This window comes from Kineococcus aurantiacus, from assembly GCF_013409345.1.
Classification (GTDB): Bacteria; Actinomycetota; Actinomycetes; order Actinomycetales; family Kineococcaceae; genus Kineococcus; species Kineococcus aurantiacus.
Genome location: NZ_JACCBB010000001.1, coordinates 171291 through 227023, shown reverse-complemented (window position 1 = coordinate 227023; position 55733 = coordinate 171291). Strand labels below are relative to the sequence as shown.

Here is a 55733-nt window from a genome sequence, read left to right as displayed (position 1 = left end):
AACCCCTGCAGCTCCAGGCCCGCCACGGTCGCGCGCACGGCGTCCCCGGCCGTGGTCAGGACCGACAGCGTCAGGACGCCCCCGGCGACGACCTGCTCGACGTCCAGGACGTGCGCACCGGTCCCGTCGAGCGCGCTGAACAGCGCCGAGGTGACCCCGGGGCGGTCCGGCCCGGTGACGGTGACCAGCACCCGTTCCTCGGACCGCTCGGTGGGCGGGGCGTCGGGGAGGTCGCGGGCGTCGTTCAGCACGCCCGCGACCCTACCGGGACGGCCGCGGGACCCCGGCGCGGATCAGGCGTTCTTGCCGTCGCGCCAGGCCACCAGTTCCTCCAGGACGCCCAGGTCGTAGTCGGGCCCGTTGACGCCGATGGTGAACAACCGGGCCCCGGCCGCGTGCAGCGCCTCGGCCTGCTCGGTGTTCTCCACCCCCACCGACAGCTCGATCTCGCCCGGGTCGCGGCCGATCTCGGCGCACCGCTCGGCCAGGACGCCGACCTTGCGGGTGAAGGTCTCCACGTCGGAGAAGGAGTGCCAGATGTCGGCGTGCCGGGCCACGATCCGCAGCGTCTTCTGCTCCCCGCCACCACCGATGAGGACGGGGACCTTCCGCGTCGGCGCGGGGTTGAGCTTGCCCAGCCGGGCCTCGATGCGCGGCAGGTCCTCGCGCAACTTGTCCAGCCGGCCCCCCGCGGTGCCGAACTCGTAGCCGTACTCGTCGTAGTCCTTCTCGAACCACCCCGACCCGATCCCCAGGACCAGCCGGCCGGTGCCGGTGTCGTGGGCCGAGACGTGGTCGACGGTGCGGGCCATGTCGGCCAGCAGCTCGGGGTTGCGGTAGCTGTTGCAGGACACCAGGGCGCCGATCTCGATGCGGCGGGTGGCCTCGGCCCACGCCGCGAGCATCGTCCAGCACTCGAAGTGCAGGCCGTCGGGGTCGCCGTACAGCGGGTAGAAGTGGTCCCAGTTGAAGGCGATGTCCGCGCCGATCTCCTCGGCGCGCGCCGCGGCGGCGCGGATCGCGGGGTACTGCGCGTGCTGGGGCTGCAGTTGGACGCCGATGCGCACCGGACGGTCCTGGGTGGTGGTGCTCACGAGATGGTCTGTCCCTTCCCGACGACGGTGATGCCCGAGGGGGTGACGTGGAAACCCCGGGCGCGGTCCTCCTCGGCGTCCACCCCGATGCGGGCGTCGTCGGGGACGGTGACGAACTTGTCGACGATGGCGCGCTGGACCACGGCGTGCCGGCCGACCTTCACGCCGTCCATGAGGACGGACTCGGACACGTGGGCCCAGGAGTCCAGGCGCACGTTGGGGGAGACGATGGACTTCTCCACCAGCGCACCGGAGACGACGGTGCCCTGGCTGATGATGGAGTTCACGGCGTGCCCGTAGGTGCCCTGCCAGCCGTGGACGAACTTCGCCGGCGGGTAGTAGTCCTGCGCGGCGATGATGGGCCACTCGTAGTTGTAGAGGTTGAACACCGGGAGGACCGAGATGAGGTCCATCTGCGCCTCGAAGTAGGCGTCCAGTGTCCCCACGTCGCGCCAGTACGCCCGGTCGCGGTCGGTGGCCCCGGGGACCTCGTTGTCCTTGAAGTCGTACACCGAGGCCAGGCCCCGCTCGACGAAGCCGGGGACGATGTCCCCGCCCATGTCGTGCTTGGAGTCCTCCTGCTCGGCGTCGCGGGTGACGGCGTCGACGAGGGCGTCGGCGTCGAAGACGTAGTTGCCCATCGAGGCCAGCACCTCGTGCGGGGAGTCGGCCAGCCCGCGGGGGTCCTTGGGCTTCTCCAGGAACTCCGCGATCCGGTTCGAGCCCGGTTCGGTCTGGATGACGCCGAACTGGTCGGCCAGGGTGATGGGCTGGCGGATCGCCGCGACCGTGCACGGGGACCCCGACGCGACGTGCGCGTCGACCATCTGGGAGAAGTCCATCCGGTAGACGTGGTCGGCACCGACCACGACGACGATGTCGGGGCGCTCGTCGCTGATGAGGTTCAGGGACTGGTAGATGGCGTCGGCCGAGCCGGCGTACCAGCGCTGGCCGACGCGCTGCTGGGCCGGCACGGAGGCGATGTAGGAGCCGAACAGGTTCGACATCCGCCAGTTCTGCGAGAGGTGCCGGTCCAGGGAGTGCGACTTGTACTGCGTCAGGACGACGATCTTGCGGTAGGCGGCGTTCACCAGGTTCGACAGCGCGAAGTCGATGAGCCGGTAGGTGCCCCCGAAGGGCACCGCGGGTTTGGCCCGGTCGGCGGTGAGTGGCATGAGCCGTTTGCCCTCCCCACCGGCGAGGACGATCGCGAGGACGTTCGGAGTGGCCACGAGGGGCACACTAGGCCCCGGCACCCCCGGGTGCCCATCAGGTGGGGCCCTGCGGGTCCCGCGAGTCCCGCCAGACGTCCAGTCCTTCAAGTGTCCTGCGAGTCCCCGGGTTGCCGGGAGGGGAGTGCCATGCGCGTCGACCTGCTCACCAAGGAGTACCCGCCGGAGATCTACGGCGGAGCCGGGGTCCACGTCGCCGAGCTCGTCAAGGCCCTGCGGGCCCTGGACGACGGTCCCGAGGTCGCCGTCCGCGCCTTCGGCGCCCCGCGCGACGAACCCGGCGCGACCGGCTACCCCGACCTGCCCGAGCTGGCCCGCGCCAACGCGGCCCTGCGCACGCTGGGGGTGGACCTGACCATCGCCGCCGACACCGCCGGTGCCGACCTGGTCCACTCCCACACCTGGTACGCCAACCTCGCCGGGCACCTGGCCGCCCTGCTGCACGGCGTCCCGCACGTCGTCACCGCCCACAGCCTCGAACCGCTGCGGCCGTGGAAGGCCGAGCAGCTCGGCGGCGGCTACCGCCTGTCGTCCTGGGCCGAGCGGACGGCGTTCGAGTCCGCCGCGGCCGTCGTCGCCGTCAGCGCCGGGATGCGCGCCGACATCCTGCGCTGCTACCCGGGGCTGGACCCCGAGCGCGTCCACGTCGTCCACAACGGCATCGACGCCGACGAGTGGACGCCCGTGCCGGGCCGGGACCTGGTGCGCGCCAACGGGGTCGACCCGGACCGCCCCTCGGTCGTCTTCGTCGGGCGCATCACCCGGCAGAAGGGGCTGCCGCACCTGCTGCGCGCCGCGGCGCAGCTGCCGCCGGAGGTCCAGCTCGTCCTGTGCGCCGGGGCCCCCGACACCCCCGAGATCGCCGCCGAGGTCGCCGGGCTCGTCGAGGAGCTGCAGCGCACCCGCAACGGCGTCGTCTGGCTGCAGCGGCACCTCTCGCGCGCCGAGCTGCTCGAGCACCTGTCCCAGGCCACGGTGTTCGTCTGCCCCTCGGTCTACGAACCCCTGGGCATCGTCAACCTCGAGGCCATGGCCTGCGGCGCGGCCGTCGTCGGCACGGCCACCGGCGGCATCCCCGAGGTCGTCGACGACGGCGTCACCGGCTGGCTGGTGCCCATCGAGCAGGTCACCGACGGCACCGGGGCCCCCGTCGACCCCGACCGCTTCGTCGCCGACCTGGCCGCCACCCTCACCGAGGCCGTCTCCGACCCCGACCGGGCCCGCGCGTTCGGCGCCGCCGGCCGCACCCGCGCCGTCGAGCGCTTCTCCTGGGACGCCATCGCCGCCCGCACCGTGGAGGTCTACCGCTCGGTCCGGTGAACCCGGTGCCCCGGCCGGGGCGGGGTCAGCGCCCCGGTCAGCGCCCCGGTCGCGGCGTCGCGGCCGGGGCGCCGTCCGCCCCCTCCGTCGCGGCGGCCGGCGCGGCCCCCACGAGCACCGAGCACACCGCCGCGAGCGCGCACAGCCCCCCGGCGACCCAGAACGCCGTCCGGTAGTCGCCGGTGTGGTCGCGCACGGCCCCGGCCGCGAACGCCATGACCGCCGCGCCCACCTGGTGCGAGGCGAACACCCACCCGAACACCACGGGCCCGGCCAGGCCGAAGTGCCGGCGGGCCAGCACCACGGTCGGGGGGACGGTCGCGATCCAGTCCAGGCCGTAGAACACCACGAACACCCACGTGCCCGGCTCGACGCCGGGGGACAGCAGCCCCGGCAGCGCCAGCAGCGACAGCCCGCGCAGCGCGTAGTACGCCAGCAGCAGCAGGCGCGGGTCCACGCGGTCGGTCAGCCAGCCCGAGGCGACCGTGCCGACCACGTCGAACACCCCGACCAGCGCCAGCAGCGAGGCGGCCGTCGTCGCGGGCATCCCGTGGTCGTGGGCGGCGGCCACGAAGTGGGTGCCCACCAGCCCGTTCGTCGAGGCGCCGCAGACGGCGAACCCGGCGGCCAGGAACCAGAACGCGCGGTGGCGCACCGCCAGCCGCAACCCCGCCAGCGCCCCGGCGGCCCGGCCCGGCTCCGCCACCGGCCCGCTCGCGCCGTAGGGCGCGACCCCGCGGTCGGCGGGGTGCTCGTGCAGGGCCGCCAGCACCAGCGGCACCACGGCCAGGGCCACGGCGGCGATGACCAGGCACGGGGTGCGCCAGCCGTGGTCGTGGGCCAGGTTCGCCACCAGCGGCAGGAAGACCAGCTGACCGGCCGAGGCCGCCGCGGCCAGCACCCCGGTCACCAGCCCGCGGCGCGCGGCGAACCACCGGCCCACCACGGTCGCCGCCAGCGACATCGCCATCGACCCCGTGCCGGTCCCCACCAGGACGCCCCACGTCGCGACCAGCTGCCAGCGCTCCTGCACGAAGGCCGACCCGGCCGACCCGGCGGCCACCAGCAGCAGCGCCACCGCCACCACCCGCTGCACCCCGAACCGCTGCATGAGCGCCGCGGCGAAGGGGGCGATGAGGCCGTACAGCACGAGGTTCACGCTCACCGCGGCCGACACCTGCGCCCGGGACCACCCGAACTCGGCCGTCACCGGCTCCAGCAGGGTCGCCGGCACCGAGCGGAAGGCCCCGGCGGCCAGCAGGGTCGCGAAGGTGACGGCCGCGACCGTCCACGCCGGGTGCGGGCGGGTGCGCGGACGGGGCGGGCGCGCCCGGGGGAGGCGGGTGGGGGCGGTGCTCACGCGCTCATCGTGGCGGACGCGCCCACCACCCCGGCAGTGGCAGGACCGTCATGGTCCGTCCACTTCCTGCCAGTCCCGTGCCGGGCCGTCAGGGCACCGGCTCGGTGTGGGCGTTGACGGCCGCCACCAGCGCGCGCCGGGCCACCGCCCCCACCTCCCGCAGCGCCGCGGCCCGCGACCCCGCCTCCAGGCTCGTGATGGCGGCCCCGTCGTCCTCGGTCGCCAGGTCCACGATGGCCAGCACCCGCGCCGCGGTCTGCAGCACCCGCAGCGCCCGCGCCGACGTGCCCGGCGGCACCGCGTCGCGGACCAGGCCGCCGTCGCGCACGGCCGCGATGCGGTCCGCGGCCTCCTCCCGCCAGCGCGCCACGTCCAGCGCCGCCAGCGCCCGCGTCGCCGTCTGCAGCGCCACCCGCAGCTCCCGCTCGGACTCGGCGACGCTGGAGGCCTCCGGCGCGCGCCGGGGCGCGGCCGGGTGCGCCGCCCACGTCACGAACGCGCCCGGCTCCCACACCGACCCGAACTCGCTGACCTCCGGCACCAGCGCCCAGCGCGGGCCGTGCCCGTCGACCTCGGCCACGACGCACTCCCCGGCCTCCAGGGCCGCCACGTTCACCGCCGGCGGCCCCGGCAGCCCCCGGGGGTCCCCCGGCACCGGCAGCGTCAGCAGCAGCCGCCCCGCACCGCACGCCGACAGCCCCGCCAGCAGCGTCGTCAGGTCCTGCGGCGCGGCCGCGACCCCCGGCAGCCCCTCGCCCTCCCAGCGCACCGCGTGCGGCTCGTCGTCGCGCACGACGGCCTCCACGGCGCTCGCCAGCGGGACGGTCGCGGACAGGACGCCGGTTCCCCAGGCGGCCAGCCGGGCGGAGCGGGGCAGGTCCAGCACAGGCGCGAGGATACGACTCGTTAGGGTCGCGGCCATGAGCGACGTGCCTGACCCCGTGCTGGACCTGTCCGCGGTGACCGTGCGCCGGGGCGTCAGCGTGCTCCTGGACTCCGTGTCCCTCACCGTCGGCGCCGGGGAGCGCTGGGTCGTGCTGGGCCCCAACGGGGCGGGGAAGTCGACGCTGCTGTCGGTCGCCGCCGGCCGGCTGTTCCCCACCTCCGGCACCGTCGGCATCCTCGGCGAGCGGCTCGGGCGCGTCGACGTCTTCGAGCTGCGCCCCCGCATCGGCCTGGCCAGCACCGCGCTGGCCGGGGCGGTGCCGCGCCAGGAGAAGGTCCGCGACGTCGTCGTGACCGCCGCCTACGGCGTCACCGGCCGCTGGCGCGAGGAGTACGACCCCGACGACGAGGCCCGCGCCGCGCACCTGCTGGCGCTGCTGGGGGTGGCGCACCTGGCCGAGCGCACCTTCGGCACCCTCTCGGACGGGGAGCGCAAGCGCACCCAGATCGCCCGCGCCCTCATGACCGACCCCGAGCTGCTGCTGCTGGACGAGCCGGCCGGTGGGCTCGACCTCGGCGGCCGGGAGGACCTGCTGCGGCGGCTGACGGCGCTGGCCGCCGACCCCGACGCCCCCACCCCCGTCATGGTCACCCACCACGTCGAGGAGATCCCCGTGGGCACCACCCACGCCCTGCTGCTGCGCGGCGGGCGGGTCGTGGCCGCCGGTCCCGTCGAGCCGACCCTGACGTCGGCGCAGCTGTCGGACACCTTCGGCCTGGCCCTGGAGGTCAGCGCCCGCGCCGGCCGGTACACCGCCCGCGCCCTGTGAGGCGGTGAGGCGCCGCCCGGGGCGCGACCCTCAGGGGCGCAGCATCTCCCGGGCCCAGGCCCCGTCGGTGCGCGAGTAGCGCAACCGCAGGTGGTGCCCGTCGGCGTCGGCGCCGGCGGCCTGGAAGAACTCCATCCGCCCCGCGTCGACGCCCCACAGCCGCCACACCGGCACCGTGGAGGCACCCGGGTCCTCCAGGAGCACCAGGTCCGAGGGGTCGCCCAGCGCGTCGGACAGCCACTCCTCGTCGTGCAGCGGGCGGCTCTGCCGGTCCACCAGCGCCTCCGCGCGCGCCTGCGCCGACAACCGCTCGAACGCCGCCGCCGTGCGCGCCTCGTCCGCCGTGCGGACCGTGCCGCGGACCCGGACCTGCCGGCCCAGCTGGGGCCAGTGGAAGACCAGCGCCGCCACCGGCACCCGGCCCAGCTGCTTGCCCTTGGGGCTGGTGTCGCTGGCCGCCACCCAGAAGGCGTGCTCGTCGACGTCCTCCAGCACCGTGACCCGCGCGTCCGGGCGCCCGGCCGCGTCGACCGTCGCCAGCGTCATGACGTGCGCGGCCGGCACCCCGGCCGCCACCGCCTCCCGCAGCCACTGCTCGAACAGGACCACCGGGTCCGACGGCGCGCCGTCGGGGTCGAACCCCGGGCCCTGCGGCCGCGGCCAGGTCAGGCCCGCCAGGAAACCGGACAACTCGCTGCGCACGACGCCGACGGTAGCCCGTCCCCGGACCCCCCCACGGACCCGGTCACGGCCCCACGTCCCACAACGCCCGGTAGTACGCCGTCCGGACGGGGTCGGGGGCGGTGCCGTACGCCCGCAGGAAGGTGCCCTCCCAGTCCCGCCCGTCGTCGTCGCCGTAGTTCCAGCCCAGGCTCATCGTCGCCACCGCCAGGTCCGCCCACCGGTCCGCCACCCCCACCGCGGACAGGTCCACGAACCCCACCGGCTCGCCCGAGCCGTCGGCCAGCAGCGTGTTCGGGGAGCACGCGTCGCCGTGGCAGACCACGAGCCGGTCCACCGCGGGCGGGTCGAGCAGACCGCCGGTGTCCCCGACCGCGCGCCGCAACCGGTGCGGCACCGACCAGTCGAACGGGCACCCGGCGACCGGCACCGCGTCGTGCCACCACCGCAGCGCCCGCCCCAGGGCCGGCACCGCCACCTCCGGGCGCGCGACCCACTGCGGGGCCACCGCGCTGGCCCCGGGCAGCGCGCGGGTCACCAGCCACGACCCCGACGCGTCACCGCCCTGCTCCAGCACCCGCGGCACCGGCACGAACGCCGCGGCCCACGCCGCGCGCTCGGCCTCGGCCGCCAGGTCCAGCCCCACCCCGGCCGGGGCCCACTTGCAGAACACCGCGCCCCGCGGACCGTGCAGCCGGAACGTGGTGCCGCCCGCGGCGTTGACCCACGCCGCGGGCAGTTCCGCCGCGTCCGGCGGCGCGCCCCAGCGGGCCAGGACGGGCCGCAGCGGGACGGGCACCGGCACCGGGTGGGCGGGGACCTGGGAGACGGGGACCCTCACCCCGGACAACCTAGGCGCCCGGGTCGAACCGTTCGGCGGGCCGTCTCGTGGTGAGGTCGGAGCACGCACGAGGGAGGGACCGATGACCGACGCCGACGAGGACCTCGTCCGCGCCCTGCACGACGAGCACGCCGCGGCCCTGTGGGCGTTCGTCGTCTCCCTCACCGGCGACCGCGTCAGCGCCCAGGACGTCGTCCAGGAGACCCTGCTGCGGGCCTGGCGCCACCCCGAGGCCCTCGACCCGGCCCGCGGTTCGACGCGCGCCTGGTTGTTCACCGTCGCCCGCCGCCTCGTCATCGACGACTGGCGCTCGGCCCGCAACCGCCGCGAGAGCGTGCAGGCCGACGTCCCCGACCGCAGCGTCGTCGACGAGTCCGAGCGGGTCCTGCAGCAGTGGGTCGTGGCCCAGGCCCTGACCCGGCTGTCCCCCGAGCACCGCGCGGTCCTGCGCGAGTGCTACTTCGCCGGCCGCTCGGTCGCCGAGGCCGCCCGCGTCCTGTCCGTCCCCGAGGGCACCGTGAAGTCGCGCACGCACTACGCCCTGATGAACCTCAGACTGGCCCTGCAGGAGATGGGGGTGAGCCGCTGATGACCGACCCGACGCGCGAGCCGCTGAGCGACCCGGCGACCGACCCGTACGAGATCAGCGCCGGGGCGTACGTCCTGGGGGCGCTGTCCCCGTCCGAGCGCACCGACTTCGAGCACCACCTGCGGACCTGCCCCGACTGCCGCCGGAGCGTGGCCGAGCTCGCCGGGCTGCCCGGCCTGCTCGCCCGCACGCCCCCCGAGGTCGTCGACGCCCTGACCTCCGGCGACCCCGCCGCCGCCCTGCGCGAGGGCACCGGCGGCGTCCCCGACACCGTCCTGCCCGGGCTCCTGCGCGCCGTGCGCCGCCGCCGCACCACCCGCCGCGCCGTCCTGACCGGCGGCCTGGTCGCCGCCGCGGCCCTCGTCGCCGCCGTCGCGACCCGCGGCCTCCCGGACGACCGGCCGTCCGGGCCCGTCGTCGCCGCGCCCGCCGGCACCCCGAGCCCGGCGGGCGGGGTCCCGCAGGCCATGGACCCCGTCGTCGCCACCCCCATCACCGCCACCGTCGCCCTCACCGAGGTCGGCTGGGGCACCAAGGTCGACCTCGTGTGCGCCTACGCCCACGCCCGGACCGAGCAGCCCTACCGGTACGCCCTCGTCGTCACCGGCCGCGACGGGACCCGCGAGCAGATCGGGACCTGGACGGCCGTGCCCGGCCGGGACGCCTCCCTGACCGGCGCGACGTCCTGGACCCGCGCGCAGATCGCCAGCGTGGAGGTCCAGACCACCTCCGGCCTGACCGTCCTGCAGCTCGACGAGACCTGAGGGGACCGGAAGGACGGGGGACCGGGGGGCTCAGCCGCCGAAGCCCTGCGCCTGCAGCTCGTCGGCCACCCGCTGCACCATCGCGACGTACCAGTCGGCGTGGTTGTACCGGAACAGCGCCGCCGCCTCGGCCTCCCGGCCCCCGCCGGCGCCGTTGGCGCACAGGTACTTCGCCGCGCTGAACACCGCGTCCGCGGGGTCGCCCACCTCCGCGTCCCCGTCGCCGTCGCCGTCGACCGCGTACGCCGCGAACGTCGAGGGCATGAACTGCATCGGGCCCTGCGCCCCGGCCGAGCTGGGCCCGGTGTTCGCCCCGTGACCGCTCTCGACCTGCCCGACCGCCGCCAGCAGCGCCGGGCGCGCGCCCGCGCACGTCGCCGCCGCCCGCACGTACAGGTCCGCGTACGGGGCCGGGACCGCCCGCCCGTGCACGCCCGAGGCCCGCTGGGCCACCGACTCGCTCACGGCCGCGGCCACCGCCGCCGCCTGCGCGCGGGCCGCCTCCAGGGCCGCCGCGGCGTCCTCGGCGGCCTGCAACCGCGCCGCCTCGCCCTCCAGGGCGCCGACCTGCGCCTGCGCCGCGGCGACGGCGTCCTGCATGCGCGAGACCTCGGCGGCCAGGTCCCGCAGCGACGTCACCGCCTGCACGGCGCCCTCGCCGGTGCCGCGGGCCGCCGCCCGCGCGGTCGCCGCCGCCGCGTCCGCGCCGCGCACGCCCTCCTCGTCGGCCCGGCGCACCACCTCCAGCGCCCGCGTCGCGACCACCGGGTCCGCGCCGCCGACCGCCGAGGCCCACCAGGTCAGGTCCTGGCGCGCCGCCGACGCCCCGCCGTCCATGTACACCGCCCGCACCCGCTGCGTGGCCGCCGCGCGCGCCGACCGCGCCGCCCGCACCGACCCGTCGGCGGCCACCTGCGCGCGCACGCTCGCGCTCACAGCCGTCCCGACGGCCTCCTCGGACCGCACCAGCTCGGCCCGCGCGGCCTGCACCTGCGCCACCGCCCGCTGCGCGGCCACCTGCGCGGCCTGCGCCCGCAGCCGCGCCTGCGCCGCCGTGCCCTGCGTGGACCCCTGCGTGGACCCCGCCGTGGACTCCGCCGTGGACCCCTGCGTCGTCGGGGTGGGTCCCGGGGCGGCGTTCGCGGACCCCGCCGCGGGCCCCAGGGTCAGGAGCGCCGCCAGCCCGAGCCCCAGCAGGGCCGCGGGCGGACCGGCCGGTGCGGGACGGGGTCGGCGCGGGCGCGCGGGAGGGATCACCCAGGGGTCGTCGGCCCGCCACCGGCCCGTCTTGAGCGGGCTCGCGATTGCGGGCGGTGACCAAGCGGTCACACCGATATGCTCGTCGGGCACGACGACGCATCGGCGGGCTCCCCCGGACGGGGAGGGTTCGCCCACCGCGCGGCGGGTAACCGTCCCCGCGAGGGCGGCGGACGCGGAGCCGGGGACGACGCCGGAGACGGGGGGCGGGGACTGTGGGGGCACCGGGTGAGGTGACGCACCGCGGCAGGTGGCACCGCCGGCTGGACGCCGTCTGCTCCGACCCCGGGCTGCTGCGCCTGGTCCTGCACCCCGTCGTCGACGTCGCCGCCGCCCGCGTCGCCGGCTACGAGGTCCTGTCCCGCTTCCCCTCGGCGGTACCCACCGAGGAGTGGTTCCGCGCCGCCCGCGCCCTGGGCCGCGACGCCGACCTCGACCGCGTCGTGCTCACCGGCGCCCTCAGCCGGCTCGACCTGCTGCCCAGCGGCACCTTCCTCACCGTCAACGCCAGCCCCACCTCCCTGGCCGACCCCCGCGTCATGGACGTGCTACTCGCCCAGGACCTCACCGGCGTGGTCCTGGAGCTGACCGAGCACGCCGACTGCGACCCCCGCGACCTCACCGGGCCGCTGACCCTGCTGCGCGCCCGCGGCGCCCTCGTCGCCCTCGACGACGTCGGCACGGGGCACTCCGGGCTGCTGCGGATGGCCGTCGTGCGCCCGGAGATCCTCAAGATCGACCTGCAGCTGGTCCGCGGCCTGCACCAGGACCTCGTCAAGCGCTCCCTCGTGCAGTTCCTCGGCGAGTGCGCCGGCCGCCTCGACGCGTGGATCATCGCCGAGGGCGTGGAGACCGCCGACGAGCTCGACGTCCTGCGCGGCATGGGCGTCCCCCTCGTCCAGGGATTCCTGCTGGCCCGGCCCGGGGACGACTTCGTCCCGCTGGCCCCCGAGGCGGCCCGGCTGCTGGCCACCGGCGAACCCCCCGCCCCGGCCCCGGCCCGCCACGCCGGGGACCTGGCCCGGCGCACCAAGACCGCCCGCACCGTCCCCGGCGCCGTCCAGGCCGTCCACGAGGAGGGGGTCCCCGTCGTCGTCGTCGACGCCGAGGACGTACCCCGCGTCCTGGTCCTGCCCGCCCAGCGCGCGGGGGAGCGGCCCCGCGTCGAGGCCGTCGAGACCACCCTGGCCCCCGAGACCCCCGTGCGGCAGGTCGCCGCCCGCGCGCTGGCCCGCCCCGGCCCGGTCCGCTTCGACCCGCTGGTCTGCACCGACCCCGCCGGCCGCTTCATCGGCGTCGTCGGCTTCGAGGACCTCGTCCTGGACCTGGCGGCCGTGCCCGCCGGGGCCGGGCACCGGCTGCCGTGGAGGACGGGCGCGTGAAGACCTTCCGCTGCGGCGACGTCGTGCCCGGCTGCACCCGCGAGTTCACCGCCCCCGACCGGCAGGAGATCCTCGCCCAGGTCGCCGAGCACGCCCGCGAGGACCACCACGTCGAGGTCGACGCCCCGCTCGTGCAGGCCGTCGAGGCCAACCTCCGCGACGCCTGACCCCGCCGGTCCCGCCGGTCAGCCCGCCAGCCGCGCCGGGAACCCGCCGGTCGCGATGGGGCCCCACCGCGTGATCGTCAGCCGCAGCAGCGACTTGCCCTGGTCGCGCATCGCCTGCCGGTACTCCGCCCAGTCCGGGTGCTCCCCGGAGATGCACCGGAAGTAGTCCACCAGCGGTTCCACGGCCTCCTCGCCGTCCAGGACCTCCCACTCCCCGTCGACCTGCACGTACGCGCCGCCGAAGTCGTCCGAGAGCACCAGCACCGAGCCGCGCGGGTCCCGGCGGGCGTTGACCGCCTTCGCCCGGTCCGGGTAGGTCGAGACCACGATCCGCCCCTGCTCGTCCACGCCGGCCGTCACGGGGGAGGACTGCGGGAAACCGTCGGCCCGGAACGTGGAGCACACCACGTGGTGGCGGGTGCGGCAGAAGTCGAGGAGCTCGGGCAGGTCCACCCGGCGGGCGGTGGCGATGGTTCGCGGACTCATGCCCCGGGACGCTACCGTCGTCCACCCCGGCGGACGCGCGGACCCGGCCGGTCCCGGCGAGACGAGCAGCAGGAGGCGTCGTGCAGGTGCAACCGCAGGACCACGGGCAGGACCCCGCCCGGACCGGGCAGGACGCGGAACCGGGCAGCGGCCTGGGCCAGGGCCTCAAACCCCGCCACATCACGATGATCTCCATCGCCGGCGTCATCGGCGCCGGCCTGTTCGTCGGCTCCAAGAACGCCATCGCCGAGGCCGGCCCCGGCGTCCTGCTGTCCTACGCCTTCGCCGGCCTGCTCGTCGTCCTCGTCATGCGGATGCTGGGGGAGATGGCCACCGCCCAGCCCGACACCGGCTCCTTCTCCACCTACGCCGACCGCGCCCTGGGCCGGTGGGCCGGGTTCAGCGTCGGCTGGCTCTACTGGTGGTTCTGGGTCCTGGTCATCCCCGTCGAGGCCACCGCCGCGGCCGACATCCTCAGCGACTGGCTCGGTGCCCCCCAGTGGGTCTGGGCCCTGGCCGTCACCCTGCTGCTGACCGCCACCAACCTGGCCAGCGTCGGCAACTACGGCGAGTTCGAGTTCTGGTTCGCCGGCATCAAGGTCGTCGCGATCGTCGGGTTCATCGTCGTCGGCGTCCTGGCCATCACCGGTGTCCTGCCCGGGTCCGACGTCAGCGGTACCCCCGGCTTCGGCCTCGACGGCGGGTTCCTGCCCAACGGCTTCACCGCCGTCCTGGCCGGGATGCTGCTGACGATGTTCAGCTTCATGGGCACCGAGATCGTCACCATCGCCGCGGCCGAGTCCCCCGACCCCCGCAAGGGCGTGCGCCGCGCCGTGAACTCCGTCATCGGCCGCATCGCCCTGTTCTACCTGGCCTCCATCTTCGTCGTCGTCGCCCTCGTGCCCTGGAACTCCCCGGAACTGGCCGACGCGGGGTCCTTCCAGAGCACCCTGCAGGCCATCGGCATCCCCGGCGCCGCCACGATCATGGACATCGTCATCCTCACCGCCGTGGCCAGCTGCCTGAACTCCGCCCTCTACACCGCCTCCCGCATGGTGTTCTCCCTCTCCCGCCGCGGCGACGGGCCCCGCTGGCTGTCCCACGTCTCCGGCCGCGGCGTGCCGTACCCGGCGATCCTGGCCTCCACCGCCATCGGGTTCCTGGCCGTCGTCGGCAACTACCTGCTGCCCGACCGCATCTTCGGGATGCTGCTGGCCACCAGCGGGGCCCTGGCCCTGGTCGTCTACGCGATCATCGCCCTCAGCCAGCTGCGGATGCGCCGCCGCCTGGACGCCGCCGGCGAGCGCCCCGTCGTGCGCATGTGGCTGTTCCCGTGGCTGACCTACGCCGCGCTCGCCTTCATCGCCGTCGTCCTCGTCCTCATGGTCGTCCTGCCCGGGCAGCGGGTCGAGCTGACCCTGTCCCTGGTCCTGACCGCCGTCGTCGTCGCCGTCGGCGTCCGCCACCAGCGCGCCACCGGCCGCAGCGCCGACCTGCGCGAACGGGGAGCGGCGCTGCGCCGGTGAAGGTCCTGCTCGTCGAGGACGAGGCGCGCCTGGCCGACACCGTCCGCCGCGGCCTGGTCGCCGAGGGGGCCACGGTCGACGTGGCCGCCGACGGACCCAGCGGCTTCGCCCGCGCCCGCGACGGCTCGTACGACGTCCTCGTCCTCGACCTCATGCTGCCGGGCCGCAACGGCTACGAGGTGTGCCGCGACCTGCGCGCCGCCGGCGTGTGGACCCCCGTCCTCGTCCTGTCCGCCAAGGACGGCGAGTACGACCAGGTCGACGCCTTCGACCTGGGTGCCGACGACTACCTCACCAAACCCTTCTCCTTCCCCGTCCTGCTCGCGCGCCTGCGCGCCCTGCACCGGCGCGGGGCCCCCGAGCGCCCCGTCGTCCTGCGCGCCGGCGACCTCGTCCTGGACCCCGGCACCCGGCGCGTCCACCGCGCCGGGCAGCCCGTCACCCTCACCGGCCGCGAGTTCGCCCTCCTGGAGCACCTCCTGCGCCACCGCGACGAGGTCCTGTCCAAACCCGACCTCCTGCACGCGGTGTGGGACCCCACCGTCGTCACCGACCCCAACGTCGTCGAGGTCTACATCCGCTACCTGCGCAAGAAGATCGACGTCCCGTACGGCCGCAACGCCATCCAGACCGTCCGCGGCGCCGGCTACCGGCTCGCCGCCGACGGCGGCTGACCCAGCGGCAGCCGCAGCTCCACGAGGGCCCCGCCCCCCGGGCGCGCCCCCACCCGCACCGAGCCGCCGTGGGCCGCCGCGACCTCCGCCACGATCGACAGCCCCAGGCCCGTCCCGCCCGTCCCCCCGGCGCGCCGCTGCCGGCTCTGGTCCAGCCGCACGAACCGCTCCAGCACGCGTTCCCGCTCCGCCTCGGGCACCCCCGGCCCGTCGTCGCCCACCCGCACCACCGCCCACCCGTCCTCGGCCGCCAGCCCCAGCTCCACCCGCGAGGCCGCGAACCGCACGGCGTTGTCCACCAGGTTCCGCACCGCCCGCCCCAGCGCCGGCCCGTCCCCGACGACCCGCACCGGCACCGCCGCCAGCGCCACCGGCGGGCCCCCCAGCGACCGCACCCGCGCCGCCTCGACCTCGACCACCTCGTCGAGGTCCACCTCCACGGCCGCCGCCACCAGCCGGCCCCCGTCGGCGCGCGCCAGCACCAGCAGGTCGTCCACGAGCGATTCCAGCCGCGCCGACTCCGAGCCCACCAGCTCCACGAACCCCGGCTCGGCCCCGGCCGCCCACACGTGTGCCGCCGCCCGCAACGTCGCCACCGGCGACCGCAGCTCGTGGCTGGCGTCGGCCACGAAGCGCCGCTGCGCCGCCTGCGACGCCTCCAGCCGCGCCAGCACCTCGTTCACCGTCACCGCCAGCCGCGACACCTCGTCGCGGCCCGCCGGCACCGGCACCCGCCCGTCCAGCCCCGCCGACGTGATCCCCCGCACCGCCACCCGGATCGCCTCCACGGGCCGCAGCGAGCGCCCCACGAACGTCCACGTCGAGACGGCCACCGCCCCCAGCAGCAGGGGCGAGCCGACCCCCAGCACCCACGCCGCCACCCGCAGCACCCGCTGGGCGTCCACGGTGCTCTCGGCCGCCACCACCCAGAAGCGCTGCCCGCCGACCCGGGCGCCGGCCACCGACACCACCCACGGCGCCGGCCGCCCCAGCTCCGGCAGCGGCACCACCTCGCTCACCAGCTCGCTGACCCCCGGCCGCGCCGACGACAGCGCGGCGTGGCCGGCCAGCGCCGCGCTGGCCGCCACCACCGACCCGTCCGGGGCCAGGACCTGCACGTGCGAGCCGCGCTCCACGTCCGCACCCACCGCCGCCCGCAGCGCCGGGGACGGCTCACCCGCCAGCGCCCCCGGCGTCACCGACAGCCGCACCAGCCGCGCCTGCACGCTGCTGCTCTCGGCGTCGGCCGACAGCAGCGCCGACCGCAGCACCACCAGCCCCACCACGGCGCCGCTCACCACCAGCACCGCCAGCAGGCCCGTCGCCGCCACCGTCGACCGGACCCGCACCCCGGCGCGCCGCCACCACGAGATCACCCGCCCAGTGTCCCCGGGGCCGGCGGCGGGGCGGGCGGCCCGCCCCGCTGGACCTCCAGGGCGCTGCAGCACCTAGCGTCGAGGCGTGAGGACCCCCGCATGAGCATGGAGAACATCGCCCGCACCGCCCTGTGGAACGCCTCGCGGGCCCCCGACCAGCGGCCCTTCCGGCCCGGCACCCCCCGGCGGGTCCTGGCCATGGCCCGCGAGCGCCGCCGCCTGCTCGCCCTCTTCGTCGCCGGCAGCGTCGTCCTCGCCGTCCTGGCGGTCGCCACCCCCGTGCTCGCCGGCCGCGTGGTCGAGGCCGTCGGCGCCCGCGACCGCACCCTCGTGACCACCCTGGCCCTGCTCATCGCCGCCGTCGCCCTCGCCGAGGCCGGCTTGGGCCTGGTCGTGCGGTGGCTGTCGGCCACCCTCGGCGAGGACCTCATCCTCGACCTGCGCACCCGCGTCTTCGACCACGTCCAGCGCATGCCCGTGGCCTTCTTCACCCGCACCCGCACCGGCGCCCTCGTCAGCCGCCTCAACAACGACGTCCTCGGCGCCCAGCGCGCCTTCAGCGACACCCTCTCGGGCATCGTCAGCAACGTCGTCGCCCTCGTCCTGACGGCCGCCGTCATGATCGGCATCTCCTGGCGCATCACGGCCCTGGCCCTGGTCCTGCTGCCGGTGTTCCTGCTGCCGGCCCGGCGCATGGGCCGCAGCCTGGCGCTGCTGGCCCGCCGCGCCGCCCACCTCGACGCCGCGATGATCAACCAGACCACCGAGCGCTTCTCCGCGCCCGGCGCGACCCTGGTCAAGCTCTTCGGGCGCCCGCAGGAGGAGTCGCGCTCCTTCGCCGCCGCGGCCCGCGCCGTCCGCGACATCGGCGTCACCGCCGCCGTGCGGCGCACCGTCTTCGTCACCGCCCTGACCCTGGTCTCGGCCCTCGCCCTGGCCCTCGTCTACGGCGTCGGCGGCCTGGCCGCCGTCGCCGGGACCCTGGACGCGGGCAGCATCGTCACCCTGGCCCTGCTGCTCACCCGCCTCTACGCGCCCCTGACGGCCCTGGCCGGGGCGCGCGCCGACGTCACCAGCGCCCTGGTCAGCTTCGACCGCGTCTTCGAGGTCCTCGACCTCGTCCCCCTCGTGCAGGAGGCGCCCGGGGCCCGCCCCGTCCGTCCCGGGCCCGTCGCCGTCGAGTTCGACCACGTCGGCTTCGCCTACCCCGCCGCCGCCGACGTCTCCCTGGCCTCCCTGGAGGACGTGGCCACCCTCGACGCCCGCGGTGGCGTCCCCGTCCTGCACGACGTGTCCTTCCGCGTCGAACCGGGCCAGGTCGTCGCCCTCGTCGGCTCCTCCGGGGCCGGCAAGTCCACGATCGCCCAGCTCCTGGCCCGGCTCTACGACGTCGACTCCGGTGCCGTCCGCGTCGGCGGCGACGACGTGCGGGACCTGACCACCGAGTCCCTGCGCCGCACCGTCGGCGTCGTCACCCAGGACGGGCACCTCTTCCACGAGTCCCTGCGCGCCAACCTGCGCCTGGCCCGGCCCGACGCCGACGACGCCGAGATCCACGACGCCCTGCGCCGCGCCCGCCTGGGCGACCTCGTCGCCGCCCTGCCCGAGGGCCTGGACACCGTCGTCGGCGAACGGGGCTACCGCTTCTCCGGCGGGGAGCGCCAGCGGCTGACGATCGCCCGCCTCCTGCTGGCCCACCCCCGCGTCGTCGTGCTCGACGAGGCGACCGCCCACCTCGACAACGCCTCCGAGACCGCCGTCCAGGCCGCCCTCGACGAGGCCCTGCAGGGCCGCACCGCCATCGTCATCGCCCACCGGCTGTCCACCGTCCGCGGGGCCGACCAGATCCTCGTGCTGGAGGCCGGCCGCATCGTGGAGCGCGGCACCCACGACGAGCTCCTGGACGCCGGCGGCCGCTACGCCGAGCTGCACCGCCTCAGCGCCCCCGGCGCGCCGCGCTGACCCCCGTCCGGGCGCACCGCCGACGGTGCCCGGGGGTGCGGGGGGCTCAGCCCCGGAGCGCCTTCGCGCACAGCCGGGTGAGCTCGGCGAGCTCGGCGGGCGTCAGCGCCTCGAAGGCCCGGGCGATGCCGGCGGCGTGCCGGCCGCCGATCTCGCGCTGGCGCGCGGCGCCGGGGTCGGTGAGCACCACGACGACGCCGCGGCCGTCGCGGGGGTCCGGCTCGCGCGTGAGCAGGCCCTGGGCGGCGAGCCGGTCGACGAGCCGGCTCAGCGACGGCTGGGGCAGGTAGACCTCCTCGCTCAGCTCACCGAGCCGGCTGCGGCCGCCGCAGCGGGCGAGCGTGTAGAGCACGTCGTACTCCCGCACGCTCAGCCCGCTCCAGACGTCCTGCGCCGCGAACGCCCGCAGCAGCGTGGCCTGGAGCCGGAAGACCGACTCCCAGGCCCGCACCGCCGCGCGCGTCCGGTTCTCAGGCAAGCGCGCCGTCCGCGGCCCCGTCCACGGGGGCCGCCGCCTGCGCGCGCGCCGCGACGCGGGCGGCGTGCGAGGGCGGGTCGCTGGGGACGCCGGCCGCGCGCCGGGCCTCGAACTCCTCGCGCAGCACCGGGACGACCTCCTCGCCGAGCAGGTCGAGCTGCTCCAGCACCGTCTTCAGGGGCAGCCCGGCGTGGTCCATGAGGAACATCTGCCGCTGGTAGTCGCCGAAGAACTCCTGGAAGGTCAGGGTCTTCTCGATCACCTGCTCGGGGGAGCCGACCGTCAGGGGCGTCTGGCGGGTGAACTCCTCCAGGGACGGGCCGTGCCCGTAGACGGGGGCGTTGTCGAAGTAGGGCCGGAACTCGCGCACGGCGTCCTGGGAGTTCCTGCGCATGAACACCTGCCCGCCGAGGCCGACGATCGCCTGCTCCGGTGCGCCGTGCCCGTAGTGGGCGTAGCGCTCCCGGTAGAGGGTGATGAGCCGGATGTAGTGCTCCTTGGGCCAGAAGATGTTGTTGGCGAAGTACCCGTCGCCGAAGTAGGCGGCGATCTCGGCGACCTGCGGGGTCCGGATCGACCCGTGCCAGACGAAGGGCGGCACGCCGTCCAGGGGCCGCGGGGTGGAGGTGAAGCCCTGCAGCGGGGTGCGGAACTCGCCCTGCCAGTCGACGACCTCCTCGTCCCACAGGCGGCGCAGCAGCTGGTAGTTCTCCACCGTCAGCTCGACGCCGCGGCGGGGGTCCTGGCCGAACCAGGGGTAGAGGCGGCCGTCGTTGCCGCGGCCGAGGACGAGGTCGACGCGCCCGTCGCTGAGGTGCTGGAGCATCGCGTAGTCCTCGGCCATCCGCACCGGGTCGTTGGTGGTGATGTGCGCGATGGACGTCGAGACCGTCAACCGGGAGGTGCGGGCGGCGATCCAGCCCAGCAGGGTGGTCATGGCGGACGGCACGAAGGGCGGGTTGTGGTGCTCGCCGACCGCGAAGACGTCCAGGCCGACCTGCTCGGCGTGCTCGGCGATGGTCACCAGCGCCTTGATGCGCTCGTGCTCGCTCGGTGCGCGGCCGGTGGTGGGGTCGGGGGTGATGTCGCCGACGCTGAAGATCCCGAACTGCATGTCCTGCTCCTCCTGGAAGTCCATGCGTTTGCATGTATCTGCTTGAAGCGTACAGGACTCCGAGGCATTCCCCCGGTCAGTCCCGGTGGCCGGCGCGGCTCCCCCGCACGCCGGTGCTGCCGGCGGCCAGCCGCGAGTGCCGGTAGCCGTACGCGAAGTAGACGACCAGCCCGATCGCCATCCAGATCCCCAGCCGCACCCAGCTGACCGCCGGCAGGAAGCCCATGAGCACCACGGCCGCCACCGCCGAGACGACGGGCAGCACCGGCACCCACGGCACGCGGAAGGCCCGGGGCAGGTCCGGCCGGGTCCGGCGCAGCACCAGGACGCCGACGGAGACGAGCACGAAGGCGAACAGCGTCCCGATGTTGACCATCTCGGCCAGCTCCGAGATGGGGGTCACGGCCGCCACGACGGCCACGACGACCCCCGTCACCGCCGTGATCCGGGTCGGCACCCCCGTGCGCGGGCTGACGCGCGAGAACCACGACGGGATCAGCCGGTCGCGGGCCATCGCGAACAGCACCCGGTTCTGGCCCAGCATGAGGATGAGCATGACCGTCAGCAGGCCCGCGACCGTGCCCACCGAGATGAGCGTCGCGACCACGTCCGCGCCCACCGCGCGGAAGGCGTTGGCCAGCGGTGCCTCGACCGAGATCCGGTCGTACCGCACCATGCCCGTCACCACGAGCGAGACGGCCACGTAGAGCAGCGTGCAGATCGCCAGCGAGCCGAAGATCCCGCGCGGCACGTCCCGCTGCGGCTCCCTGGTCTCCTCCGCGGCCGTGGCGACGATGTCGAAGCCGATGAAGGCGAAGAAGACCAGCGCGGCGGCCGTGAGGACCCCGCCCACCCCGAACGTGCCGAACGGCACCCCCAGGTCCTGCCACAGCGCCGGGTCCGCGGGCGTGCTGGAGGCCCCGGGCGAGCCGGTGGGCGGCACGAACGGCGACCAGTTCGACACCTTCACGAAGAACAGGCCCGCCACGATGACGACGGCGACCACGAGCAGCTTGACCACCACGACGACGGCGTTCACCCGCGCCGACGTCTTCGTGCCCGCGCACAGCACCGCGGTCAGGACGAGGACGACCGCGGCCGCGACGAGGTTGGGGTGCGTGGGGGAGGGCTCGGCCGAGTACAGCCACCCCGGCACGTCCAGCCCCAGCGTCTGCCCCAGCAGGTCGGCGGCGTAGCTGGACCAGCCCACCGCGACCGTCGAGGCGCCCAGGGCCAGCTCCAGCAGCAGGTCCCAGCCGATGACCCACGCCACGACCTCCCCGAGGCTGGCGTAGGAGAAGGTGTACGCCGACCCGGCGACCGGCACCGTGGAGGCGAACTCGGCGTAGCACAGCGCCGCCAGCGCGCAGACGATCCCGGAGACGACGAAGGACAGCGCCACGGCGGGCCCGGCGCGGGTCCCGGCCGCCTCGCCGGTCAGGACGAAGATGCCCGTCCCGATGATGACGCCGACCCCGAAGACCGTCAGGTCCCACGCGCCGAGGGACTTGCGCAGCCGGTGCCCGGGTTCGTCGGTGCTCGCGATGGCGTCCTCGACGCTCTTGGTCCGGAAGATGCCCACGGACTGCGACGGTAGACCCTCAGGCGGTGCGTGCGACCCGGATGATCTTGCGACGCAACCAGACCTTGCGGCTGCCGCCCATGTAGAGGCGCACCCGCGCCAGCTCCCAGCGGCCGTACTCGGCGTGCTCGGTCAGCAGCTGGCGCGCGTCGGAGCGCGTGGTCTCCCGGGACAACGTCAGGACCCGGTACTCGTACTGGTCCGCGGCTCCCGCACCGGCGTTCCTGCCGGTGCCACCGCCCGTCTCATCAGCCATCGCGTCCCATGATGCACCCGCGACGGGACCGGCACACCGGTCCCCCTGGGGCGGACGGGGTGATCCCCGGTACGGTCGGACCATGACGCCAGACCCGCGCGCGGCCCTCGCTCGACTCGTGGCCACGCTCGAGGACCACCTCGCCGCCGCCGCCAACCGCCGGGGGGAGACCGACCCCGCCGTCGCCGACGCCTACCAGCGCGTCGCCGACGCCTTCGAGGCCTACGAGGAGGCGCTCTACGACGCGTACGACGAGGTGACGCCCTTCGTGCTCTACGACGACGTCGAGGACGAGCGCGACGACGACGAGGAGGAGGACGACGAGGACGACGACGAGTCGGACGACGAGTCCGACGCGGAGGACGACGAGGACGAGAACGACGACGAGGAGGACGCTCCCGCCGCGCGCTGACCCCTCCGTGTGAGGGTTCGGTGCCGCGAGGGTGAGCCCGCCCGCCGGTGACCCCGGCGGGCCCGGGCCAGCCGGTAGCCTGCCGCGCGTGCTGACCCCCGTGCCCGACCGCCCCGCCCGCCGCCCGGTCCCGGGGGGTACCCCCGCGTGAGCATGGGCGTCGCCGAGGGTGCCTTCCTCGGCCTGGTGCAGGGTCTGACCGAGTTCCTGCCGATCTCCTCCAGCGGCCACCTCGCGATCGTCGGGACCCTCGTGGGGGCCTCCGACCCCGGCGCGGCGTTCACCGCGATCTGCCAGCTCGGCACCGAGGCCGCCGTCATCCTGTACTTCCGCAAGGACATCGCCCGCATCGTCAGCCGCTGGGCGCTGGCGCTGGCCGGGCGCGTCCCGCGCAACGACCCCGACGCCCGGATGGGCTGGCTCGTCATCCTGGGGACGCTGCCCATCGGCGTGCTGGGCCTGCTGTTCCAGGACTCCATCGAGACGGTGCTGCGCGGTTTCGTCGTCATCGCCACCACGCTGTGGCTGTTCGGCCTGCTCCTGGGCGCCGCGGACCGCTTCGGCCGCAAGGAGCGCACCCTGGACCAGCTGAGCTGGCGCCACGGCCTGCTGTTCGGGCTCGCCCAGGCCCTGGCGCTGGTCCCGGGCGTGTCCCGCTCGGGCGGGACCATCACGATGGGGCTGCTGCTGGGCTACACGCGCGAGGCCGCGGCCCGGTACTCGTTCCTGCTGGCCATCCCGGCCGTGGTGCTGTCCGGCTTCTTCCAGCTGTACGACGAGGTGAGCAGCGGCGCGACGATCGCGTGGGCGCCCACGGCCGTGGCGACCGTCGTCGCGTTCGTCGTCGGGTTCGTCGTCATCGCCTGGCTCATGCGCTTCATCACGACGCACAGCTTCACGGGGTTCGTCGTCTACCGCGTCGCCCTCGGCGTCGTCGTCTACGCCCTCGTCCTGGCGGGGGCCCTGCCGGCCTGGCACGGCGCCAGCTTCGGCTGACGGCCGGTACCGGTCGTCCGGGCGGTCGGGCTCACAACCAGCCCGACCGCTTGAACGACCGGTACAGGCCGACGCAGACGGCGACCATGAACAGCACGCACAGCGGGTACCCGAACCGCCAGGTCAGCTCGGGCATGTGCTCGAAGTTCATGCCGTACACCCCCGCGACGAGGGTGGGCACGGCGAAGATGGCCGCCCACGACGAGATCTTGCGCATGTCGTCGTTCTGCCGCACCGAGACCTGCGCCAGGTGCGCGTTGAGGATGTCGGTCAGCAGCCGGTCGTAGCTCTCGACGTGCTCGACCGTCCGGACCAGGTTGTCCAGCACGTCGCGCAGCACGAAGCGGGCCTGGTCGTCCAGGTGGTGCGCAGTCCCCTCGCCGTCGACGTCGGTGTCGGACTCGACGAGGCGCTTGAGCGGGGCCACCAGCGGGAACGCGCCGCGGCGCACCTCCAGCACCTCCCGCTTGAGGGAGTAGATGCGCTGCGCGTCGGAGCTGCGGCTGGGGGAGAAGACCTGCTCCTCCATCTCCTCGACGTCCTGCTCCAGCTCGGAGTCGATGGTGGTGTAGCCGCTGACGACGTGCTCCATGACGGCGTGCAGGACCCCGACCGGGCCGCGTTGCAGCCGCCGGTGGTCCGCCTCGACGGCGTGGCGGACCACGGCCAGCGCCCCGACCTCGCCGCGGCGCACGGTGACGACGAACCGGGGCCCGACGAACAGCATCACCTCGCCGGTCTCGACCTGGGAGGTGTCGTCGAAGTACTCCAGCACCTTCAGGACGACGAACGTCGTCTCGCCGTAGCGCTCGACCTTGGGCCGCTGGTGACCCGTCACGGCGTCCTCGACGGCGAGGTGGTGCAGGTGCAGGGTCCGGGCCACGTCCGCGAACTCCTCGGCGGTCGGGTCCTTCAGACCGAGCCAGAGGAAGTCGTCCCCGGGGCCGCCGGGCGAACCGCCGTCCTGCGCGCTCCGCGCGCGGCACCGGGCGAGGGCGGCGGTCAGGTCCGGGACGTCCCGGCGGTGCCCGTCCTGGTAGGTGGCGACGTCGACGATCACCACGTCATGGTGCCCCGGGGACACCGTCCCGGCGACGGGGGGACCTAGGGTGGGGGCGTGCCGACCCTCCTGCTCGTCCGTCACGGCCGCAGCACGGCCAACACCGCGGCCGTCCTGGCCGGCTGGACCCCGGGGGTGCACCTCGACGACACCGGCCGCGAGCAGGCCGCGGCGCTGGCCCGGCGGGTGGCGCCCCTGCCGCTGGCCGACGTCGTCGTCTCGCCCCTGGAGCGGTGCCAGGAGACCGCCGCCGCCCTGGTCGCGGTGGACGGCCCGACGGGACCGCGCCCGGCGCCGCGCACCGACGAGCGGCTGGGGGAGTGCGGGTACGGGGACTGGACGGGCCGCGCGCTGAAGGACCTGGCCAAGGAGCCGCTGTGGCGCACGGTGCAGTCGCACCCGTCCGCGGCCGTCTTCCCCGGCGGGGAGGGCCTGGCGGCCATGCAGCACCGCGCGCTGGAGGCCGTCCGCGAGCACGACGCCCGCATCGCCGCCGAGCACGGCGACGACGCGGTCTGGGTCGCGGTCACGCACGGGGACGTCATCAAGGCGGTCCTGGCCGACGCCCTGGGGATGCACCTGGACCTCTTCCAGCGGCTCTCGGCCGACCCGTGCTCGGTCTCGGTCGTCCGCTACGCGCCGCTGCGGCCCTTCGTGCTGCGGACGAACGACTCCGGCGGCGACCTCGCCGGGTTCGCCCCGCCGCGCCGGAAGCGCCGCGCGGCGCGCAGGGCCGTGAGCAGCGACGCCGTCGTCGGCGGCAGCACCGGCGCGGCGTAGGGTCGGCCCATGCCCGTCTTCGAGTACGACCCGCCGGAACGTTTCGTGGCGGGGACCGTCGGCGAGCCCGGCCAGCGGACGTTCTTCCTGCAGGCCCGCAGCGGCACGCGCCTGACGTCGGTGGCGCTGGAGAAGACCCAGGTGACCGCGCTGGCCGAGCGCGTCGGTGAACTCCTCGACGAGGTCGTGCGCCGGTCCGGGGGGTCGGCGCCGGTGCCGGCGATGCCCGCGGCGGGCAGCGAGGACACCGCCCCGCTGGACCTGCCCCTGGAGGAGGAGTTCCGGGTCGGCACCATGAGCCTGGCCTGGGACGGCGAGCGCGACGTCGTGGTCATCGAGTGCTTCGAGGTCACCGAGGAGGACCTCGACCCCGAGCTGCCCGAGCTGTCGCCGCAGCGCAACGTGCTGCGGGTGTCCCTGGACGGGACGACGGCGCGGGCCTTCGCGGCGCGGTCGCTGGCGCTCGTGGCCGCCGGCCGCCCGCCGTGCCCGTTCTGCGCGGGTCCGCTGGACCCCTCGGGTCACGTGTGCCCCCGGGCGAACGGGTACCGGCGCTGAACGCGGCGTTCGCCGGGGTCCCCGAGCAGGAGGCCCTCGCCCGGCTCGCCACCGGGGAGCTGCGCGTGCGGGGCCGGCTGGCCGACGCCTCGAACGCCACGCTCTACTCGACCGTCGAGACCGACGAGGGCGAGCTGGCGTGCGTGTACAAACCCGTCTCGGGCGAGCGCCCGCTGTGGGACTTCCCCGACCGGACGCTGGCCCGCCGGGAGGTCGCCTCGTACGCGGTGTCGGCCAGCACGGGCTGGGACGTGGTGCCGCCCACCGTGTTCCGCGACGGGCCCCTGGGCCCGGGGTCGGTGCAGCTGTGGTTGCAGCAGGACGGCGCCGACCCCGCCGACGCCGACGACGTCGTCCTGCCCGCCCCGGGCGCCGGGCTCATCGACATCGTCGCCACGCGCCGCGTGCCGCCGGGCTGGCACACGGTCCTGGACGCCGAGGACGGTGGCGGCCGGGCGGTCTCGCTGGTCCACGCCGACGACCTGCGCCTGCGCCGCATCGCGGTCCTGGACGTCGTGCTCAACAACGCCGACCGCAAGGGCGGTCACGTGCTGCCCGGGTGGTCGGGCGCGGTGCACGGCGTCGACCACGGGCTGACGTTCCACGAGGAGCCCAAGCTGCGGACCGTCCTGTGGGGTTTCGGCGGGCAGCACCTGCTGGCCCACGAGCGCGAGGTGCTCAGCGTCCTGGTCGCCGACCTCGACGGCGCGCTGGGGGAGCTGCTGGCGCAGCTGCTGTCCGTGGAGGAGGTCGTGGCGACGCTGGAGCGGACGCAGCGGCTGCTCACCGCCGACCGGCTGCCGCGCCCGCGGGGGCACCGCACCATCCCGTGGCCGCCGTTCTGAGCCGTGGGGGCGCCGGGTAGGTTCGACCCGTGCGTTCCTGGCCCGCTCCCACCGTCCCGTCCCTGCCCGGTCGGGGTCCCCGCGTGCACCTGCACGACACCGCGACGGGCGGGCTCGTGCCCGTCGGTCCCGAGGAGGGGACGGCGACGCTGTACGTCTGCGGCATCACGCCGTACGACGCGACGCACCTGGGCCACGCCAACACCTACGTGTCCTTCGACCTGCTGGGCCGGGCCTGGCGGGACGCGGGCCTGGACGTCCGGTACGTGCAGAACGTCACCGACGTCGACGACCCGCTGCTCGAGCGCGCCGAGGCCACGGGCGTGGACTGGCGCGACCTCGCCGCCTCGCAGATCGAGCTGTTCCGCGGCGACATGGAGGCCCTGTCGGTCGTGCCGCCGCAGGAGTACCTGGGCGTCGTGGAGGCCGTCGACCTCGTCTCGGCGGCGGTCCGCGAACTGCTCGCCGCGGGCGCGGCCTACCGGGTGCCCGGCGTCGACGGCGGCCCCGACGGCGACGTGTACTTCCCGGTGGACTCCGACGCGGCGTTCGGGACGGTGTCGGGGTACGACCCGGCGACGATGCTGGAGCTGTCCGCCGAGCGCGGCGGCGACCCGCAGCGGCCGGGCAAGCGCAACCCGCTGGACCCGCTGCTGTGGCGCGTGGAGCGCCCGGGCGAACCGGCCTGGGACGCCGGTGAGCTCGGCCGCGGCCGGCCCGGCTGGCACATCGAGTGCTCCGCGATCGCGCTGCAGCACCTGGGGATGCCCATCGACGTCCAGGCGGGCGGGTCGGACCTGGTGTTCCCGCACCACGAGATGGGCGCCGCCCACGCGCACCTCCTGCGGCCGGCGGCGGGCCCGTTCGCCCGGGCGTACGCGCACTCGGGGATGGTCGCCCTCGCCGGCGAGAAGATGAGCAAGTCCAAGGGGAACCTGGTGCTCGTCTCCAGGCTGCGCGCGCAGGGCGTGGAGCCCGGCGCGGTCCGGCTGGCGATCGTCGCCCACCACTGGCGCAGCGAGTGGGAGTGGACCGACGAGGTGCTCGCCACCGCCCGGGAGCGGTACGCCGCCTGGAGCGCCGCCGTCGCCCGCCCCGCGGGCCCGGACGCCACGGACCTGCTGGCGGCCGTCCGCGCCCACCTGGCCCGCGACCTCGACGCCCCCGCGGCCGTCGCGGCCGTCGACGCGTGGGTCGCCGAGGCCGACGCCGGGCACGGCCGGGACGCGCAGGCCCCCGCGCTGGTCCGCGACCTCGCCGCCGCGCTGCTGGGCGTCGAGCTGGGCTGACCCGGCCCGGGCGCGCCGGCCGGCGCGCCCGGCGGCGTCAGCGCCCGCCCGGCACCGGGCTCACTGCTGGTTCTGCGCCAGCCGGGACTGGATGACGCCGGCGAGGTGGCGCAGCTGGCCGTCGCCGAGCTGGTCCACCTCCCCCTCCAGGCGCCGCAGCACGTGCGGGTCCTCCAGGGCCCGCTCGGAGCTCTGCAGCAGCACCGTGCCGGCACCGGTGAAGTCGTACTGCCGCTCCTCGCCCGAGCGGGTGCCGAACAGCGCCCCCCGGGCCGCGCCGAGGAAGTGCCCCATCCAGCCGGCGTCGAAGTGCTGGGAGGGAGCCGGGCAGTCGGCCCACCCCACGAGCGCCTCGGGGTCGACCCGGACGGGGGGCTCGACGAAGATGACCGGCCCGGAGGAGCTGGCCAGGAACTTCCCCGTCCCGATGAGGGTGAGGAACCCCGGGATGATGGACTCCTTCAGCTCCAGCCCCGCGTCGAAGGCCAGCAGGTTCGCGGCCCGCACGGTGAGGTTGCCGTCGTCGAGGTCGTAGGAGTTGATGTCGTACCCGCGGTCGCCGAGCAGCACGTGCCCCTGCCCGGTCGCGACGACCCAGTCGCGGCTGTACAGCGGGGAGGAGAAGTGCGAGGCCACCATCGACGTCAGGGACGTCACCGTCAGCGGCTCGAAGCGGATCGTGCCGCCGCCGGCGGGGTAGTAGGCGATCATCCGGCCGGTCTGCACGAACAGCGGGCCGGTCAGCCGCACGCAGTAGGCGTACGGGTTGTCCGGCAGGTTGTCGTGGTCGGGCAGGGTCTGCGGGTCCAGGGGCTGCGGGCCGGTGGAGGTCATCAGAGCTTCTCCTCGCTCGCCTGGACGTAGACGGTGCCCTCGCCGGACACCTTCAGCTGCACGCCTTCGCCCGAGCCGCGGCCGACGGCGTCGCGCCACGACAGCGCGGTCGCCACGTCCAGGCGCAGGTTCCCCACGTGGGCGACGTAGGCCTGCGGGTCGACGACGACCTGGCGCGAGCCGTCGACGCGCAGCGCGAACGTGCCGCCGTGGGACAGGACCGCGACCGACCCGCGGCCGGAGAGCTGGGTGGTGAACAGCCCCTGGCCGGTGACGGCGCCGCGGACCGCGCCGCGCAGCCCGCCCTGCTGGCCCAGGAACACCACCGAGCTGGACATGCTCGCGTCGTGCGCGAGCAGGCGGTCCGCCTCGACGGACAGCGGCGCCGACCCGTCGAGGTCGATGACGGTGACGTGGTGCCCGCGGAACCCGTAGTGCACGGTCCCGGTGCCCTCGGCGACCATCAGCGGCACCGCCTCGCCCTGCATGCCGCGCGCCAGCGCCGAGGCGATGCCGCCGCCGTACGCGCCGCCGCCGGGGCCGCCGGCGACGGGGGAGAAGGCGACCCGCCCGGTGGTGGCGAGCATGGCGCCGCGGCGGGCGAGCACCTCCGCGCCGGGGCGGACCTCGGCGAGGACGACCTTGGAGGTGACCTTCGTGAAACCCATCACCGCTCCTCGGGCTGGAGGTAGACGACGCCCTGGCCCTCGAAGCGCAGCGAGAAGGCCTCCCCGGAGCTCTCCCCGACGAGGTTGCGCCAGGAGACGTCGGTGACGAAGGACTGCGACAGGTTCCCCACCGCGCCGACGTAGGCGTCGGGGTCCACCACGAGCGGCGTCTGCGGGGTGACGCGCAGGGCGATGGGCGGCCCGCCCAGGGACAGCAGCGCGACCTGCCCGTGCCCGGTGACGGTCGTGGTGAACAGCCCCTGACCGCTGGAGGCGCCCTGCAGGCCGGTGAAGGTCACGTCCGTGCGCAGGCCCTCGGCCAGGCACAGCAGCCCCTCGGACTCGACCTTGAGGGTGTCACCGGCCAGGTCCAGCAGCAGGACGTACCCGGCGTCGACGGCGAAGTGCACCGTGCCGCGGCCGGTGACCTCCATGAGGGGCAGCGACTCACCGGTGACGCGCTGCTTGAGGGCGGCCCGCAGGCCACCCCCGCCGCCGACGCCGGCGTTCTTGAACTGGACGTCGCCCTCGTAGGCGACCATCGAGCCGGTCCGGGCGCGCACGGCGCTGCCCTTGGAGCCGTCGAGGTCGACGACGAGGACGCGTGGGGTCTCCAGCCGCCAGGGCACGGCGTCGCCTCCTGCGGGTCGGGTCGGGTGCTGGTCACCACTATGGCGTGATCTTGCCCTCGCCGTCCGCTGTTCGCGGATCCCGGCGCGCGCCGTCGCGGCGGGTGCTGAGGGTGAGGGTGAACTTGGGGGTGCGGGTGACCTGCCGGGTGGGCCCCACGACGCGCTCCAGCTCGCGGCGGTAGGCCAGGTGGGAGTTCCACACGGTGACGAGGGTGCCGCCGGGGGCCAGCAGCCGCGCCGCGGCGCGGAACAGCTTGGAGGCGATGGCGGTGTGCACGGTGCCGCCGACGTGGAACGGGGGGTTGAGCAGGACCAGGTCGGCGCAGGCGGCGGGCAGGGTGTCGCCGGCGTCGGCGCGCCGGACGTCGACGCGGTCGGCGAGGCCGTTGGCGGCCGCGGTGAGCCGGGCGCTGGCGACGGCGTCGGCGGAGGAGTCGGTGGCGGTGGTGCGGGCGGTGGGCAGGGCCCGCGCGGCGGCCGCGGCCAGCAGCCCCGTACCGCAGCCGAGGTCGACGACGTGGCCCGAGGGCGGCACCGCCGCCAGGACGTCGTCGAGGTGGTCCAGCAGCACCCGGGTGCCGATGTCCACGGCCGTGCCGGCGAAGGCGCCGCCCACGGCGCAGGCCCACAGGCCGAGGTCGTCGTGGTGGACGCGCCGGGCGGCGGGCGCCTCGACCCCGGGCCGGGGCCCGGTCGCGGTCAGCACCCGCGCCTTCTGCCGGCCCAGCCCGGCGTGCACGTCGGTGAAGGAGCGGGCCAGGACGTCGTTCATGGTGCGGGTCATGTGCTTGACGCGGCCGCCGGCGAGGACGCGCACGCCGGGGTCGGCGTGGCGGGCCACGAGGCGGGCGGTGGCGTCGAGGGCGTCGAGGCTGCGGGGCAGCTTCAGGAGCACGACCGTGGCGCCCTCGACGAGCGCGGCGTCCGGTCCGGGGTGGGAGGTGAACCCCCCGACCCCCAGCTCGGCGGCGTTGGCGGCCAGGGCCAGCTCCCCCGAGCGCAGGTCCTGGTGCACGCGGACGCCGGTCAGGTCGTGCCGCGTGAGCGCGCCGAGGGTCAGGGCGCCGTGGTCGTCGCCGATGACGACGAGCCGGGCCCGCCGGTCGGCCAGCGCCGGGGCGGCCTCGTCGAGCAGGAGGCGGTCGGCGGCGTCGACGGCCACGAGCTCGGGGGCTTCGATGTCGGGCCGGCGCCGCAGCGCGCGCAGCGGGTCGTCGGGGGCGGGCGAGCTCACCGCGTCACGGTAGCGGGGCGGTGGCGGGGGTGGCCGCGGTGCGGTCACCCCCGCCACCGGTGGGTCAGAAGCGGTCGGGGCCCTGGCCGTAGCCGGTCGGGCCGCCGAACTGCGGGGGCTGGCCGGGGAAGGTCTGGTGGCCGCCACCGACGCCCTTGGGGTTGGGGCCGTAGTGGTTGGGGCCGGGGACGGAGTCCTGGACGCAGAAGACGAGCAGGACGATGCCGCCGACGAGGGGGATGAAGCTGAGGAAGTAGAAGAAGCCGGACTTGCCGGTGTCGTGCAGGCGCCGGACGGTGACGGCGATGCTGGGCACGAGGAGCGCCAGGGACACGAGGGAGAACAGGAGGGTGAGCAGCGTGGCGAGGGAGCTGGAGACGCTCTGGGCGACGGCCGCCAGGACGCTGTAGACGACGCTGAGCAGGACGACGGCCAGGGTGAACCACCAGTACTCGGCGCGGCGGGCGCGGCCGGAGAAGGTGGCGTAGTTGCGGAAGACCGAGGTGACGGCCTCGACCATGTTCACGGGGACCTCCTGCGTCGGTGCGGCGTTCCGCACAGTGGATCTCCATGGTGGCGTGCGTGGTGACCGCGTGTGAGGTCTTCCGCGGGAAGTCACCCGTTGTGGTGACCGTCCGTGGTCGATCGGGGGGTCAGCCGCGGCGGGGCGGGTCGTCGCGGCGGGGCGGGTCGTCGCGGCGCCGCAGGTAGCGCTCGAACTCCCGGGCGATGGCCTCACCGGAGGCCTCGGGCAGGTCGGCGGTGTCCTTGGCCTCCTCCAGCTGCTGGACGTACTCGGCGATCTCGCTGTCCTCGGCGGCGAGCTCGTCCACGCCGCGCTCCCAGGCGCGCGCGTCCTCGGGCAGGTCCCCCAGCGGGACGGACAGGTCCAGCACCTCCTCCACGCGCCGCAGCAGGGCCAGCGTGCCCTTGGGCGAGGGGGGCTGGCCCACGTAGTGCGGGACCGCGGCCCACAGCGAGACCGACGGGATGCCGGCGGTGGTGACGGCGTCCTGGACCACGCCGACGATGCCCGTGGGGCCCTCGTAGCGGGAGGGCTCGACGTCGAGCTGCTCGACGAGGTCGGGGTCCTCGCTGCTGGAGGTGACGGGCAGGGGCCGGGTGTGGGGGACGTCGGCCAGGAGCGCGCCGAGGGTCAGGACGAGGGAGGCGCCGTGCTCGACGGCGACGGCCACGACCTCCTGGGCGTAGGTGCGCCAGCGCATGGACGGCTCGATGCCGCGCACGAGGATGACGTCGCGGGGGGCGTCGGGCAGGTGCGCGTAGGAGATGCGCGTGGTGGGCCAGGTGAGGCGCCGGCGGCCGTCGTCGTCGAAGCTGACGGTGGGCCGGTTGACCTGGAAGTCGTGGTAGAGCTCGGGGTCGAACTCGGTGAGCTCGGTGGCGTCCCACACGTCGTGCAGGTGGGCGACCGCCTGGCTGGCGGACTCGCCGGCGTCGTTCCAGCCCTCGAAGGCCGCGATGACGACGGGGTTGCGCAGGACGATGTCGTCCGTCGTGGGGTCGGCAGGCTGTGCTGGCACCCCCCAACCCTAGACTCCGGGGCCCATGAGTCCCGTCGAACCTCCCCGTGGTGCCCCCCTCGAGCTGCCCGCCGCCGTCCTGTGGGACATGGACGGGACGTTGGTGGACACCGAGCCGCACTGGATCGCGGCGGAGACGGCGCTGCTGGGGCGCTACGGCGTGCCGTGGACCCACGAGCAGGCGCTGGGGCTGGTCGGCAGCGCGCTGCCGGACTCGGGGCGGGTCCTGGCCGGGCACGTGCGGGAGTCGGCGGGCGTGGTGCTGGACCCGGCGGCGGTGGTGGCCGAGCTGCTGGACGCGGTGATCGAGCGGGTCGGCGCGGCGGTGGTGTGGCGGCCGGGGGCGCTGGAGCTGCTGCGCGCGCTGGGCGCGGCGGGCGTGCCCTGCGCCCTGGTGACGATGTCGTACCGCAACCTGGCGGACGCGGTGGCCAGGCTGGTCCCGGGGGCCTTCGCGGTGGTGGTCGCCGGGGACGAGGTGGCGCGCGGCAAGCCGGCGCCGGACCCCTACCTGCGGGCGGCCGAGCTGCTGGGGGTGGACGTCACCCGGTGCGTGGTCGTGGAGGACTCCCCGACGGGGGTCGCCTCGGGCGAGGCCGCGGGGGCGCGGGTGCTGGCGGTGCCGCACCTGGTGCCCATCCCGGCGGCGCCGGGCCGCAACCGGGTGGCGTCGCTGACCGAGGTGGACCCGGCGGCGCTGGGGGCGCTCGCGGCCGGGGAGCTGCTGGACACCGTGTGAGGTGACCCGGCCCTCAGCCGGTGGCCGTGGGCAGCGTGGGCAGCGTGGGCAGCGGGGGCGGCGTGCCGCCGAAGCTGGGGCACAGCGCCTTGTGGTCGCACCACGTGCACGTGCGGCTGGGGCGGGCGGGCCACTCGCCCGTGCGGTGGTTGCGCTCGATGGCCTCCCACAGGGCGCGGACCTTGCGCTCGGTGGCCAGCAGGTCCCCCTCGTCGGGGACGTACCGCACGACGTCGCCGGAGCCGAGGTAGACGAGCTGGAGCAGGCGCGGCACCTGCCCGCGCAGGCGCCACAGGACGAGGGCGTAGAAGCGCATCTGGAACATGGCCCGCCCGGCGGTGGCCTCGGAGGGGGCCCGGCCGGTCTTGTAGTCGACGACGCGCATGGCGCCGTCGGGGGCGACGTCGAGGCGGTCGACGATGCCGCGCAGCTGCAGGCCGTCGTCGAGGTCGACCTCCACGCGCATCTCGCGCGCGGCCGGTTCCAGGCGGGTGGGGTCCTCGAGCTGGAAGTAGCGCTCCAGGAGCCGGTGGGCGCCGGCGAGCCAGGCGGCCAGGGCCGGCGGGTCGGGGTCGGCGTCGGTGCCGAAGAGGGCGTGCAGCTGGGGTTCGCGCTCCAGCAGGGCCCGCCAGCGGGGTTCGAGCAGGGCCGCGGCGCGCTCGGGGGTGCGCTCGCCGGGGGGCAGGTCGAACAGGTGCTCCAGGACGGCGTGGACGAGGGTGCCGCGCACGGCGGCCGCGCTGGGGGCCTCGGGGAGCCGGTCGATGGTGCGGAAGCGGTACAGCAGCGGGCACTGCGTGAAGTCGGCGGCGCGGGAGGGGGACAGGGCCCGGCGCACCGCGGGCGGGGGCAGCGGTGGCGCGCCGTCGGTCACCGGTTCACTGTACGGCGCGCTCGGGTGGTCCCCGGGACGGTCGCCGCGGGGGGTCCGCCTAGGATCGGCGGATGCAGGTGGCGTGGCGTTCGGCGTGTCGGTCGGTGCACCGGCCGGTGGGGTGCGGTCCCGTCGGCGGAGCGTCGTGAGGGGCGGCATCCCGCTGGGGCGCCCGTTCGGGGTGCCGCTGGTGCTGGCCCCCTCGTGGTTCCTGTTCGCCGCGCTGATCGTGGTCGTCTTCGCGCCCGCGGTGCAGTCCCGGGTGCCGGGTCCGGCGTCGTACGCGGTGGCGTTCGGGTACGCGGTGCTGCTGCTGGTCTCGGTGCTGCTGCACGAGGTCGCGCACGCGCTGGCGGCGCGGTGGTCGGGCGTGCGGGTGACCGGCATCGTCCTCAACGTCTGGGGCGGGTTCACCTCCCACGAGGGGCGCACGGGCCCGGGCAGCAGCCTGCTGATCGCGGTGGTGGGCCCGGTGGTCAACGCCCTCATCGCGCTCGTGGCCTGGCGGGCCGGCGCCGTGGTGCGCGAGGCGCCGGACGGGGGCGGGGTGCTGGCCCTGCTGCTGGCGGCGCTGACGCTGTCGAACGCGCTGCTGGCGGTGTTCAACCTGCTGCCGGGCCTGCCGCTGGACGGCGGGCACGCGCTGGAGGCGATCGTCTGGAAGCTCCGCGGGGACCGGGTGGCCGGGACGGTCGCGGCCGGCTGGGTCGGGCGGGTCCTGGCGGTCGTGGTCTTCGCGGCGGGCCTGCTGGGGCCGCGCCTGCTGGGCCTGGAGCAGTCGATCACCGACGTCGTGTGGGCGGGTCTGGTCGGGGCGCTGCTGTGGCAGGGGGCCTCGGAGGCGCTCCGGTCGGCGACCGTGCAGCGGCGGGTGCCGGCGCTGTCGGCGCGCGCGCTGCAGCGGCCGGCGATCGGGGTGAGCGCGCGGGCGACCGTGGAGGAGGTCGTCCGCTCGGCGCGGGCGGCGATCGACGCGGGGGCCGCGGCGGGGTCGGCGCGGGACCTGGAGGTCGTGCTCGTGACCGACGACGGGGTGCCGGTGGCGGTCGTGGACACCGCCGCGCTGCGGCGGGTCCCGGAGGAGCGGCGCACGTCGCTGGGGGCCGGGGCGACGGCGCGGGCGCTGCCGCCGCGCTCGTGGCTGCCGGAGGACCTGGCCGGCGAGGACCTGCTGCAGGCGGTGCAGGTGCGTCCGGGGGAGCACGTCGTGGTGGACACTGCTGGGCGGGTGCGTGGCCTGCTGCACACCGGTGACGTGATCGCGGCCGTGACCGCGCGCTGACCTTCGGACGACTGGAAGAGGATTCCCCGTGATCGACCCTGCCCACCCGCCGACGGGTGCGAACACCCGCCGTGGTCCCCTGCGCGAGGGGGAACGGGTGCAGCTGACCGACCCCCGGGGGCGGATGCACACCATCACGCTGACGGCCGGGGCGGAGTTCCACACCCACCGCGGCAAGTTCCTGCACGACGACCTCATCGGGCGCCCGGACGGGACGACGATCGTCAACACGGCGATGGTGGAGTACCTGGTGGTGCGGCCGCTGCTGACGGACTTCGTGCTGTCCATGCCGCGCGGTGCCGCCGTGGTGTACCCCAAGGACGCCGGGCAGGTCGTGCAGATGGCCGACGTCTTCCCGGGGGCGACGGTCATCGAGGCCGGCGTCGGGTCGGGGGCGCTGACGATGTCGCTGCTGCGCGCCGTGGGCGACGGCGGGCAGGTGCACTCCTTCGAGCGGCGGGCCGACTTCGCGGACGTGGCGCGCGGCAACGTCGAGACGTTCTTCGGCGGCCCGCACCCGGCGTGGACGCTGCGGGTCGGCGACCTGGTCCAGACGCTGCCCTCGACGGGGCTGCAGGCCGACCGGGCGGTGCTGGACATGCTGGCGCCGTGGGAGTGCCTGGACGCGGTGGCCGACCACCTGGCTCCCGGCGGGGTGCTCATCTGCTACGTGGCGACGGCGACCCAGCTGTCCCGGGTGGCGGAGGCGTTGCGCGAGGCGGGCCGGTGGACCGAGCCGGAGGCGTGGGAGTCGATGGTCCGCGGCTGGCACCTGGAGGGGCTGGCGGTGCGCCCGCAGCACCGGATGATCGGGCACACCGGGTTCCTCATCACCTCCCGCCGGCTGGCCGACGGCTACGCGCCGCCGCTGCGCAAGCGCCGCCCGGCCCCCGGCGCTCACCCGACCGACGGGGAGGGCGCCGAGGGCACCGAGGTGGAGGTGGTGGAGGGCACCGAGTACGGCGACCGACCGATCTCCGACCGCAAGGTCCGCCGGGCGGCCCGGGAGGCCGCGCGGGGTGCGCAGGCCTCGGCCGGGACCGACGACTGACCCGTCCCGGACGCCGGTCCGGCGGTCCCTACAGGAGCCACTGCCGGGGCGGGTTGCTGACCTCGGGGACCGCGCGGTCCCCGGGGCCGGGCGCGGCCCAGCGGACCCCGTTGGCCAGGACCTGCTGGATCTCGGGCTGCTGGTAGACGGGGTACTCCTGGTCGCCGGGGGAGAAGTAGAAGATCCTCCCCCGGCCGCGGGTGAAGGTGACGCCGGAGCGGAACACCTCACCGCCGGCGAAGGAGCTGATGAAGACCAGGTCGTCGGGGTCGGGGATGTCGAACAGCTCCCCGTACATCTCCTGGCGCGGGATGACCAGGGGGTGCGGGATCCCGGCGGCGATGGGGTGCGACGGCTTGACCGTCCACACCAGTTCCTGCTCGCCCTCGTTGCGCCAGGCCAGGGAGCAGGTGGTGCCCAGCAGCTTGCGGAAGATCTTCGAGAAGTGCCCCGAGTGCAGGACGAGCAGGCCCATCCCGCCGAGCACCTGCTCCTCGACGCGGGCGACGACGGCGTCGTCGACCTGGTCGTGGGCGGCGTGGCCCCACCACAGCAGGACGTCGGTGCGGGCCAGGACCTCGGCGGTCAGGCCGTGCTCGGGGTCGGCGAGCGTCGCGGTCGACACCTCGGCGTCGGGCAGCAGGCGGCGCAGTCCGGCGGCGATGGCGCCGTGCATGCCCTCGGGGTAGTACTCGCCGATGTCCGCCGGGTGGTTGTTCGCCTCGTGGACGCCCTCGTTCCAGACCAGGACCCTCACGCGCTCGTCCCCCCGGTCCGCTCGACCTGCTCGACCCTCCCGGAGGCGGCGGACCTCGCCGCGGCCTCCATGAGGGCCACGCTGCCCAGGTTGGAACGGCCCGTGACGTCGGGGGCCGCGCCGCCGCGGACCGCGCGGGCGAACTGCCGCAGGCCCGCCGAGCGGCCCCACAGCTCCATCGTCGGCAGTTCCACGGGTTCGGCGGCCCTGCCGCGCAGGCCGAGGCGGACCTCGTCGTCGGCGGGGCCGTCGTCGCCGCGGCCGGTCAGGGTGAGGTACCCGTCGGCGCCGTCGAAGACCCACTCGCCGTCCCAGGCGGTCTGCGGCGCGCGGGAGACCCAGCTGCCGCGGTAGCTGCACACCAGCCCGCCCTCGAGCTCGACGACGAGGACGGCGGAGGCCTCCTCGGTGTACCGGCTCCACGGCGGGTCGGTGACCTTGGCGTACACGCTGACGGCCTCGCGGCCGGTCGTCATGCGCAGCAGGTCGAAGTGGTGGATCGCCATGTCGTAGATGAGCGGGTGCGGGAACTGGTAGTGCCGGTACGTCCCGGCCGGCTCGTCGTGGTCCCAGCGGCGGAAGTCGACGTGGACGACCGACAGGTCCCCGACGGCGCCCTCGGCGATGAGCCGGCGGGCGGTCTGCGCGCCGGGGTAGAAGCGGTAGTTCTGGCTGACCTGCAGGACCAGCCCGAGCTCCTCGGCGCGCTCGACGGCCGTGCGGGCCTCGGCGACGGTGCCGGCGAAGGGTTTCTCGACGAGCACGTGCAGGCCGGCGTCGAGGGCCTCCAGCGCCACCGGGACGTGGAACGTCATGGGGGCGGTGACGACGACGCCCTCGGCGGGGACGGCCTTCGCGGCCTCGGTCAGGGAGGTGAAGCAGACCTCGTCGGGCAGGCCGAGGGTCTTCTGCGCGGCGCGCAGCGTCGGCTCGTGGGCGTCCACGATGGCCACCCGCTCGACCTCGGTCACGGGGGGGATGGCGTTCTTCTCCCAGTCACCCCCCCAGCCGCCGAGCCCGACGTGGATGATCCGGACCTTGTCCTGGGTGCTGTCAGCGTCGACCACGGTCGAGACGCTACACGCCGGGGCACGCCGGGGGAGGGGGTGCCACCCCCGGTCCGGGATCGTTGCCGGACGGGGTCGCTCAGCCCGGTCCGGGCCCGGTGGCGACCGGTCGCGCCGGGTCGGTGACCCACTCCGACCACGACCCCGGGTACAGGACGCCGGAGAACCCGGCCACCTCCAGGGCCAGCAGGGTGTGCGCGGCGGTGACGCCGCTGCCGCAGTACACCCCGACCGTCCCCCGCCCCTGCCCCACGCCCAGCTCCTCGAACCCGGCGCGCAGCCGCGCGGGCGGCAGGAACGTCCCGGAGGGGGTGAGGTGGCCCGTCGTCGGGTGGTTCACGGCACCCGGGACGTGCCCGGCCACGGGGTCGACCGGTTCGGTCTCACCGCGGTACCGAGCGGGGGCGCGCACGTCCAGGACGAGCCCGTCGCGGGCCAGCGCGGCGACGGCGTCGGCGTCGAGGACCGGCAGCGCACCGGCCCGCACGACGACGTCGCCGGCCCCCGGCGCCGGGACGTCGGTGCTGACGGCCCCGCCCCGCGCGACCCAGGCGGCCAGGCCCCCGTCGAGGACGCGGACGTCGCGCAGGCCCGCCCAGCGCAGCACCCACCAGCCGCGCGCGGCGCTGGTGGAGTCCGCCGCGTCGTACAGGACCACCGGTGAGCCGGTGGACACGCCCGCGGCGCGCAGCACCTCCTGCAGCGCGTCCGGGTGCGGCAGCGGGTGGCGGCCCTCGCCGGGGCCGCGGGGGCGCGACAGCCCGGTGTCGAGGTCGACGAAGACCGCGCCGGGCAGGTGCCCGCGGGCGTACTCGCCCGCCCCGGCGGGACCGGTGAGGGACCACCGCACGTCCAGCAGGACCGGCGGGTTCGGGCCGGCGAGCTCGCGCTGCAGGGCCACGGCGTCGACGAGGGTCACCGGGCCACTGTGCCACCGGCGCGCCGGGTCCCGGCCGGGCCCCACCGGGGTGCAGCGCGCCCGGGGTAGCGTCCCCGGGTGCTGCGCTGGTCCCGCGTCCCCGTCCTGCGCCGCGTCGAGCCGTTCGTCGTGGCCGTCCTGGCCGCCGTCGCGCTCGCCGCGGTGCTGCCCGCCGGCGGGACCCCGGCCGCGGCCCTGTCGTGGGTCACGACCGTCGGCGTGGGCGCCCTGTTCCTCGTCTACGGGGCGCGCACGGCCCCGGCCGAGGCGCTCGCGGGACTGCGCGACTGGCGGCTGCAGGGGTCGGTCGCGGCGGCCACGTACGTGCTGTTCCCCGTCCTGGGGCTGCTGCTGAGCCTGGCCGTGGCCCCGTTCCTGGCCGGCGGGCTGGTGGCGGGGGTGCTGTTCCTGGCGGTGCTGCCCTCGACCGTGCAGTCCTGCGTGGTGTTCACGGCCACCGCCGGTGGGGACGTGCCCGCCGCGGTGGTCGGCGCGACCGCCTCGAACCTGGCCGGGATCGTCCTGACGCCCGTGCTGGCGGCGCTCCTGCTGGGGTCCTCGGCAGCCGGCCCCGACGGCGCGGCGGTCGGCCGGATCGTCCTGCAGCTGCTCGTGCCGTTCCTGGCCGGTCTGCTGGCCGGCCGGTGGGTCGGCCCGTGGGTGCGGGCGCACCGGGCGCCGCTGACCCTGCTGGACCGCGGCGTGATCGTCGCGGTCGTCTACGCCGCGTTCAGCCGCGGTGTGCGCCAGGGGGTCTGGCGGGAGGTGGGTGCCGGTGAGGTGGCCGTCGTGCTGCTGTGCGCGGCGGTGCTGCTGTCGGCGGTGCTGGCGGTGACGTGGTGGGCGCCGCTGCTGTGGCGGGCCGGGCGGCCCGCCCGGGTGACGACCGCGTTCTGCGGCTCGAACAAGTCGCTGGCGACGGGGCTGCCGATGGCGACGGTGCTGTTCGACCCGCACGCGGTGGGGCTGGTGGCGCTACCGGTCATCCTCTACCACCCGCTCCAGATCACGGTCTGCTCCTTCCTCGCCGCCCGCCTCGGCCGCGCGCCGCAGCTGCAGGGGTGAGGCGTCGAACTCGACGTGGACGCGCTCGAACCCCTTGTGCCGCTGGGCCTGCGCGATGCGGGTGTAGGCGCGCTGGTCGCCGTCGGTGAGCTCGACCGCGTCGGTGAAGGGGGTGAGCAGGGCGCGGGGGAACAGCCGGCGGCTGCGGACCACGTCGGCCTCCACGCACAGCACGACGCAGCAGGAGGTGACGAACAGGAAGGCGATGAGCCCCAGGATGGCGGTGAAGACCTGGTTGGAGACGCTGGTGCGGTCGCTGACCAGGCCCACCAGGTTCTGGCCGAACCGCTGCAGGAACTGCCACACCACGGCCATCGTCAGCGCCCCGGGCAGGACGGTGCGGAACGCCGGCCGGTGTGCGGCGGCGAGCCAGAAGGCCATGGTGAACCCCACGGCCGCCAGCGCGGTGTAGCCGATCCGGCTGAGCCACCGCAGCAGGGTGTCGCTGCCGCCGCCGATGACGTCGCCCAGGACGATGTTCAGCACCGTGGTGCCCACGACGAACAACCCGGCCGTGACCATGAGCAGGAGGCTGCGCAGCCGGGACTTGAACGGGTTCGGGCGCTCGTTGCGGGGGATGCCCCAGGCGACGTTCACGGCGTTCTGGACCGCCAGCCCGACGCCGAGGGAGCCGTACAGCGCGCCGGCGATGCCGATGGCCAGCCCGGCCCCGCCCCCGCCGAGCTTGCCGGGGTCCCCGATCTCGTCGCCGATGACCGGGATCTGCCCGGCGGCGGAGTTCACGATGGCGTCCTGCGCGCCGGGGTCGCCGGCCAGGACGTACCCCAGGACCGTCGACAGCAGCAGCAGCAGCGGCACCAGGCTCAGCAGGCCGTAGTAGGTGACCAGGGCCGCCAGGTAGGCGCCCTGGTCCTCGAAGAACTTGTAGACGACGGCCAGCGGGTAGCTGACCAGCCGGTGCCGTCGCTGGAACCGGTCGAGCCGCGCGACCCACGACATCGACTTCTTCCCCCCGCTCCGACCGGCACGCCGGGACGAGGGTACGGGCCGCCCCTCAGCCCCGCACGTCCGCCAGGAGGGCGACGACGCGCGACCACACGGGCGAGGCGGGGTCGATGACGGAGAAGTGGTCCCCGTCCTCCTCCACCACGTGCACCTCGTCGCCCGCGGCGGCCGCGGCGTCGGCGAAGCGGCGGGAGGCGTCGAGCAGGTCGGGGTCGTCGCCGCGGCAGCACACGACGGCCACCGGCGACCCCAGCGGCAGCCGCTCCAGCGGGGACGCGGCGGCGTAGACGTCCGGCAGGTCCTGCGGCGTGCCGCCCAGCGCGGCGGCCACGGCGTGCTCGGACAGCCCGCGGGCGTGGGCCGAGCGCAGGTCCAGCACGCCGGCCAGGGACACCGTCAGCGCGGGCCGGACCGCCGACAGGGCCAGGTCCGCGGCGAGGCGGGTCACGAGCTGGCCGCCCGCGGAGTGGCCCAGGGTGACGACGCGGGTCAGGTCCAGGGCGGCGTCCACGGCCCCCAGGACGCCGAACCCGGCCGCGACGTCGGCGGTGGTGGCGTCCCAGCCGTGCACGTCGGGGCGGCGGTACTCCAGGTTCCACGTCGCCCAGCCGCGCGCGGTGAGGTCGGCGGCCGCGGCGTGCATGAGGTCGTTCTCCCAGCGCGAGCGCCAGTAGCCGCCGTGGACCAGGACGGCCACGGGGACCGGCCCCTGCCCGGCGCCGGTGGGCAGGCGCAGGTGGGCGTACTGGTCGGGGTGGGGCCCGTAGGGGACGCGCAGCGGCGGCGCGGTGCGGTGGAAGAACCAGTCGTCGACGGCGAAGCGCAGACCGCCGGCGCCGCGGTGGCGGACGTGGCGGCGCACGCGCGGGGAGGGGTCGGGCCCGCGGGCGTCGAGGTCGACCCGGACGACGTCGACGGCCAGGTCGGGCAGGAGGTCCGCGACGGGGGTGTCGTCGCCGGTGAGCAGCAGGAACTCCCCGGTGGCGCCGGCCGCGGCCGCGCGCAGCTCCCGCAGGGAGCCGGTGCGGACCAGGGTGCCCTCGAGGCCGCGAGCGGCCAGGGCGCGCTCGAGGAGCTCCTGCTCGGTGCGCGAGCCCACGCCGGGGGCGGCCAGGGCCAGGACGCTCACGAGCCGATCTCCGTGCGGACGGCGTACAGCTCGGGGAAGAACGTCAGGTCCAGCGCGCGGGCGAGGAAGTCGACGCCGGAGGAGCCGCCGGTGCCGCGCTTGAACCCGATGGTGCGCTCGACGGTCTTCAGGTGCCGGAACCGCCACAGCTGGAAGTTCTCCTCCAGGTCCACCAGCTCCTCGCAGGCCTCGTACTCGGTCCAGAACTCCTGCGCGTGCTCGTAGACGCGCCGGAAGACGGGGACGAGGGCGGGGGTGTGGACGTGGGCCTTCGTGACGTCGCGCGTCAGCAGCTCGGCGGGGACGGCGTGCCCGCGGCGGGCCAGGAAGCGCAGGAACTCGTCGTAGAGGCTGGGGGCGTGCAGCAGGGCGGCCAGCTCGGCGTGGCGGGGCCCGTCGTGGGCGAAGACGTCGAGCATGCGCGCGTTCTTGTTGCCCAGGACGAACTCCACGGCGCGGTACTGGTGGGACTGGAAGCCGGAGGAGTTGGCCAGGAACCCGCGGAACTGGGCGTACTCGGTGGGTGTCAGGGTGGCCAGGACCGACCACTGCTCGGTGAGGGTGCGCTGGATGTGCTTGACGCGGGCGATGTTCTTCAGCGCCGTCTTGAGGTCGTCGGCGGCGATGGCGGCCACGGCCGAACGCAGCTCGTGCAGGACGAGCTTGAGCCACAGCTCGGAGGTCTGGTGCTGGACGATGAACAGGAGCTCGTCGTGGTGCTCGGGCACGGACAGGGGGTGCTGGGCCGACAGCAGCTCGTCCAGGTGCAGGTAGGCGCCGTAGGACATCTCGCGGGTGAAGTCGGTGACGACCCCGTCCTCCACCGCGCGGGTGTTCGCGGGCGTGTCAGCGGGCGTGTCAGCGGGGGTGTCAGCAGAGGTGTCAGCGGGGGTTCCGCCGTCCCGGCTCACCGGGCCCCCCGCACGACCCGCTCCAGCGCGGCGACCCCGTCGGCGACCTCGGCGAAGCGGGTCGACAGCGGCGCCAGCCCGAGGCGGATGCCGTCGGGGGTGCGGAAGTCGGGGACCACCCCGGCGGCCCACAGCCGCCGGGTGACCTCGCGGAAGTCCGCGCCGCTGGTGCCGGCGCGCAGCGTGACGTGGCCGCCGCGGGCGCCGTCCTCGCGGGGGGTGGCGACCTGCACCCCGAGGGGGGCCAGCAGCTCGTCGGCCAGGTCCAGGGCGAAGCGGGTCAGCAGCAGCGACTTGGCCCGGACGGCCTCGATCCCGGCGCGCTCCAGCTGCTCCAGGCCCACGCGCACCGGGACCATGCCCACGACGGGCGGCGTCCCGGAGATCAGCTGCCGCACCCCGGGGTCGGGCTGGTAGCCGCGGCCCATGGCGAAGGGGTCGGCGTGCCCCATCCAGCCCTGCACCGGCTGGCGCAGCACGCCCAGGTGCCGCTGGGCGAGGTAGGCGAAGGCGGGGGCCCCGGGGCCGCCGTTGAGGTACTTGTACGTGCAGCCCACGGCCAGGTCCACGCCCCAGGCGTCCAGGGCCAGCGGCACGGACCCGGCGGAGTGGGACAGGTCCCACAGGACCAGCGCGCCGGCGTCGTGGACGACCGAGGTGATGGCCCGCGCGTCGGCCAAGTGCCCGGAGCGGTAGGCGACGTGGCTGAAGGTCGCCAGCGCGGTGCGGGGGCCGACGGCGGCGGCGACCTGCTCGGCGGTGATCCCGGCGGCGGGGTCGGTCTCGATCCAGCGCAGCGTGATCCCCCGCTCGGCGGCGACGCCCTCCAGGACGAAGCGGTCGGTGGGGAAGTTGTCGGTGTCGGCCACGACCTCGTCGCGGCCGGCGGCCAGGCCGTGGTCCACCGCGGCGCGCACCAGCTTGTAGAACAGGACGGTCGTGGAGTCGGCCACGACGGTCTGCCCGGGCCCGGCGCCGAGGGCGACGCGGCCCAGCAGGTCACCCAGGTCGGTGGGCCAGTCCATCCAGCCGCCGTCCCCGACCCGATCGTCGTGGCTCCACCCCTGGATGAGCCGCCCGCCCCACTCGCCGCGGACGAAGGCCTCGACCGCCGCGGCGGTGCGCCGCAACGGCCGGCCCAGGGAGTTGCCGTCGAGGTAGGCACCGACCCCGGGGACCCCCGCGGCGCTCGCGTCGAGGAGGAACTCGTCGCGGAAGGGGGCCAGCGGGTCGGCCGCGTCCAGCTCCCGCGCGCGCTCGGCGGCGCGGCCGGTGGTGCGGCCGGTCGTGTCGGGGGTGGTGCTCACGGGTCTCTCCTCGGGAGGGGGGGTCGTCGCGGGGTGCTCCCTCCGGCTCAGAGTGTGGCGGATCCCGGGCCGCCGCCGGGGGCGGGCCGCGGTCGCGCGCCGCCCGGCCCGGGGTGACGGGTGGTGACGCGCGGTGACGCGCCGGGGGGCGCGCCGGGGGGATCCGCCGCGCGATCGCCGCACCGCGGGTTAGTGTCGAGTGCACCACCCAGAGGGGAGATGCGCCATGACGGAACCCCAGCGCCGCTTCGGCGGCGGCGGTGAGCGGGATGCCCGCCACCTCGCCGCGCTCGAGGAGCAGCTCGGAGCAGCCCGGACCCGACTCGCCCAGGTCAGCGCCCAGAACGACCGGCTGGCCACGACGCTGCGCGAGGCCCGGGACCAGATCGTCGCCCTCAAGGCCGAGGTCGACCGCCTCGGACAGCCACCGGCCCAGTTCGCCACCTTCCTGGAGGCGGGCACGGAGGAGGGCACCGCCGACATCGTCTCGGCCGGCCGCCGCATGCGGGTGGCCGTGAGCCCGTCCGTGGACCTGCGGGCCCTGCGCCCGGGGCAGGACGTGATGGTCAACGAGGCGATGAACGTCGTCGCGGCCTTCGACTACGAGCGCACCGGCGAGCTGGCCACGGTCAAGGAGGTCCTCGGGGACGGGCGGGCGCTCGTGCTGGCCCGCGCCGACGAGGAACGGGTGGTGCGCCTGGCCGGGCCGCTGGAGGACGGCCCGCTGCGGGTGGGCGACTCCCTGACGATCGACACCCGCTCGGGGTTCGCCTTCGAGCGCATCCCCAAGGCCGAGGTCGAGGAGCTGGTCCTGGAGGAGGTGCCGGACATCGACTACGAGGACATCGGTGGCCTGGGGCCGCAGATCGAGGCCATCCGCGACGCGGTGGAGCTGCCGTTCCTGCACGCCGACCTGTTCCGCGAGCACGGGCTGCGCCCGCCGAAGGGGATCCTGCTGTACGGCCCCCCCGGGTGCGGCAAGACGCTCATCGCCAAGGCCGTGGCCAACTCCCTGGCCAAGAAGGCCGCGGAGCTGCGCGGGGAGACCCAGGCCAAGAGCTACTTCCTCAACATCAAGGGCCCTGAGCTGCTCAACAAGTACGTCGGGGAGACCGAGCGCCACATCCGGCTGATCTTCGCCCGGGCCCGGGAGAAGGCCGGTCAGGGCACGCCCGTGGTCGTCTTCTTCGACGAGATGGAGTCGCTGTTCCGCACCCGCGGCTCGGGGGTGTCCTCCGACGTCGAGACGACGATCGTGCCGCAGCTGCTGTCCGAGCTGGACGGGGTGGAGCGGCTGGAGAACGTCATCGTCATCGGCGCCTCCAACCGCGAGGACATGATCGACCCGGCGATCCTGCGCCCGGGCCGGCTGGACGTGAAGATCAAGATCGAGCGTCCCGACGCCGAGAGCGCCGGGCAGATCTTCAGCAAGTACCTGACGCCGGACCTGCCGCTGCACGCCGACGACCTCGCGGTCAACGGCGGCAACCCGCAGACGACGGTGGACGAGATGATCCGGGCGACGGTGGAGCGCATGTACACCGAGACCCCGGAGAACGAGTTCCTCGAGGTCACCTACGCCGGGGGCGACAAGGAGGTCCTGTACTACAAGGACTTCAACTCCGGGGCGATGATCCAGAACATCGTCGACCGCGCGAAGAAGATGGCCATCAAGGACCTGCTGACGTCGGACCAGCGGGGTCTGCGGGTGGACCACCTCATGAGCGCGTGCGTGGACGAGTTCAAGGAGAACGAGGACCTGCCGAACACCACGAACCCGGACGACTGGGCGCGGATCTCGGGCAAGAAGGGGGAGCGGATCGTCTTCATCCGCACCCTGACGCAGGGCAAGAAGGGCACCGAGGCGGGCCGTTCGATCGACACGGTCGCCAACACCGGCCAGTACCTCTAGACCTGCTGCACGGCCACCTCCGTGGGCCGCACCTCGCGCTGGCGGGGTGCGGCCCACGGTGCGTGCAGGACCCACGGCACGCGGCTCAGCGGCGTGCGCAGCGGCAGGCAGACCGCGAGCGCCGCGGCGACGAGCAGCACGGGGGCGGTGAGGTCGAGCAGCGGCACGTCGCCCAGGGGGTCCAGGGCCAGGACGAGGACGCCCAGGACGATCTCGTGGGTCACGTAGACGGGCAGGGTGCGGGCGCCGATGCCGGCGAGGGCGCGCCCGAGGGCGGTCCCGGCCAGGCGGGCGGCGAGCAGGACGCCGGCGACGACGGCCCCGGCGCCGACGAGCAGGCGCACGCCGGGGACCTGGACGAGGCTGAGCCCGGTGACGGCGAGGGCCAGGGCGCCGACGGCGGCGGTGGCGCCCAGGGCCAGGGGCCAGCCGGGGGTGCGGGTGAGGGCGCGCAGCGCGGGCCCGCGCAGGCGCACGCCGGCGGCGAAGAAGACGAAGAGGGTCAGGACGTCGTTCCAGACGAAGCTGTACCGCACGAGGGGCCCGGGGCCGAAGACGGCGGAGACGACGGCGGCGACCGGCAGCAGCACGGCCGTGGGCACGCGGCGGGTGAGGCGGCCGACGGTGAGGTACAGCGCCAGGGCCAGCAGGTACCAGGCGCCGTTGCCGGGCAGCAGCAGGGTCTGGTCGAGCCAGCCGCGGGGGCCGGTGGGCAGGTCGTCGCGGGCGTAGGGGATGAGGCTGAAGACGACGAAGGCCGCGGTGGCCCACAGCAGGTAGACCCACAGGTCGCCGCTGACGCGGCGGCGCAGCAGCTCGGGCCAGGGGCGCTGGACGGCGCGGACGGCGAGGAGGCCGGACAGGAAGAAGAACAGGGGCATCCGCAGCAGGCGGAGGGTCTCGTCCAGGGCGGTCCAGCCGTGGTGGGCGAACCCCTCGGCGGTGGCGAACAGGACGGCGTGGTGGACGAGGACCAGCACGATGGCGGCACCGCGTGCGGTGTCGACCCAGGTCAGGCGGGTGGTGGTGGGCACGGCGCTCCTGCGGTGGCTCGTGACCCGCGGGTCACGGTGGGGTCACGGGCGGGCCGGATCCTTCCACCATTCGGGCCAGTGGGCCAGCAGCTCGCGGGTGTCGGGCACGAACGACCACGTGCTGTCAAGGAGACGTCGACGCAGGGTGCTGGTTTCCTCCCACCAGGCGTCGGCGACCTCGCTGGGCTGCAGCACCAGGGGGGTGCCGTCCCAGCGGGCCTCGTAGACGTGGGCGAGGTAGTGGGCGGTCTCGTCGCGGTACCAGCGGACCAGGACGGGGCGCAGGCCGGTGCCCGGGTCCACGTCCAGGCCCAGCTCCTCGCGCAGCTCGCGGTGGGCGGCGGCCAGCGGGGTCTCCCCGGCGTCGACGACACCGCCGGCGAGGCAGTCGTGGGCGCCGGGGTTGAGGTCCTTGGCCGTGGTGCGGCGGTGGACCAGGACGCGGCCGCGGTCGTCGCGCAGCAGCACGCCGGTCGCGGCGTGGGGCAGGTTGCGGGTGCGGACCTCCCGGCGGGGCGCGCGGCCGGTGACCCGGCCGGCGGGGTCGCGGGGGTCGTAGAGGGCCACGAGCTCGGTCGCGGGATCGACCGCGTCGGGTGGGGTCGTGCTCACCGTGGCCACGCTAGGACGCGGTGTGCGCCGGGTCCGACGGTGGGGGGACGCCGGGTGCCCGCGGGCCCGCCCTGAGGAGGACCCGCAGCGGTGGGGGCACCACCTAGGGTGACGCTGTGCACCCCTCCTCCCCGCGTCGCGCCCCCTCCCGTCGACCCGCGCGGGTGCTGCCCGCCGCCGCGGTCGGGGTGGCCGTGCTCCTGGTGGCCGGGTGCGGCGGCGACGAGGACGAGGCCTCGTTCACGACCGGGACGGTCGCGCGCGGGGACGTCGAGCAGGTCGTGGACGCCCCCGGCCAGGTGCAGCCGCGGGCCTCGGCGGTCGTCCCGGCCCCGGCCTCGGGGACGGTGGCGACGCTGGCGGTCTCCGACGGCCAGGAGGTCCAGGCCGGTCAGGTGCTCATGACGATCGACTCCCCGTCGGCGGTGCAGGCGCTGGAGGCCGCCGAGGCGGCCGACCGGGACGCCGCCCGCTCGACCTCGCCGTCCTCGTCCTCCTCGGCCCGCTCGGCCGCGCAGCTGGCGGCGCAGCAGAAGAAGGCGGCCGCCGACGCGCAGGCCCGCTTCGACGAGGCGCAGCGGCAGGCGCAGGCCATCGCCGATCCCGCCGCCCAGGCGGCCGCGCTGGCGGCGGTGCAGTCCTCGCGCACCCAGTACCAGCTGCTGTCCGCCCAGACGCAGGCGCTCGTCGACCAGGTGAACGCGGGCCTGGGGAACCTGGACACGGCCGTGGCCTCGCTCGGCACGGCCCAGCGGGTGCAGACGCGGGCGGCGGTGCAGGCCGCGCGGGCCACGGTGGACGCGCTGACGGTGGTCGCGCCCATCTCGGGGAAGGTCTCGCTCGGCTCCAGCGGTGGCGGCGGGTCGTCGCTGCCGGCCGGGGCCGAGCAGCTGCTGGCCGGCAGCGGGGTCTCCCTGCCGGCGGCCGGGGCGCAGGACCCCGCGGCGGGCTCGCCGGTGCTGGCCCAGGGGGCGGCGGTGGCGCAGGGGTCGACCCTGGTCAGCGTCGTGGACGCCTCGACGCTGAGCCTGACGGCGGACGTCGACGAGACCGACGTGCTGCAGGTCCGGCCGGGCGTGGGGGCCGAGGTGGCGGTCGACGCGGTCGACGGCGCGACGTACCGGGCCACGGTGACGGGGGTGGACCCCACGGCCCGCACGGCCAGTGGCGGCGCGGTGACGTACACGGTGCGGCTCAGCTACGACGGCGGGACCGCCGCGGACGGGAAACCGGCCCCGGCGCCGCTGCCGGGCATGAGCGCGAACGTGTCGATGGTCGTGCAGCGCGTGCAGGGCGTCGTGGAGGTGCCGTCCGCGGCGGTGCTGCGGGAGGGGGCGCAGAACGGGTCGCCGACCTCGGACACGGTGTGGGTCGTCTCCGGCGGCACCGCGCAGCGGCGCGACGTGACGGTCGGGGTCCGCGGGGAGGACGACGTGGAGATCACGGCCGGGCTGCGCGGCGGGGAGACGGTCGTGACCCGGGGGGCCGCCGACGTGCGGCAGGGGCAGCAGCTGTCGTGACGTCCCGGACCGACCAGCAGCGCGACGACCAGCAGCGCGACCAGCAGCGCGACCAGCAGCGCGACGACCGGCAGGAGAGCGCCCTGAGCACACCCGACCCCACCGGACCGGGCGCACCGCCGGGCCCGGCCGCCATCGAGGCCGTCGGGGTGACCCGCTCCTACCGCTTCGGCGACAGCACCGTCGAGGCGCTGCGGGGGGTGAGCTTCACGGTCGCCGAGGGCGAGTACGCCGCGATCGTGGGACCCAGCGGCTCCGGCAAGTCGACGCTCATGCACCTGCTGGGCTGCCTGGACCGGCCGACCTCGGGGACGCTGCGGGTCGGCGGCCGCGACGTCGCGCAGCTGTCCGACGGTGAGCTGGCGGACCTGCGCAACCGCGAGATCGGCTTCGTCTTCCAGGCCTTCCAGCTGCTGCCGCGCTCCAGCGCGGTGGACAACGTGGCGCTGCCCCTGCTGTACCGGGGCGTCAAGGCCCCGCAGCGGCGCGCGCGGGCGGCCGCGGCGCTGGAGGCGGTGAACCTGGGGCACCGGCTGACGCACCGGCCCTCGCAGATGTCCGGCGGGGAGCAGCAGCGGGTGGCGATCGCGCGCGCCCTGGTGGGGGAGCCGCGGATCCTGCTGGCCGACGAGCCGACGGGCAACCTGGACTCGCGCAACGGCGCGGAGGTCATGCGGATCCTGGAGGAGCTGAACTCCACCCGCGGCGTCGCGGTCGTGCTGGTGACCCACGACGACGAGGTCGCCGGCCGGGCCCGGCGGCAGGTGCGGGTGCGCGACGGGCTGGTCGAGCTGGACACCGGCGCGGGTCCGGGAACGGGTCCGGGGGTGGGCCGGTGAAGGGCTGGGAGGCGTTCCGCGTGGCGTGGGACGCGTTGCGCGGCAACCGGCTCCGCAGCCTGCTGACCATGCTGGGGATCGTCATCGGCATCGCGGCGGTCATCGTCGTGGTCTCGATCGGCGCCGGCGCGCGCCAGCAGATCGAGCAGCAGGTCGAGGGGCTGGGCTCGAACCTCATCCTCGTGGTCCCTGGGCAGTTCGACACGGGCAACCTCTCCGGCAGCGGCCCGGCGACCTCGACCATGCAGGTCGCCGACGGGGAGCTGCTCGCCGCGGTCACCGGCGACCCGGAGACGGTGACGGCGCGCATCAGCACCGGCGCGCAGGTGCGCGCCGGCACCACCGAGCGCTTCCAGACGATCCAGGGCGCCGACCAGAACCTGCCGCGGGTCCTGAACCGGCCCGTGGCCGAGGGGCAGTACTTCACGTCGGTCGACGTGGAGTCGCGGCGGCGGGTCGCGGTGCTGGGGTCGGCCTCGGCGCAGGCGCTGTTCCCGGGCGCGGACCCGGTGGGCCGGCAGATCACGATCGCCGGGACCCGGTTCGACGTCATCGGCGTGCTGGCCGAGCAGGGGGAGAGCTTCGGGGTCTCGCAGGACAACGAGGTGCACGTGCCCATCACCACGGCCCAGCGGTTGTTCGGCATCGACCGGGTCGACGCCTTCGCGGTCAAGGCGCCGTCGGCCTCGAGCGTGCCGGCGCTGTCGGAGCGGCTGTGGCAGGCCATGAAGCGGCAGTACCCCGACCAGACCTTCTCGGCGGTCACGCAGACGCAGATCCTCGGCGTCATCGGGCAGATCCTGGGCCTGCTGACCGCGGTGCTGGCGGCGATCGCGGGCATCTCGCTGCTCGTGGGCGGCGTGGGCGTCTCCAACATCATGCTCGTCTCGGTGCGGGAGCGGACCCGGGAGATCGGGCTGCGCAAGGCGCTGGGCGCCCGCCAGCGCGACGTGCTCGTGCAGTTCCTCGTCGAGGCGGTGCTGCTGACCAGCGTGGGCGGCGTCATCGGCATCCTCATCGGCGTCGGCGGGTCCCTGGCGGTGGACCGGCTCTCGCCGCTGCCGGCCAGCATCGAGTGGTGGAGCCCGGTGGTGGCCTTCGTGGTCTCGGCCGCGGTGGGCATCTCCTTCGGCGTCTTCCCCGCGCGCCGGGCCGGGCGGCTGGACCCCGTGGTGGCCCTGCGGACCGAGTGATCCCCCGCACGTAGGGTTGCGGCATGACGGTGCGTCGCGTGGTCGGGATCGAGACGGAGTACGGCATCTCGGTGCCGGGGGACCCGGGCGCGAACCCGATGCTGCTGTCGGCGCAGGTCGTCAACGCCTACGCCACGGCCACCACGGGGGGCCGGGCCCGGCCGCGCTGGGACTACGAGGACGAGGCGCCGCTGCGCGACGCGCGCGGGTTCGAGGTGGAGCGGGCCAAGGCGCACCCCTCGCAGCTGACCGACGCCCCGGGCCGGTCCCGGCGGGCCGCGCCCAACGCCTCCGACGTCGCCGGCGCGGAGACCGAGGACCCCACGATGGCCAACGTCATCCTCACCAACGGCGCGCGCTTCTACGTCGACCACGCCCACCCGGAGTACTCCTCCCCGGAGGTCCTGACGCCCCGCGACGCGGTGCGCTGGGACCGGGCCGGGGAGCTGATCCTGCTGGAGTCGCTGCGGCGGGTGGCCGCCACGCCGGGCCTGACCCCGGTGACGATCTACAAGAACAACACCGACGGCAAGGGCGCCTCCTACGGCACCCACGAGAACTACCTCATGGACCGCTCGACGGCCTTCGGCGACGTGGTGCGGCACCTGACCCCGTTCTTCGTCTCCCGGCAGGTCTTCACCGGCGCCGGCCGGGTCGGGCTGGGGCAGGACTCGCGCGAGCCGGGGTACCAGATCAGCCAGCGCGCCGACTTCTTCGAGGTCGAGGTGGGCCTGGAGACGACGATGAAGCGGCCCATCATCAACACCCGCGACGAACCGCACGCCACGGCCGAGAAGTACCGGCGGCTGCACGTCATCGTCGGCGACGCCACGATGTGCGAGGTCGCGACGCTGCTGAAGGTCGGCACCACCTCGCTGGTGCTGTCGATGCTGGAGTCGGGCTGGCTGGACTCCAGCCCCGCCGGGCGGCTGCAGCTGTCCGACCCCGTCCGGGCCCTGCACGAGGTGTCCCACGACCCGGGCCTGAAGCGGCTGGTGCGGCTGCGCGACGGCCGGCAGCTGACCGCGCTGTCGGTGCAGCGGGCCTACCTGGAGGCGGCGCAGGCGTTCGTCGCCGACCGCTACGGCGCCGACGTCGACGCCGACACCGCCGAGGTGCTCACCCGCTGGGAGCAGGTGCTGGGCAAGCTGGAGACCGACGTGCTCTCCGCGGCCCGCGAGGTCGACTGGGTCGCCAAGCTGCGGCTGCTGGAGGGCTACCGCTCCCGCGACGGCCTGGGCTGGGACAACGCCCGGCTGGCCGCGGTGGACCTGCAGTGGTCCGACGTGCGGCCCGAGAAGGGCCTGTACCTGAAGCTGGCCGAGCGCGGGCAGGTGGAGCGGCTGCTGGCCGAGGAGGACGTGCGCCACGCCGTGGACCACCCCCCGACCGACACCCGGGCCTACTTCCGCGGCGAGTGCCTGGCCCGGTACGGCCCGCGGGTGGCGGCCGCCAGCTGGGACTCGGTGATCTTCGACGTCGCCGGCCGCGGGGCGCTGCAGCGGGTGCCGACCCTGGAACCGCTGCGCGGGACCCGCGAGCACGTCGGGGCACTGCTGGACCGGTGCGAGACCGCCGAGGAACTGGTCGCGGCGCTGACGGGGTGAGGTGCGGCACGCACCGCGCCGCCGCACCGGTCGCGGGGTTAGTGTCGGGGGGATGAACCGGACCGCGTGGTCCGGTGCCGAGCCGTCAGGGGGACCAGCCGTGCCTGGACAGGAGCAGCAGCGCCCGAGCCGTCGCGAGGACGAGGTCGAGGAGACCCCGGCCGTCCCCGCGCAGGCGAACGCCAAGACCTCCGAGAGCGACGCCGACGTCGACGCCCTGCTCGACGAGATCGACGAGGTCCTGGAGTCCAACTCCGAGGAGTTCGTCCGGGGCTTCGTCCAGAAGGGCGGTCAGTAGCCCTGCCGCGGGTGCGGGCCCGCACCCGCGGCGTTCCCGGCGGGGGCCGGGGGCGCCGGGTAGGGTCCGAGGGGTGAACCACACCAGCGATCAGTCAGGACGGTTGCCGGCTGCTTTCCTGCGGCCCGGTTCCTCGTCCTTCACCGACTTCGTGCGCGAGTACTCCCCGCAGCTCCTGCCGGCCGGCCGGGCCCTGCCCGCCGGTGCGCTGCCCGGCGGGGGCCCCGGCAACGGCGAGGCGCCGCACGCCACGACCATCGTGGCGCTGGTCTTCGCCGACGGCGTCGTGATGGCCGGTGACCGGCGCGCCACGGCCGGGCCGATGATCGCCCAGCGCGACATCAAGAAGGTCTTCCAGACCGACGAGCACTCCTGCGCCGGGATCGCCGGCGTCGCGGGGCTGGCCGTGGAGATGATCCGGCTGTTCCAGGTCGAGCTGGAGCACTTCGAGAAGCTCGAGGGGACGCTGATGTCCTTCGAGGGCAAGGCGAACCGGCTGTCCACCATGATCCGCGGCAACCTGGGCATGGCCATGCAGGGGCTGGCCGTGGTGCCCCTGTTCGCCGGCTACGACCTCGACGCCGGCCGCGGCCGCATCGTCGGCTACGACGTCACCGGGGGCCGCTCGGAGGAGCGGGACCACCACACCGTCGGCTCGGGCTCGATCTTCGCCCGCGGCGCGCTGAAGAAGCTGTACCGGCCCGGCATGGACGAGGCCGAGACCGTCCGCGTCGCCGTGGAGGCGCTGTGGGACGCCGCCGACGACGACTCCGCCACCGGCGGCCCGGACCTGCTGCGCAAGATCTGGCCCGTCGTGGCCGTCGTGACCGCCGCCGGCTTCCGGCAGGTGCCCGACGCCGAGCTGGAGCCGGTCGTCGAGGCCGTCGTCGCGGGCCGTCGCGGCAACCCGGGTGGCAACCCGGGCATCACCACCACGGGCGGGGAGGCCTGAGCATGAGCGTGCCGTTCTACGTCTCGCCCGAGCAGTTGATGAAGGACAAGGCCGACTACGCGCGCAAGGGCATCGCCCGCGGCCGCGCCGTCGTCGTCGTGGCCTTCGCCGGCGGCATCGTCTTCGCCTCCGAGAACCCCTCCCGGGCGCTGCACAAGATCTCCGAGATTTACGACCGCGTCGCCTTCGCCGCCGTCGGCAAGTACAACGAGTTCGAGAACCTGCGGGTGGCCGGCGTCCGGTACGCCGACGTGCGCGGCTACTCCTACGACCGCTCCGACGTCACCGCCCGCGGCCTGGCCAACGCCTACGCCCAGACGCTGGGGGCGATCTTCACCACCGAGTCCAAGCCGTACGAGGTGGAGATCGTCGTCGCCGAGGTCGGCACCCGGCCCGAGGCCGACCAGATCTACCGCCTCACCTACGACGGGTCGGTCGCCGACGAGCACGGCTACGTGGCCATGGGCGGGTCGGCGGAGCAGATCGCCGCCAAGCTCGGCGAGCGCTGGCACGCGGGGCTGTCGCTGGCCGAGGCGCTGCAGCTGGCCGTGGAGGCCCTGGGCTCGGACGCCGCCGCGGAGGCCGCCGGGCAGGGGCCGCGCCCCATCGCCGCCGACCAGCTCGAGGTCGCGGTCCTGGACCGCGCCCGCGAGCGCCGCACGTTCCGCCGCCTCACCGGCCCGACGCTGGCGGGGTTGCTGGCCCCGCAGGGCTGACGTAAACGCGTTTCGCTGCGCCCCACGGCGCCCGAGTGCCTAAGGTGGAGAAATGGATCGCCGGATCTTCGGGCTGGAGACGGAGTTCGGCGTCACCTGCGCCTTCGAGGGTCAGCGCAAGCTGTCCCCGGACGAGGTGGCGCGGTACCTGTTCCGCAAGGTGGTGTCGTGGGGCCGTTCGAGCAACGTGTTCCTCAAGAACGGGGCGCGCCTGTACCTGGACGTGGGCTCGCACCCGGAGTACGCCTCGCCCGAGTGCGACGACGTGCGGCAGC

Annotated in this window: 59 protein-coding genes (2 of these 59 cut by a window edge); 28 read left to right on the top strand and 31 right to left on the bottom strand. The window is 75.3% G+C overall.

Annotated elements, in window-relative coordinates; all coding sequences use genetic code 11:
* The 3 genes in view from serB to glgC are tightly spaced (at most 42 nt apart) and all read right to left on the bottom strand, a layout consistent with a single transcriptional unit that may run on beyond the window.
* A protein-coding gene (serB, locus tag BJ968_RS01140) for a phosphoserine phosphatase SerB (RefSeq protein ID WP_343077743.1) crosses the window boundary here: on the bottom strand, positions 1-251 show its 5' portion. Its footprint begins 1000 nt before the window's first position; 251 of the gene's 1251 nt are visible here — the first part of the coding sequence; it begins with the start codon at positions 249-251; the stop codon falls past the left edge of the window.
* Between the two features lie 42 nt (positions 252-293).
* A complete protein-coding gene (locus tag BJ968_RS01135) occupies positions 294-1094 on the bottom strand; it encodes an LLM class F420-dependent oxidoreductase (protein ID WP_179748473.1) in 801 nt (266 codons plus the stop codon).
* Positions 1091-2326, bottom strand: a complete 1236-nt coding sequence (gene glgC, locus BJ968_RS01130; RefSeq protein WP_179748471.1) for a glucose-1-phosphate adenylyltransferase — start codon at positions 2324-2326, stop codon at positions 1091-1093. Before glgC ends, BJ968_RS01135 begins: the two co-directional genes overlap by 4 nt.
* Before the next feature lie 129 nt (positions 2327-2455).
* Here glgC and glgA point away from each other — a divergent pair, with 129 nt between their 5' ends.
* Entirely contained in the window at positions 2456-3646 is a 1191-nt protein-coding gene (glgA, locus tag BJ968_RS01125) for a glycogen synthase (RefSeq protein WP_179748469.1), read from the top strand.
* Between the two features lie 37 nt (positions 3647-3683).
* Here glgA and BJ968_RS01120 read toward each other — a convergent pair whose 3' ends face one another.
* Together BJ968_RS01120 and BJ968_RS01115 are read right to left on the bottom strand one after the other, a co-directional pair.
* On the bottom strand, positions 3684-5006 hold the full coding sequence (locus BJ968_RS01120) for an MFS transporter (protein WP_179748467.1): 1323 nt from the start codon (positions 5004-5006) through the stop codon (positions 3684-3686).
* A gap of 88 nt (positions 5007-5094) precedes the next feature.
* Entirely contained in the window at positions 5095-5892 is a 798-nt protein-coding gene (locus BJ968_RS01115) for a hypothetical protein (RefSeq protein WP_179748465.1), read from the bottom strand.
* Positions 5893-5926: 34 nt separating this feature from the next.
* Here BJ968_RS01115 and BJ968_RS01110 point away from each other — a divergent pair, with 34 nt between their 5' ends.
* Positions 5927-6721, top strand: coding sequence for an ABC transporter ATP-binding protein (locus tag BJ968_RS01110; RefSeq protein ID WP_179748463.1), 795 nt, complete (start codon positions 5927-5929; stop codon positions 6719-6721).
* 30 nt (positions 6722-6751) lie between these two features.
* On the opposite strand, the gene BJ968_RS01105 is transcribed toward BJ968_RS01110, so the two are convergent.
* The gene (locus tag BJ968_RS01105; protein ID WP_179748461.1) at positions 6752-7423 is read right to left on the bottom strand and encodes a pyridoxamine 5'-phosphate oxidase family protein; all 672 of its coding nucleotides are present in this window, start codon (positions 7421-7423) and stop codon (positions 6752-6754) included.
* A 43-nt stretch (positions 7424-7466) separates the two neighbouring features.
* Positions 7467-8243 (bottom strand): phosphotransferase, encoded by a 777-nt coding sequence (locus BJ968_RS01100; RefSeq protein ID WP_343077742.1) that lies wholly within the window; start codon positions 8241-8243, stop codon positions 7467-7469.
* 82 nt (positions 8244-8325) lie between these two features.
* Here BJ968_RS01100 and BJ968_RS01095 point away from each other — a divergent pair, with 82 nt between their 5' ends.
* Complete coding sequence (locus tag BJ968_RS01095) at positions 8326-8832, top strand: sigma-70 family RNA polymerase sigma factor (RefSeq protein ID WP_179748459.1); 507 nt, start codon at positions 8326-8328, stop codon at positions 8830-8832.
* Positions 8832-9596 (top strand): zf-HC2 domain-containing protein, encoded by a 765-nt coding sequence (locus BJ968_RS01090; protein WP_179748457.1) that lies wholly within the window; start codon positions 8832-8834, stop codon positions 9594-9596. The genes BJ968_RS01095 and BJ968_RS01090 overlap by 1 nt, the downstream gene beginning before the upstream one ends.
* Before the next feature lie 30 nt (positions 9597-9626).
* On the opposite strand, the gene BJ968_RS26230 is transcribed toward BJ968_RS01090, so the two are convergent.
* Entirely contained in the window at positions 9627-10853 is a 1227-nt protein-coding gene (locus BJ968_RS26230; protein WP_218884680.1) for a lytic murein transglycosylase, read from the bottom strand.
* 215 nt (positions 10854-11068) lie between these two features.
* Here BJ968_RS26230 and BJ968_RS01080 point away from each other — a divergent pair, with 215 nt between their 5' ends.
* Complete coding sequence (locus tag BJ968_RS01080; RefSeq protein ID WP_179748455.1) at positions 11069-12235, top strand: EAL domain-containing protein; 1167 nt, start codon at positions 11069-11071, stop codon at positions 12233-12235.
* A complete protein-coding gene (locus BJ968_RS26225) occupies positions 12232-12402 on the top strand; it encodes a DUF1059 domain-containing protein (RefSeq protein WP_179748454.1) in 171 nt (56 codons plus the stop codon). The genes BJ968_RS01080 and BJ968_RS26225 overlap by 4 nt, the downstream gene beginning before the upstream one ends.
* A gap of 18 nt (positions 12403-12420) precedes the next feature.
* On the opposite strand, the gene BJ968_RS01070 is transcribed toward BJ968_RS26225, so the two are convergent.
* Positions 12421-12888: a PPOX class F420-dependent oxidoreductase gene (locus tag BJ968_RS01070; RefSeq protein WP_179748452.1), complete on the bottom strand. Its 468-nt coding sequence runs from the start codon at positions 12886-12888 to the stop codon at positions 12421-12423.
* Between the two features lie 185 nt (positions 12889-13073).
* Between BJ968_RS01070 and BJ968_RS01065 the strand changes: the two genes are divergently transcribed.
* Positions 13074-14414 carry an amino acid permease gene (locus BJ968_RS01065; RefSeq protein WP_179755984.1) on the top strand — a complete coding sequence of 447 codons (1341 nt, stop codon included), beginning with the start codon at positions 13074-13076 and terminating at the stop codon, positions 14412-14414.
* Positions 14411-15088, top strand: a complete 678-nt coding sequence (locus tag BJ968_RS01060; protein ID WP_179748450.1) for a response regulator — start codon at positions 14411-14413, stop codon at positions 15086-15088. Before BJ968_RS01065 ends, BJ968_RS01060 begins: the two co-directional genes overlap by 4 nt.
* Here the strand turns inward: BJ968_RS01060 and BJ968_RS26220 are convergent.
* Positions 15061-16464, bottom strand: coding sequence for an ATP-binding protein (locus BJ968_RS26220; RefSeq protein ID WP_179748448.1), 1404 nt, complete (start codon positions 16462-16464; stop codon positions 15061-15063). The two genes, BJ968_RS01060 and BJ968_RS26220, sit on opposite strands and share 28 nt — an antisense overlap.
* Positions 16465-16563: 99 nt before the next feature.
* Here BJ968_RS26220 and BJ968_RS01050 point away from each other — a divergent pair, with 99 nt between their 5' ends.
* Positions 16564-18426 (top strand): ABC transporter ATP-binding protein, encoded by a 1863-nt coding sequence (locus tag BJ968_RS01050; RefSeq protein ID WP_179748446.1) that lies wholly within the window; start codon positions 16564-16566, stop codon positions 18424-18426.
* A gap of 46 nt (positions 18427-18472) precedes the next feature.
* Here the strand turns inward: BJ968_RS01050 and BJ968_RS01045 are convergent, their stop codons facing one another.
* The 4 genes from BJ968_RS01045 to BJ968_RS01030 all read right to left on the bottom strand — a co-directional run bounded on the left by BJ968_RS01045 (position 18473) and on the right by BJ968_RS01030 (position 21856).
* Positions 18473-18904 carry a MarR family winged helix-turn-helix transcriptional regulator gene (locus BJ968_RS01045; RefSeq protein ID WP_179748444.1) on the bottom strand — a complete coding sequence of 144 codons (432 nt, stop codon included), beginning with the start codon at positions 18902-18904 and terminating at the stop codon, positions 18473-18475.
* On the bottom strand, positions 18897-20018 hold the full coding sequence (locus BJ968_RS01040; RefSeq protein WP_179755981.1) for a CE1758 family FMN-dependent luciferase-like monooxygenase: 1122 nt from the start codon (positions 20016-20018) through the stop codon (positions 18897-18899). Before BJ968_RS01040 ends, BJ968_RS01045 begins: the two co-directional genes overlap by 8 nt.
* Positions 20019-20094: 76 nt before the next feature.
* The gene (locus BJ968_RS01035; protein WP_179748443.1) at positions 20095-21600 is read right to left on the bottom strand and encodes an amino acid permease; all 1506 of its coding nucleotides are present in this window, start codon (positions 21598-21600) and stop codon (positions 20095-20097) included.
* 19 nt (positions 21601-21619) lie between these two features.
* On the bottom strand, positions 21620-21856 hold the full coding sequence (locus tag BJ968_RS01030) for a DUF5703 family protein (protein ID WP_179748441.1): 237 nt from the start codon (positions 21854-21856) through the stop codon (positions 21620-21622).
* An 82-nt stretch (positions 21857-21938) separates the two neighbouring features.
* Here BJ968_RS01030 and BJ968_RS01025 point away from each other — a divergent pair, with 82 nt between their 5' ends.
* Together BJ968_RS01025 and BJ968_RS01020 are read left to right on the top strand one after the other, a co-directional pair.
* The gene (locus BJ968_RS01025) at positions 21939-22268 is read left to right on the top strand and encodes a primosomal protein (protein ID WP_179748439.1); all 330 of its coding nucleotides are present in this window, start codon (positions 21939-21941) and stop codon (positions 22266-22268) included.
* Positions 22269-22421: 153 nt separating this feature from the next.
* Positions 22422-23264, top strand: a complete 843-nt coding sequence (locus BJ968_RS01020; protein ID WP_179755979.1) for an undecaprenyl-diphosphate phosphatase — start codon at positions 22422-22424, stop codon at positions 23262-23264.
* A 31-nt stretch (positions 23265-23295) separates the two neighbouring features.
* Here the strand turns inward: BJ968_RS01020 and corA are convergent, their stop codons facing one another.
* Positions 23296-24324: a magnesium/cobalt transporter CorA gene (gene corA / locus BJ968_RS01015; RefSeq protein ID WP_179748437.1), complete on the bottom strand. Its 1029-nt coding sequence runs from the start codon at positions 24322-24324 to the stop codon at positions 23296-23298.
* Positions 24325-24381: 57 nt separating this feature from the next.
* Here corA and BJ968_RS01010 point away from each other — a divergent pair, with 57 nt between their 5' ends.
* From BJ968_RS01010 to mshC, 4 genes are read left to right on the top strand one after another with little or no spacing between them, the layout of a single operon-like run.
* Positions 24382-25104, top strand: coding sequence for an MSMEG_4193 family putative phosphomutase (locus BJ968_RS01010; RefSeq protein WP_179748435.1), 723 nt, complete (start codon positions 24382-24384; stop codon positions 25102-25104).
* 9 nt (positions 25105-25113) lie between these two features.
* Positions 25114-25662, top strand: coding sequence for a DUF3090 domain-containing protein (locus BJ968_RS01005; protein ID WP_179748433.1), 549 nt, complete (start codon positions 25114-25116; stop codon positions 25660-25662).
* The gene (locus BJ968_RS01000) at positions 25632-26507 is read left to right on the top strand and encodes an SCO1664 family protein (RefSeq protein WP_218884678.1); all 876 of its coding nucleotides are present in this window, start codon (positions 25632-25634) and stop codon (positions 26505-26507) included. Before BJ968_RS01005 ends, BJ968_RS01000 begins: the two co-directional genes overlap by 31 nt.
* A 29-nt stretch (positions 26508-26536) precedes the next feature.
* Positions 26537-27796: a cysteine--1-D-myo-inosityl 2-amino-2-deoxy-alpha-D-glucopyranoside ligase gene (gene mshC / locus BJ968_RS00995; protein ID WP_179748431.1), complete on the top strand. Its 1260-nt coding sequence runs from the start codon at positions 26537-26539 to the stop codon at positions 27794-27796.
* A 60-nt stretch (positions 27797-27856) separates the two neighbouring features.
* Here mshC and BJ968_RS00990 read toward each other — a convergent pair whose 3' ends face one another.
* The 6 genes from BJ968_RS00990 to BJ968_RS00965 all read right to left on the bottom strand — a co-directional run bounded on the left by BJ968_RS00990 (position 27857) and on the right by BJ968_RS00965 (position 32708).
* The gene (locus BJ968_RS00990; protein ID WP_179748429.1) at positions 27857-28630 is read right to left on the bottom strand and encodes an AIM24 family protein; all 774 of its coding nucleotides are present in this window, start codon (positions 28628-28630) and stop codon (positions 27857-27859) included.
* Entirely contained in the window at positions 28630-29298 is a 669-nt protein-coding gene (locus BJ968_RS00985; protein WP_179748427.1) for an AIM24 family protein, read from the bottom strand. Before BJ968_RS00985 ends, BJ968_RS00990 begins: the two co-directional genes overlap by 1 nt.
* A complete protein-coding gene (locus BJ968_RS00980) occupies positions 29298-29927 on the bottom strand; it encodes an AIM24 family protein (protein ID WP_343077739.1) in 630 nt (209 codons plus the stop codon). Before BJ968_RS00980 ends, BJ968_RS00985 begins: the two co-directional genes overlap by 1 nt.
* Positions 29928-29967: 40 nt before the next feature.
* On the bottom strand, positions 29968-31164 hold the full coding sequence (locus BJ968_RS26215; RefSeq protein ID WP_179748426.1) for a methyltransferase: 1197 nt from the start codon (positions 31162-31164) through the stop codon (positions 29968-29970).
* Between the two features lie 64 nt (positions 31165-31228).
* Positions 31229-31684: a DUF805 domain-containing protein gene (locus BJ968_RS00970; RefSeq protein ID WP_246314292.1), complete on the bottom strand. Its 456-nt coding sequence runs from the start codon at positions 31682-31684 to the stop codon at positions 31229-31231.
* 133 nt (positions 31685-31817) lie between these two features.
* A complete protein-coding gene (locus BJ968_RS00965; protein WP_343077738.1) occupies positions 31818-32708 on the bottom strand; it encodes a PAC2 family protein in 891 nt (296 codons plus the stop codon).
* 25 nt (positions 32709-32733) lie between these two features.
* Here BJ968_RS00965 and BJ968_RS00960 point away from each other — a divergent pair, with 25 nt between their 5' ends.
* A complete protein-coding gene (locus BJ968_RS00960) occupies positions 32734-33447 on the top strand; it encodes an HAD family hydrolase (protein ID WP_179748422.1) in 714 nt (237 codons plus the stop codon).
* A gap of 13 nt (positions 33448-33460) precedes the next feature.
* On the opposite strand, the gene BJ968_RS00955 is transcribed toward BJ968_RS00960, so the two are convergent.
* Positions 33461-34321 carry a RecB family exonuclease gene (locus BJ968_RS00955; RefSeq protein ID WP_343077737.1) on the bottom strand — a complete coding sequence of 287 codons (861 nt, stop codon included), beginning with the start codon at positions 34319-34321 and terminating at the stop codon, positions 33461-33463.
* Positions 34322-34466: 145 nt separating this feature from the next.
* Between BJ968_RS00955 and BJ968_RS00950 the strand changes: the two genes are divergently transcribed.
* Both BJ968_RS00950 and BJ968_RS00945 read left to right on the top strand, forming a co-directional pair.
* Entirely contained in the window at positions 34467-35603 is a 1137-nt protein-coding gene (locus BJ968_RS00950) for a site-2 protease family protein (RefSeq protein ID WP_179748418.1), read from the top strand.
* A 28-nt stretch (positions 35604-35631) separates the two neighbouring features.
* On the top strand, positions 35632-36654 hold the full coding sequence (locus BJ968_RS00945; RefSeq protein ID WP_179748416.1) for a class I SAM-dependent methyltransferase: 1023 nt from the start codon (positions 35632-35634) through the stop codon (positions 36652-36654).
* Positions 36655-36682: 28 nt separating this feature from the next.
* Here BJ968_RS00945 and BJ968_RS00940 read toward each other — a convergent pair whose 3' ends face one another.
* The 3 genes from BJ968_RS00940 to BJ968_RS00930 all read right to left on the bottom strand — a co-directional run bounded on the left by BJ968_RS00940 (position 36683) and on the right by BJ968_RS00930 (position 39397).
* Entirely contained in the window at positions 36683-37411 is a 729-nt protein-coding gene (locus BJ968_RS00940) for a ThuA domain-containing protein (RefSeq protein ID WP_179748414.1), read from the bottom strand.
* Positions 37408-38478: a Gfo/Idh/MocA family protein gene (locus tag BJ968_RS26210; protein ID WP_179748412.1), complete on the bottom strand. Its 1071-nt coding sequence runs from the start codon at positions 38476-38478 to the stop codon at positions 37408-37410. Before BJ968_RS26210 ends, BJ968_RS00940 begins: the two co-directional genes overlap by 4 nt.
* A gap of 79 nt (positions 38479-38557) precedes the next feature.
* Positions 38558-39397 (bottom strand): rhodanese-like domain-containing protein, encoded by an 840-nt coding sequence (locus BJ968_RS00930; protein WP_179748410.1) that lies wholly within the window; start codon positions 39395-39397, stop codon positions 38558-38560.
* Between the two features lie 78 nt (positions 39398-39475).
* Between BJ968_RS00930 and BJ968_RS00925 the strand changes: the two genes are divergently transcribed.
* The gene (locus BJ968_RS00925) at positions 39476-40462 is read left to right on the top strand and encodes a bile acid:sodium symporter (protein WP_179748408.1); all 987 of its coding nucleotides are present in this window, start codon (positions 39476-39478) and stop codon (positions 40460-40462) included.
* Here BJ968_RS00925 and BJ968_RS00920 read toward each other — a convergent pair.
* From BJ968_RS00920 to BJ968_RS00905, 4 genes are all read right to left on the bottom strand, one after another.
* Complete coding sequence (locus BJ968_RS00920) at positions 40373-41422, bottom strand: YihY/virulence factor BrkB family protein (protein WP_179748405.1); 1050 nt, start codon at positions 41420-41422, stop codon at positions 40373-40375. The genes BJ968_RS00925 and BJ968_RS00920 overlap by 90 nt on opposite strands.
* 55 nt (positions 41423-41477) lie before the next feature.
* Entirely contained in the window at positions 41478-42557 is a 1080-nt protein-coding gene (locus BJ968_RS00915; RefSeq protein WP_179748403.1) for an alpha/beta hydrolase fold domain-containing protein, read from the bottom strand.
* Entirely contained in the window at positions 42554-43381 is an 828-nt protein-coding gene (gene kynA, locus BJ968_RS00910; protein ID WP_179748402.1) for a tryptophan 2,3-dioxygenase, read from the bottom strand. The genes BJ968_RS00915 and kynA overlap by 4 nt, the downstream gene beginning before the upstream one ends.
* Before the next feature lie 83 nt (positions 43382-43464).
* Positions 43465-44775 (bottom strand): aminotransferase class V-fold PLP-dependent enzyme, encoded by a 1311-nt coding sequence (locus BJ968_RS00905; protein WP_179748399.1) that lies wholly within the window; start codon positions 44773-44775, stop codon positions 43465-43467.
* A 226-nt stretch (positions 44776-45001) separates the two neighbouring features.
* Between BJ968_RS00905 and arc the strand changes: the two genes are divergently transcribed.
* Positions 45002-46687, top strand: coding sequence for a proteasome ATPase (gene arc, locus BJ968_RS00900; RefSeq protein WP_218884676.1), 1686 nt, complete (start codon positions 45002-45004; stop codon positions 46685-46687).
* On the opposite strand, the gene BJ968_RS00895 is transcribed toward arc, so the two are convergent.
* Entirely contained in the window at positions 46684-47721 is a 1038-nt protein-coding gene (locus BJ968_RS00895; RefSeq protein WP_179748397.1) for an acyltransferase family protein, read from the bottom strand. The two genes, arc and BJ968_RS00895, sit on opposite strands and share 4 nt — an antisense overlap.
* 42 nt (positions 47722-47763) lie before the next feature.
* Positions 47764-48333, bottom strand: a complete 570-nt coding sequence (locus BJ968_RS00890) for an NUDIX domain-containing protein (protein ID WP_343077734.1) — start codon at positions 48331-48333, stop codon at positions 47764-47766.
* A 116-nt stretch (positions 48334-48449) separates the two neighbouring features.
* On the opposite strand from BJ968_RS00890, the gene BJ968_RS00885 reads away from it, so the two are divergent.
* From BJ968_RS00885 to pafA, 8 genes are all read left to right on the top strand, one after another.
* Entirely contained in the window at positions 48450-49853 is a 1404-nt protein-coding gene (locus BJ968_RS00885) for a permuted SH3 domain-containing protein (RefSeq protein ID WP_179748395.1), read from the top strand.
* Between the two features lie 83 nt (positions 49854-49936).
* Positions 49937-50692: an ABC transporter ATP-binding protein gene (locus BJ968_RS00880; protein ID WP_179755965.1), complete on the top strand. Its 756-nt coding sequence runs from the start codon at positions 49937-49939 to the stop codon at positions 50690-50692.
* Positions 50689-51885: an ABC transporter permease gene (locus BJ968_RS00875; protein ID WP_179748393.1), complete on the top strand. Its 1197-nt coding sequence runs from the start codon at positions 50689-50691 to the stop codon at positions 51883-51885. The genes BJ968_RS00880 and BJ968_RS00875 overlap by 4 nt, the downstream gene beginning before the upstream one ends.
* Before the next feature lie 23 nt (positions 51886-51908).
* On the top strand, positions 51909-53492 hold the full coding sequence (gene dop, locus BJ968_RS00870) for a depupylase/deamidase Dop (RefSeq protein ID WP_218884675.1): 1584 nt from the start codon (positions 51909-51911) through the stop codon (positions 53490-53492).
* Between the two features lie 100 nt (positions 53493-53592).
* Positions 53593-53790: a ubiquitin-like protein Pup gene (locus BJ968_RS00865; RefSeq protein ID WP_179748391.1), complete on the top strand. Its 198-nt coding sequence runs from the start codon at positions 53593-53595 to the stop codon at positions 53788-53790.
* A 73-nt stretch (positions 53791-53863) separates the two neighbouring features.
* Positions 53864-54742 (top strand): proteasome subunit beta, encoded by an 879-nt coding sequence (gene prcB, locus BJ968_RS00860; protein ID WP_179748389.1) that lies wholly within the window; start codon positions 53864-53866, stop codon positions 54740-54742.
* Between the two features lie 2 nt (positions 54743-54744).
* The gene (prcA, locus tag BJ968_RS00855) at positions 54745-55458 is read left to right on the top strand and encodes a proteasome subunit alpha (protein WP_179748387.1); all 714 of its coding nucleotides are present in this window, start codon (positions 54745-54747) and stop codon (positions 55456-55458) included.
* Between the two features lie 52 nt (positions 55459-55510).
* Positions 55511-55733: the 5' portion of a Pup--protein ligase gene (gene pafA, locus BJ968_RS00850; RefSeq protein ID WP_179748385.1), read on the top strand. 1139 nt of this gene lie beyond the right edge of the window; the window shows 223 of its 1362 coding nt (coding positions 1-223); it begins with the start codon at positions 55511-55513; the stop codon falls past the right edge of the window.

Excerpts from the sequence above, each read along its gene's own strand:
- glgA (WP_179748469.1), top strand. The coding sequence starts at position 2,456 with ATGCGCGTCGACCTGCTCACCAAGGAGTACCCGCCGGAGATCTACGGC.
- BJ968_RS01110 (WP_179748463.1), top strand. The coding sequence starts at position 5,927 with ATGAGCGACGTGCCTGACCCCGTGCTGGACCTGTCCGCGGTGACCGTG.
- BJ968_RS01095 (WP_179748459.1), top strand. The coding sequence starts at position 8,326 with ATGACCGACGCCGACGAGGACCTCGTCCGCGCCCTGCACGACGAGCAC.
- BJ968_RS01090 (WP_179748457.1), top strand. The coding sequence starts at position 8,832 with ATGACCGACCCGACGCGCGAGCCGCTGAGCGACCCGGCGACCGACCCG.
- BJ968_RS01070 (WP_179748452.1), bottom strand. The coding sequence starts at position 12,888 with ATGAGTCCGCGAACCATCGCCACCGCCCGCCGGGTGGACCTGCCCGAG.
- BJ968_RS01065 (WP_179755984.1), top strand. The coding sequence starts at position 13,074 with ATGATCTCCATCGCCGGCGTCATCGGCGCCGGCCTGTTCGTCGGCTCC.
- BJ968_RS01050 (WP_179748446.1), top strand. The coding sequence starts at position 16,564 with ATGAGCATGGAGAACATCGCCCGCACCGCCCTGTGGAACGCCTCGCGG.
- BJ968_RS01040 (WP_179755981.1), bottom strand. The coding sequence starts at position 20,018 with ATGCAGTTCGGGATCTTCAGCGTCGGCGACATCACCCCCGACCCCACC.
- BJ968_RS01030 (WP_179748441.1), bottom strand. The coding sequence starts at position 21,856 with ATGGCTGATGAGACGGGCGGTGGCACCGGCAGGAACGCCGGTGCGGGA.
- BJ968_RS01025 (WP_179748439.1), top strand. The coding sequence starts at position 21,939 with ATGACGCCAGACCCGCGCGCGGCCCTCGCTCGACTCGTGGCCACGCTC.
- BJ968_RS01020 (WP_179755979.1), top strand. The coding sequence starts at position 22,422 with ATGGGCGTCGCCGAGGGTGCCTTCCTCGGCCTGGTGCAGGGTCTGACC.
- BJ968_RS01005 (WP_179748433.1), top strand. The coding sequence starts at position 25,114 with ATGCCCGTCTTCGAGTACGACCCGCCGGAACGTTTCGTGGCGGGGACC.
- BJ968_RS00990 (WP_179748429.1), bottom strand. The coding sequence starts at position 28,630 with ATGACCTCCACCGGCCCGCAGCCCCTGGACCCGCAGACCCTGCCCGAC.
- BJ968_RS00985 (WP_179748427.1), bottom strand. The coding sequence starts at position 29,298 with ATGGGTTTCACGAAGGTCACCTCCAAGGTCGTCCTCGCCGAGGTCCGC.
- BJ968_RS00970 (WP_246314292.1), bottom strand. The coding sequence starts at position 31,684 with ATGGTCGAGGCCGTCACCTCGGTCTTCCGCAACTACGCCACCTTCTCC.
- BJ968_RS00960 (WP_179748422.1), top strand. The coding sequence starts at position 32,734 with ATGAGTCCCGTCGAACCTCCCCGTGGTGCCCCCCTCGAGCTGCCCGCC.
- BJ968_RS00920 (WP_179748405.1), bottom strand. The coding sequence starts at position 41,422 with ATGTCGTGGGTCGCGCGGCTCGACCGGTTCCAGCGACGGCACCGGCTG.
- arc (WP_218884676.1), top strand. The coding sequence starts at position 45,002 with ATGACGGAACCCCAGCGCCGCTTCGGCGGCGGCGGTGAGCGGGATGCC.
- dop (WP_218884675.1), top strand. The coding sequence starts at position 51,909 with ATGACGGTGCGTCGCGTGGTCGGGATCGAGACGGAGTACGGCATCTCG.
- prcA (WP_179748387.1), top strand. The coding sequence starts at position 54,745 with ATGAGCGTGCCGTTCTACGTCTCGCCCGAGCAGTTGATGAAGGACAAG.